Origin of the sequence: Amycolatopsis ruanii, from assembly GCF_003385175.1 — a bacterium.
Classification (GTDB): Bacteria; Actinomycetota; Actinomycetes; order Mycobacteriales; family Pseudonocardiaceae; genus Amycolatopsis_E; species Amycolatopsis_E thermalba.
Window position 1 is genome coordinate 1 of record NZ_PQHY01000050.1, and the last position, 53349, is coordinate 53349.

Sequence of the window (53349 nt, forward strand, 5' to 3'; positions counted from 1 at the left end):
TCTCCTCATTCAGCGCGGTTTCCAACACGTTCTTGGTGAACAGCTTCAACAGCCCGTTCGGGCCGGTCAGCTCCAGCCCCCGCTGCCGGGCCTCGGCCACCATCGCCACCGCAGCGGCCTGCTCCGGCGACAACCGCTTCTCACTCTTACGTGGAGTCACAGCCCCAGATGTCATCACTCACAGTGCCCATCCCGCCGGACCTCAGCCCGGCGTGTCGGGCCAGAAACACCGATCTTGAAACAGTCCCGCAAAGCCAGATGAGCGGTGTGGCGAGGTCGATCGTGCTCCGGTAGGAGGTGGCGGTTGAGCTTGGCCCTGTGGCCCGGACACCTAACCTGAGGTGACCGTCGGTTACCGGGGAGGATGTTGCGGTGCCTGCACCACACCCGCCTGAGTTCCGTCAGCGCGCCGTCGAGTTGGCCCGTCTGGGCGACAAACCGGTCGCTGCGCTGGCGAAGGACCTGGGCATCAGCGAGTCGTGTCTGCGGAACTGGATGGCCCAGGCGGACGCCGATGAGAACGGTAGTTCGGCGCGGCTGACCAGTGCGGAGAAGAAGGAACTGGCCGAGCTGCGGAAGAAGAACCGGCAGCTCGAGTTGGAGAACGAGATCCTTAAACGGGCAGCGGCCTATTTCGCCCGGGAAAACATCCTCCCAAAGTAATCTACCCGCTGGTCCGCGAGTTAGCCGACGACGGTATTGATGTCGCGGTGGCCTGCCGGGTGTTGAAGGTTTCCCGTTCCGGCTATTACGAGTGGCACACGCGGCCGCCCGCCGCTCGTGACGAGGAGAACGAATTGTTACTCAAGCACATCCGGTCCATTCACGCCGAGTCGCGCGGCACCTATGGTTGGCCGCGGGTGCACGCCGAGCTCACGCTCGGGCTGGGCCTGCCGGTCAACCACAAACGGGTCGCACGACTCATGCGACAGGCCGGCATCCAGGGCCTCTACCGGCGCCGCCGACGAGGCTGCACCGTGCGCGACCCCGCCGCAGAACCGGCCTCTGACCTGGTCAACCGCAACTTCACGGTGGACCAGCCAAACCGCCTGTGGATCACCGACATCACCGAGCACCCCACCGAGGACGGAAAGGTGTACTGCGCGGCAGTGATGGACGCCTATTCCCGGCTCATCATCGGCTGGTCGATCGCCGACCACATGCGCTCCGAACTGGTCACCGACGCACTCGGCATGGCCATTCTCCGCCGAAACCCCGAAACCGGAACCACAATCCTACATTCCGACCACGGCGCGCAATACACATCCTGGGCGTTTGGTCAGCGACTCCGATCAGCTGGCCTGCTCGCCTCGATGGGCACCGTCGGCGACTGCTACGACAATTCCATGATGGAATCCTTCTGGGGCACCCTGCAACTCGAACTCCTCGACTCCAAACAGTGGAAAACCAGCGAGGAACTTGCCAATGCCATCTTCGAATGGATAGAATGCTGGTATAATCCGAAACGGAGACATTCCAAAATCGGAATGCACAGCCCCGTCACGTTTGAAGCCCTGCACACGGAGTCAGACCAAGATCACTGACCCCACACCCGAAGTGTCCGGCGAACGGGGGCAAGCTCAGGTCTTGTCGAATCGGGTGGCGGTGGCGCGGAACTGTTTGAGGCGGTCGAAGCATCGTTCGACGATGTTGCGGCGTTTGTGGCTGGCGCGGTCGAAGGCCGGTGGGCGTCCACCGGCCCGGCCGCGGCGCCGCCGGTCACCACGATCGACAAGGGCCGTCCGTGACCGTCGCAGGCGAGGTGGATCTTGGTGGTGGGTCCGCCGCGGGACCGGCCGTTGGCGTGATCATCTGCCACTGCTCATCAGGCAGCTCGTGCCCACGCACCACAACCCAAGATCGAACCAGCTCGAACCACCGACTTTGAGGACACGCTTTAGGCCTCGATGAGGCCGATCCGCACCGTGCCGTCGGGGTCCACGGCCCAGCCGGAGTTGTGCGCGATCTCCCAGATGAGGCCGATCGGGTCGCGGAAGTGGCCGTGGTAGCCGCCGAACGCGGCGCGCTGCCCGGGTTTGAGGATCTCCGCGCCGGCCCGCTCCGCGGCCGCCAGGAGGCGGTCCACCTCGTCCGGGCCGGGCAGGTTGTGCGACAGGGTGAGCCCGGCGGGGCCGGTGACGTCGGTGGTGTTCAGGTCCTCGGCGAACTTCACGGCGTCGAACAGGCCGAGCGCGACCCCGTGGGCGACCTGGAAGAACAGGATCTCGCCGGGCACGTCCAGCAAGGGCTGCCAGCCGAGCCCGTCCACGTAGAACCCCCTGGCGGCATCGAGGTCCTGGGTGGACACCGTGATGATCTGCACGCTTTGTTCCATACTCGGCAGCATGGCAGCCGCGACGGGGGACGCCTTGAACGAAACGGACACCTACCGCGAATGGGTGGGTTCCGGTGTCGTGCGCTGCTGGTGGGCGCAGCGGGTGCCGGGCGAGTTCGTGCAGCGGGTGGTGCCGGACGCGGCGGCGGAAGTGATCGTGGCCTCGACCGGCGCGGCCTACCTGGTGGGGCCGACGTTGTCGCCGGCGCTGCACCGGTTGCCGCCCGGCGCGGAGCTGCGCGGGCTGCGGCTGCGCACCGAGGCGATCGCGGCGGTGCTGGGCCTGCCCGGGCACGAGGTGCGGGACGCGGTGGTGCCGCTGACCGCGGTGCTGCCGGACGCCGCGGCGCGGGCGGTCGCGGAGTCGGTGTGGCACGGGTCGTTCCCGTCGGTGCTGCGTCCCCGGCCGGGTGATGCGCGCGTCCGCCACGCGGTGAGCCGGATCTGGCGCGGCGCGTCGCTGGACTCGGTGGCGGAGGAGGTGGCGCTGACCGGCCGCCAGTTGCGCCGGCTGGTCGTTCAGCAGGCCGGCCTGGGGCCGAAGGCGCTGCAGCGCGTGGCGCGGTTCCAGCGTTTCCTGCGCAGTGCGGACGCCGCCCGCCCGACGTCGCTGGCGGACTCCGCGGCGGCCGCCGGGTTTGCCGATCAGGCTCACCTGACGCGTGAGACGCGTGAGCTGGCCGGGGTGACGCCGGCGGTGCTGGTCCGCGAGCGGCACGGGCTGGCGGCCCCGGACCCGGCGGCCGCGGTGGCCGTGTTCTAGGTGTGCTGTGCGGTGGAGTTGGTTCAGGGGTGGCTGGAGTTTGGTCGTCGAGCAGGGTGTGGTGGGAGTGTTCGCGGACGCCGGGGTACGCCGGCCAGGCCCACCTGGCGCGTGAGCTGGCCGGGGTGACGCCGGCGGTGCTGGTCCGCGAGCGGCACGGGCTGGCGGCCCCGGACCCGGCGGCCGCGGTGGCCGTGTTCTAGCGCACCGGGAGGAGCCGCGGGTCCGTCGTGCCGGTCAGCCAGGCTCGCAGGACCTCGTTGAACAGCGCGGTGTCCTCCACGTTCCAGATGTGGTGCATGCCCGGCGCGAGCCGCACCTGGGCCTGCGGCGCGATGCGGGCCAGCGTCGCCAGGGAGCGGCGCACCACCACGTCCTCCTTCTCACCCGCGATCGCCAGCAGCGGGCCCGCGTAGTCGCCCACGCCCGCGGGCACGCCGCGCGCGTACACGTCGGCGAACATCGCGGACGCGGTCTCGCGGCGCACCGACAACCCGTGCGCCACATAGCGTTCGCGGGCCCCGGCCGGCAGCCCAAACCCCGCGGCCAGGGCCCGCCAGAACCACGGCGCCCGCCAGAACAGCAGCTGCAGCCGGGCGACGTGGCGCACCGCCGCGCCGGGCCGCGCGAGCGGCGCCCCGGTCAGGAACGCCGAGCGCACGCGGCCGGGATGCCGGGCCAGCACCCGCACCGCCGTCACCGCGCCCAGCGAGAGCCCGACGAGATCGAACGGGCCGTCCACGCGGCGCGCGCTCACCCGGGCCACCACGTCGTCGGCCACCGCGTCCAGACCCGGCCAGTCCTCGCCGCCCCGCTCCCCGAACCCGGGCAGGTCCGGGGTGAGCACCGTCCGATCCGTCAGGGCGGCGACCTGCGGCTCCCACATCCAGTTCGCCGCGTTGCCGCCGTGCAACATCACCAGCGGCGGGGTGCGCGGTGTCCGTGCGGGCGGGGTGCACCTCGGGGAAGCCGGTCACGCGATCTCCTCCTCGACCGCGTCGAGCCAGGCGAGTTCGGTGCGCAGGTGCGCGATCCCGTTGTCCAGCGTCGCCAGGCGGAGCCGGGCGCCGCGGTGGTTGCGGATCGCATGTCTTCGAAACGCGCCAGCCGCGCCCGGACCTCCTCCCGTGCCGGGCGAGCAGCGGCCGGAGGCCGTCGTCGTCGAGACCGTCGCCGAAGAACACACGCGCCAGGAACGGGTCCCGTTCGACGTGGCGCTCCGGCTCACTGGCGAGCCACTCGGCGAGAGCCGCCCGGCCGGCCGCGGTGATGCGGTGCTCCTGCCGGTCCGGCGCCCGGTCCCCGGCCACCTCCGCCGCGCGGTCGGCGACCAGCCGGGCCAGCGTCCGGTCGGCCGATCAGAAGTGCCCCACGGTGGAGTCGAAGTGGCGCTGGACAATCCACCTCTTCGACCTGTCATCTAGCTGTGCTCGGAGACGAGCACCGCGCGCGTGCCGGGTTCCAGGGCCTGGAAGATGTGCTCCACGTCGCCGGGATAGGCGATGTAGTCACCGGGGGCGAGTTCCACCGGCTCGTCGACCAGGCCGACCAGGGCGCGGCCCGCGCTGAGGACCACGTGCTCCACCACGCCCGGCATGTGCGGGTCCGAGCGGCGCGGCGGGCCCGGCTCGGCCGCGATCCGGAAGAGGTCGCGGCGCGCGTTCGGCGGGCAGGACGCCACCAGCGTCGCGACGTAGTCCGAGCGCTCGGAGTAGAACGTCGGGCCCTCGTCGGCGCGGATGACCTGCACCTGCGGCCGCACCGGTTCGACGAGCCGCGCGAACGGCACGTCGAGCACCACGCTCAGCGCCCACAGCGTCTCCACGCTCGGGTTGCCGCCGCCGGCCTCCAGCTGGGACAACGTCGACTTGGCGATACCCGCCCGCTTGGCGACCTCCGTGAGGGACAGCCCAGTGCGGGCGCGTTCGCGCCGCAGGGAAGCCGCGATGACGTCGAGTGGTGCGCCGCGCTCGGCCATGCTTGTTCGCTCCAGAAGTCCGGTTGTTCGGCTTGACGAACAGTCGTGCGTCTGTTCAGTATAGAAGGCGATGCGTACGATCTACCGAACACTCGACCGTCGCCTGGTGCGCGACGTCGCCCTGGTGGCGCTCGCCGACGGGGTCGTCGGCGTGTCCTACGGCGCCATCAGCACCGGATCCGGCTTCGGCGCCTGGCTGCCGGTGGTGATGTCGCTGCTGGTGTTCGCCGGTGCGTCCCAGTTCCTGTTCGTCGGGCTGGTGGCCGCCGGGGGCAGCCCGTTCGCGGCGGCAGTCGCCGGGCTGCTGGTGAACAGCAGGCACCTGCCGTTCGGTATGGCGGTCAGCGACGTGCTCGGCCGCCGCGGGCGCGTCCTGGGCAGCCACCTGATGACCGACGAGAACGTGGCGTTCGCGATGGCGGAGGAGGACGCCGGGCGCCGCCGCGCCGCGTACTGGGCGTGCGGGATCAGCATCTTCGTGTGCTGGAACGTCGGGGTGGTCGCGGGTGCGTTCGCGGGCACGGCCATCGGCGACACCGACGCGTTCGGGCTGGACGCCGCGTTCCCGGCCGTGTTGCTCGCGCTGGTGCTGCCGTCGCTGCGGGACCGGCCGACCCGTCACGCGGCGCTGGCCGGCGCGGTGATCGCGCTCGCCGTGACGCCGGTCCTGCCCGCGGGCCTGCCGGTGCTGCTCGCGCTGGCCGGCGTGCTGGTGCTGGTGGGGCGGCGATGACGACCCTGCTGATCGCGATCGCGGTCCTGGCCGTGGGCACGTTCGCGTTCCGGTTCGCCGGGCCGCTGCTGCAGACCCGGATGCCGCCCAGGGTGCAGAACCTGATGACGATCTCGGCGACGGTCCTGCTGGTCGCCGTGGTGGCGACGAGCGCGCTGACGGAGGGGCACGGTTTCGCCGGGTTCGCCCGCCCGATCGGGGTCGCGGTCGGCGGCGTCCTCGCCTGGCGGAAGGCGCCGTTCCTGGTGGTGCTCGTGACCGCCGCGGCGGTCACGGCGCTGCTGCGGCTGGCCGGCGTGCCCTGACCCCGCCGGTGGCCATTGCCCGGTTGCGTTTGAGCCGGTTGATGCAGCACTCCACCGCGTGCTGCTGCTTGGAGACCTCTGGAGCTGGGGCATCCGTAGCGCGGGCCTACCCGTGCAGCCTGCTGGCCTCCGCGCGGATCGCCTCCGACAGGGCCGCCGTGGGGCCGCGTGGTGTGGCCGACCGGGTCGTCAGCAGGAACTGCACCTCGCCGGGCACGGGCAGGCCGTGGCCGGGCGGCAGTTCCACCAGCCCGGCCGGGATCAGGCTCCGCGCGAACACCACGACCCCCAGCCCGGCCAGGGCCGCGGCGCGCAGGCCGTTCAGGCTGCCGCTCGTGCACACGATCCGCCACGGCTTCCCGTTGTCCTGCAACGACTCCAGTGCCCGGGCGCGGGTGATGCTCGGCGGCGGGTAGGCGATCAGCGGCACCGGCGCGCCCGGCTCCAGCGTGAACCCCTCGCGCCCCACCCACACCAGCGGGTCCGTCCACAACGGACTACCCGGTTCGTCACCCGCGCGGCGCTTGCCCAGCACCAGGTCCAGCTCGCCCGCGCGCAGCTTCTCGTGCAGCACGCCGGACAGGTCCACCGTCAGTTCCAGGTCGACCAGCGGGTGCAGCCGCCGGAACTCGCGCAGGATCTCCGGCAGCGGCCCGACCACGAAGTCCTCCGAGGCGCCGAACCGGACCCGCCCGCGCAGCTCCGGCCCGGCGAAGTAGGCCAGCGCCCGCTCGATGTCCTCCAGGATCGTCCCGGCGAAGCCGATCATCGCCTCGCCGTCGGGCGTCAGCGCAACCGAGTGCGTGTCGCGCAGCAGGAGTTGCTGCGACGTGGCCTCCTCGAGTTTGCGCACGTGCTGGCTCACCGTCGACTGCCGCAGCCCGAGCCGCTGCCCGGCGCGCGTGAAACTACGCGTCTCGGCCACCGTCAGGAACGTCCGCAGCCACACCGGATCGAGCACCGCGACCTCCATCGCGAATCGCGATAGCAGTTATGCCCTTCATCATACTTCACAATCGGCGCACTTCAGCGGACGATCGAAGACGTGAAAAGCCCAGCCGCGCTCCTCGCCAAGCTCCGCATCGACCCGTTCATCCTCGGCATCCTCGCCGCGGTCGGGATCGCCTGCCTGGTACCGGCGCGCGGCCAGGGCGCGGAGGTCGCCTCCTGGGTCACCTCGATCGGCGTCGGCGCCCTGTTCTTCCTCTACGGCGCGCGCCTGTCCACCGCCGAGGCCGTGGCCGGGTTCAAGCACTGGCGGCTGCACCTGGTGATCCTCGTCTCCACCTTCGTGCTGTTCCCGCTGCTCGGCCTCGCCACGAAACTCCTCGAACCCGGCGTGCTGACCCCCGCGCTGGTGGCCGGCGTCATCTTCCTGTGCACGCTGCCGTCGACGGTGAACTCCTCGATCGCGTTCACCTCGATCGCCAAGGGCAACGTGGCCGCCGCCATCTGCGCCGCGTCGTTCTCCAGCCTGCTGGGCATCGTCGTCACGCCGCTGCTGGTCGCCCTGCTGCTGCACAGCACCGGCAACGGCTTCTCGCTCGACGCCGTGACCTCGATCGTGCTGCAGCTGCTCGTGCCGTTCGTCGCCGGGCAGATCGCGCGGCGCTGGATCGGCGGTTTCCTCACGCGGCACAAGAAGATCCTCGGCCGCGCCGACCGCACCGTGATCCTGCTGGTGGTCTACGCGGCCTTCAGCGAAGGTGTTGTCGCCGGGATCTGGCACCAGCTGACCCCGCTCGCGCTCGGCGCGCTGGTGGTGGTCAACCTGGCGCTGTTCTACGCGGTGTTCTGGATCCTCAAGCTGGTCACGCCGAAGCTCGGCTTCGACCGCGCGGACCGCGTCGCGATCATCTTCGCCGGGTCGAAGAAGAGCCTCGCCAGCGGGCTGCCGATGGCCGCGGTCCTGTTCCCGGCGCAGACGGTCGGCCTGATCGTGCTGCCGCTGATGCTGTTCCACCAGGCCCAGCTCATGATCTGCGCGGTGCTCGCGCGGCGGTGGGGCGCCCAGGCCGAAGCCGGCCAACCCGCCGCGGCCGGGGTGCGTTAGCCGTTCCCAAGTGGCGGACCTCGTTTCCCACCTTTCGGACACCGGTTACCATTGCGCGCATGACGTCGGTGATCGAGCGCCTGCGAGGGGAGTCCCCGGCGTTCTCCATTGAGTTCTTCCCGCCCCGCGACGCGGCGGACGAGGCCGTGCTGTGGCGGTCGATCCGCGAGCTGGAGCCGCTGGACCCCGCGTACATGTCGATCACCTACGGCGCGGGCGGGTCGAGCCGGGACGGCACCATCCGCAGCATCGCGCGGGTGGCGACCGAGACCACGCTGGTGCCGATGGCGCACCTGACCGCGGTCGACCACTCCGTCGCCGAGCTGCGCAACGTCATCGGCTGGTACGCCGCCGTCGGCGTGCGGAACATCCTCGCGCTGCGCGGCGACCCGCCGGTCGACCCGTACGGCGAGTGGGTGCCGCACCCGCAGGGCCTGAGCTACGCCGAGGAACTGGTCGCGCTGGTCCGCTCGCTGGGCGACTTCTGCGTCGGCGTCTCCGCGTTCCCCTACGGCCACCCGCGCTCGCTGGACCTGGACACCGACACCAAGTACCTGGTGCGCAAGTTCCGCGCCGGCGCCGACTTCGGCATCGCCCAGCTGTTCTTCGAGGCCGAGGACTTCCTGCGGCTGCGCGACCGGGTCGCCGCCGCGGGCTGTGACGCGCTGCTCATCCCCGGTGTGATGCCGCTGACCACGCCGCGCACGTTGCACACCACGATCCGCCTGTCCGGCGCGCCCGCGCCGCGCCGCCTGCTCGACCGGCTCGAACCGCTGGCCGGCGACCCCAAGGCGTTCCGCGCCGAAGGGCTGGACGTGGTCACCGAGCTGTGTGAGCGGCTCATCGCCGAAGGCGTGCCGGACCTGCACTTCTACACCTTCAACCGCTCCAAGGCGACGCGTGAGGTGGTTCGCAGGCTCGGCCTGGTGCCCGCGCGTGCGTAAACCCGGTTGCCGCGTTCGGTAGGTTGCATCCATGGGCGTGCACCAGATCTGTGACCAGTTCGTCGAGGACTTCGCCGCCGCGCACCCGGTCGCGGCCACCGAGATGGGCATCCCGGGCTACGACGACCAGCTGACCGACTACTCGCCGGAGGGCCACGCCGCCCGCGCCGCCCTGGCGCGGCGGGCGCTGGACGCCGTCACCGCCGCCGCGCCGGCCGACGCCGGGGAGCGCGCGGCCAAGGCGGTGTTCACCGAGCGGATCGGGCTGGACCTGGAGATCCACGACGCCGGCCTGGACGTCGCGTCGCTCAACGTCATCGCGAGCCCGGTGCAGGACCTGCGCATGGTGTTCGACCTCATGCCCACCGACACGCCCGAGCAGTGGGCCACCATCGCCCAGCGCCTGGCCAAGGTCCCGGACGCGGTCGACGGTATCCGCGCGTCGCTGCTGGCCGCCGTCGAGGCCGGCAACGCGCCCGCGCTGCGCCAGGTCACCAAGGTCGCCGAGCAGGCCGAGACGTGGGCCGGGCTGTCCGGGGAGACCGGCTTCTTCCAGAACCTGGTCGCCGGAGCGCCCGAGGGTGCCGTGCGCGAGGACCTCGACCGCGGTGCCCGCGCCGCCCAGGAGGCCTACGCCGAGCTCGCCGGGTTCCTGCGCGCCGAGCTGGCGCCGAAGGCCCGCACGAAGGACGCCGTCGGCGAGGACGCCTACCGGCTCTGGTCGCGGTACTTCATCGGCGCCAAGCTCGACCCGCGCGAGTCCTACGAGTGGGGCTGGGCCGAGTTCCTGCGCCTGGAGGCGGAGATGAAGGCCGTCGCCGAGCGCATCGCGCCGGGCGGCACCCTCGCCGACGCCGCCGCCGCGCTGGACGCGAACCCGCGCTACCGCGTTCAGGGCCGCGACGCCTTCCAACGGTGGATGCAGCAGCTGTCCGACAACGCGCTGGCCGAGCTGCGCGGCAAGCACTTCGACATCCCGGACCCGCTGATGGCCCTGGACTGCCGGATCGCGCCGCCCGGCGGTGGCGCCGGCGCGTACTACACGGGCCCGAACGAGGACTTCACCCGCCCCGGCACCATGTGGTGGTCGCTGCCCCCGGGCCGCGACGAGTTCACCACCTGGCGCGAGGTCAGCACCGTCTACCACGAGGGCGTGCCGGGCCACCACCTGCAGATCGCCACCGCGGTGCACGAGCGGTCGCTCAACCGGTTCCAGCGGCTGCTGGCGTTCACCTCCGGCCACGGCGAGGGCTGGGCGCTCTACGCCGAGCGGCTGATGCAGGACCTGGGCTACCTCGCCGACGACGGCGACCTGCTGGGCATGTTGTCCGAGCAGCTGTTCCGCGCCGCACGCGTGATCGTCGACTTCGGCATGCACCTGGAGCTGGAGATCCCGTCCGGCACCGGGTTCCACGAGGGCGAGCGGTGGACGCCCGCCCTCGGCCTGGAGTTCATGCTGACCCGCACGATCACCGACGAGCCGCTGGTGCGCGACGAGATCGACCGCTACCTCGGGTGGCCCGGCCAGGCCCCGGCGTACAAGCTGGGGGAGCGCCTGTGGATCGAGGCGCGCGAGGACGCGCGCAAGCGCCAGGGCGACGCCTTCGACCTCAAGGACTTCCACACGAAGGCCCTCCGCCTGGGCGGCATGGGCCTGGACACCTTGCGCGAACAACTCGCCGAACTCGACTAGGGGAGTTTTACTTTGGCTTGCGTGGCGGTGCGGGTAGCAGAACCTGAGGCGGCCCCTCGCTGTGGGATCGCCTCCTCATGAATGCCCATTCACCACGTCGGCGCTGTCCTCGCGAGGAGCCACCTCAGAACCCGCGGCGGTGCCGGTTGACAGCCCACCGCAAGCGGCTCCGCCGCTTATGAACAACGACTGAAGGATGTGCTGATGCACCGGGTCTTCCTGGTCACGCCGCCGCCCCCGGCCTAGCGGGGCGGTCGCTGCACGCCGCACACTTGCGGCTTCACCAAGCACCACGGGTTCCGTGGTGCCGCATCGCCCCGCGTCCGCGGCACTGTCCACATCAGACGCTGGAGCGAATCCTTCATGTCCGTTTCCGTCGACGCGCCCGTGCGCGCTCGTTCGTCGTTCACCTTGCTGGTCGCCGGGGTGCTGTGGGGCACCGGTGGCCTGTCCGGGTCCCTGCTCGCCACCCGCGGTGGCCTGTCCCCGATTTCCGTTGCCACGTACCGGTTGCTGATCGGCGGCGCCGCGCTCGTGCTGTTCCTGTGGGTCACCCGGAACCTGCGCGGAATGGTCTGGACCAAGCCGGTGGTCCGCCGGATCGCCCTGGCCGGCGGGCTCCTCGGCTCGTTCCAGGCCTCCTACTTCGCGGCGGTCACGCTGACCTCGGTCGGCACCGCGACCATGGTGACCATCGGCAGCGTGCCGGTGTTCGTCACCGCCGCCACGGCCGTGCGGGCCCGGCAGCTGCCCGGTCCGCTGACCCTGGTGTCGGTCGCCCTCGGGCTGGCCGGGCTGGCGCTGCTGTCCGCCACGCCCGGGCAGGGCGGCTGGCGGCTGCTCGGCGGCGTGGCGTTCGCGCTGGCCGCCGGCGCCGTGTTCAGCGTGCTGGCCCTGGCACTGCGCCGTCCCGTCGCGGGCCTGGACTACCAGCGCACCACCGCGTTCGGCCTGCTCACCGGCGGCTTGCTGCTGCTGCCCGCCGGGCTGGTCCTCGGGATGGCGCTGCCGCTGCGGCTCGACGTGCTGGCGGTCGCGGTGTACTTCGGCGTCGTGCCCACCGGGCTCGGCTACGTGCTGTACTTCCGCGTCCTCGGTGCCGCGCGGCCGGTGATCGCCGCGCTGGCGACGCTGCTGGAACCGCTCACCGCGGCGATCCTGTCCGCCGTCGTCCTGCACGAGGACCTCGGCATCCAGGGCTGGTGCGGCGCCGGGCTGCTGGCCGCCGGACTGCTGGTCGGTTACCTGCGGTCCTGAGGCTCCAGGGGCAGGGCGCGGCCGAGGATGGCGAACGGGCGTGGATCACCGGCGAAGTGGTAGTCGCGCAGCGCGTCGACGAACCCCATGCGCCGGTACAGTTTCCACGCCCGGCTCGGCCCCTCCGGCGTCGACAGCAGCACGTGCCGGTTGGGCACGCCGTCGAGCAGGCGGCGCAGCAGGTCCTCACCGATCCCGCGGGCCTGGCTCGCGGGGCGGACGTGGATCTCGGTCAGCTCGAAGTAGTCGGCCAGCCACCGCTGCGCGAGCTGCTCGCCGCCGGCCGAGGTCAGCCCGCGCCGCACCTGCTCGTGCCACCACTGGCCGGGCGCGCCCCGGTAGCCGTAGGCGATGCCGAGCATCGTGCCCTCGGCGTCGAGCGCGGCGATGCAGCGCCAGCCCTCGCGCAGCGCGTGCGTCAGCCACATCGGGGCGCGCTGCTCGGCCGTGCCCGGCGGGTAGCGCATCGCCTCGACGTAGATCGCCAGCGCCTCCCGCAACCGGGCGCGGAAGTCGTCGGCGGACAGCCGCGCGTAGTGCAGGGACGTGGTCATGACGCCACGTCCGCGGGCTGTCCGCCGGTCACGGCCACGAGGTCGGCGAACGTGGTCGGGAAGACCGACTTCGCGTGCCCGGCCGCCGCCCACACGGTGTCGTAGGCCCGCAACGCGGTGTCGACGAGGGTGAGCACCGGCGCCGGGTGCCCGAGCGGGGCGACGCCGCCGATGGCCTGGCCGGTGTGCTCCCGCACGAACGCCGGATCCGCCTTCTCGACCGACTCGGCGCCGATCAGCGCGGCCAGGGTTGCGGTGTTGGCGCGGTGGGCGCCCGAGGTCAGCGACAGCAGCGGGGCGGTCCGGTCGGCGAACACCGCGCGGAAGACGAGGCTGTTCGCGATCGCGCCCACCTCGACTCCGAGGGCCTCGGCGGCCTGCGCGGCCGTGCGCACCTCGGCCGGCAGGATGCGGATGCCGGCAGCGGCGTCGTGCCTGCCCGCCTCGGCGAGCGCGGCAGCGACCTTGGCGACCGCCGGATGGTCCAGGCTGCTCATACCGATATGAGATCACGCGCCGCGACGGGCGGCGACGCGTATCCCCGGTCAGTCGTCCGCGGCGGGCCCGGAGTTCCCGGGCGTGGGTCTTTTCACGCCCACCCGGCGAACCTGCTTTTCCTTGCCCGCCAACGATATCGTGTGCCGATGTTCTCCTCCCCGGCGTGGCTCGGCTGGTCGCTGGCCGGCCTGTTCACGGTGCTCGCGATCGGCGCGCTGGCCCAGGTGCTCGCGCCCGGCGCCCGGTCGTGGGCGGCCTGCCGCGACGGGGTGACCGGTGACCGGGAATCCGCGCTCGCGCACGCGGTGATGGCCGTGGCGATGGCGCTGATGTCCGTGCCGTGGGGCAATTCGGTTCCGGCGCTCGCGTGGCAGGTCGTGTTCGTGGCGATGGCGGCGTGGTTCGCGGCGACGTTGTTCCGCGCCGCGCCCGGCGTGCCCCGGTGGCGTTCGGCGGCGACGCACCACCTGCTGGGTGCGGTCGCGATGCTCGCGATGGTCAGCGCCATGGACGGCGCGCCCGCGACGAGCGGTGACCACGGCGGGCACTCCGCCGCGTCCGCCGGGTTCCTGCTGCCCGCCGTGATGGCCGGCCTGGTGGTCTACTTCGCCGCCGACACCGCCGTGTCCGGCTGGCGCGTGATCCGCGGCGGGGCCGGAGCCACCCGGGCGGTGATGGGTGCCGGCATGGCGGCGATGCTCGTGCCGATGCTGTAGGAAATCGGTTTGAGTCTCCAGTGGCGGGAGACTTTAGCGTCCCGCGTATGACGATCACGGTTCTGGACACCTACCCCGCCATGCGGCGGATCCTGCGCGCCCCGCGAGTGGAGCGGCCCGCGCTGCTCGACGCGATGCTGCGGCCCGCGGCGGGCATGTACCGCTACTTCCCGGGCGAGGTCGACCTCGTCGCCATGCACCGCATGGGCTCGGGCTTCCCGATCGACCGCGACGAGGACCGGTGCCTGGAGGCGCTGGAGGCGTTGCGCGAGGCCGACGCGTGGGGCCGGATCGAGCGGGCGCTGCACGACGCGGTCGCCGTGCAGCTGGACGCGACCCCGGACATCACGGTGCCCGACCTCACCGTGCTCATCGTTCTCGGCGATCCCGGGGACGAGCACTTCCTGGGCCCGAGCCTGGGCATGACGGCCAACGGCAGCGTGTCCGGCTACATCTTCCTGAACTTCTGGCCGTACCCGGAGAACCTGGCGCGGCTGGAGGCGACGGCGGTCCACGAGCTGAACCACAACCTCCGTTACTCCCGCGGCGGTGTCGTGTGGAACCCGGCGACGGTCACGGTGGGGGAGCAGGTGGTGTCCGAGGGGCTGGCGGACGCGTTCGCGCGCCAGCTGTACGGCGACGAGCTCGGCTACGCCCGCGTCGGCGTGCCGCACCTGCACGACGACGCGGTGTTCGACAAGGTCGTGTCCGGCCTGGAGGTGACCGGGATGCAGAACTTCACCGCGTGGGTGCACGGCGACGCCCACGCGATCCGGTACGGCGCCACCCCGGTCGGGCTGCCCACCGGCGCCGGTTACGCCGTCGGCAACCGGCTGGTCGACGCGTACCTGGCCGCGACGGGACGCACCGCGGCGCAGGCACTGCTGGCGGACAGCCGGGAGGTCATCGACACCGCCCTCAGCTCGCGGAGCGCCGCCCCCGGACGATGACCGCGACGGTGCCGGCTATGGCGGCGGCCACGACCACCGCGATGACGACCCAGGCCCACACCGGGAACCCGCCGCCGGACGGCTCGGCGGCCTGCGGGGCCTGGGTCGCCGGGGGAACCGGCGCCGACGACGGTGCCGCCGAGGGCGACGGTGTGGAGGCCGGCGCGGTGAGCGAGAAGTTGATCCGGCCGGTGATCGGGTCGCCGTCGGCCGCGACGATCGACCAGGTGAGCACGTAGGCCCCGGCCGGACCGGACGGCTGGACCGGCGCGGTGAGGGTCCGGTCGGTCACCGTCGCCGGGCCGACCGTCCACTGCGCACCTTCGGGGCCGGTGATCCGGATCGGCTCGGCGGGCAGGGTGAACGAGCCGCCGAACTTGAGGCTCACCTGGCTCGGCGCGGCGGACAGCGCCGCGCCTTCGGCCGGGTCGCTGCTCTGCAACGTGGTGTGGGCCAGCGCGGCCGGCGCGGCGACCAGGAGAGCGGTGATCAGCGCACCGGCCAGGACGGACAGACGCCGCAGCAGCATGGACGCACCTTCCGTGGGGAATCGGGTGTGGGGAGGCCCCCGGGTCAAGGTCGTCCGGAGCCGCGGAGAAGTTCCGCCGCCGGGGCGAGTGACACCGGGCAGGTGGGCTGGGGGCGGACCGGCCCGGCGTGACGTCCTGCAGGTCGCCGCGTCACCCGGTGCGGTTCCGGCGGAGATTCGGCATTCCCCGATCGTGTGATCGAACGCGGTCGAGTGCGGCACACCACGTCATTCGAGGACTTGAACGAACAGGTGTTCGAAGCTACTCTGGAAGTCGATCGAACAAGAGTTCGACATCCGGTGAGCGCTCGCCGGTCAGGACACCCGGTGCCGGAACGGGGGAAGCGTTTCGGCACCGGGTGGCCGCCACCGCACGTTGTCCGCAAGGGAGGGGCAATGTCCATTGCCGTCGCATCCCACGCCGAGGAGAGGCAGCCGGCGCTGCCGCTACCGGTCCGTCCGCCGGCGGCCCCCGCCGCCACGGCCCTGCTCGCCGACGCCCGGCGGGGCATCGCCGAAGCCCGGCACGCCGCCCAGCCGGCACCCAAGTTCATCGCGGCCTACCTGGCCGCGCTCCGCGCGGGCGCCGCGGTGCTCGCCGCGCGCGGCCGTCCGCACCGCGGCCGGGCCCGCCCGGCCAGCGTGTGGGTGCTGCTCGAGACGGCGGCACCCGAGCTGACCGACTGGACGGCGTACTTCGCCGCGCACTCGGCCGCCCGCGCCGCCGCCCAGGCCGGCAACACCCGTCGCGTCACCGCCGAACGGGCGGAGGAGTTGCTGCGCCAGGCCGCGTCGTTCGTCGAGCTGGCTCGCAACCTCGTGCACGGGCGGGAGCCGGTGACCAGGCCGGGCCGGGCGCGGCAGTGCGACGCGCCGCCTGCCCTGGGGAAGGCACCCCGGCGGCGATGAGCGGGCAAGCACTCGTCGGCCACGACCGCCTGCTGGACGTACTGGGCGCCGAGGCCGAGCTGCTCACCGCGACGGCGCGGGAAGCGGCGCCGGACACGCCGGTGCCCACCACGCCCGGTCTCACGATCGGCGAGGTGGTCCGGCACGTCGGCGGCGTCTACCGGGTCGCCACCGGCTGGATGACCGAGGGCAGGCGCCCCCGGGTCTGGCAGGAGAACCCGGCGGACGGCCAGAGCGGCGAGGAGTACCTGCGGGAGGGGCTCGCGGCGCTGCACCGCGAGCTGACCTCGCACGATCCGGCCGAGTACGCGGCCAGCTGGTGGCCGGCGGACCGCACGTACGGGTTCTGGTGCCGCCGCATGGCGCACGAGACCACCGTGCACCGGATCGACGTCCAGAACGCCGCGGACGTGATCGTGGCCGAGGTCGGCGACGACGTGGCCATCGACGGCGTGGACGAGGTCCTGGCGCTGTGGTTCGGGCAGCGGCTGCCGATGCTCGGGCTGTCCGGCACGTCCACCGGGACGGTCGCCATCCGCACCGGCGGCCACAACTGGATCGCCCGCGCCGGGCCCGGCGAGACGGTCGCGTGGCGCTGTTCCGACGCCGACGCCGAACGGGCCGACGGGATCGTCACCGGCTCGCCGATGGCGGTCTACCAGTGGCTGTGGGGCCGGCTCGGGCACGGATCGGTGACCTGGGAGCGCAGCGACGATCCGATCGGCCAGTTCTGGGCGTTGCTGCGGCTGGCGACGAAATAAATCCGGGCGTGGGGAAGCGTTGCCGGATATCGTCGCCGTCATGGCGACGCGACTGGACAGTCTCGTGATCGACGCGAACCGGCGCAGGCAGCTGGCGGAGTTCTGGTCGGAACTGCTGGGCTGGCCGATCACCTTCGAAGACGACGAGGAGGTCGCCGTCGAGGCGCCCGCGGACGGCATCGACCTCGTCTTCGTCACGGTCCCCGAGGCGAAGGACCCGGCGGTGAAGAACCGGGTGCACCTGGACCTGCCCAGCGCCTCACCGGAGGACCAGGCGGCGAAGGTGGACCGGGCGCTGGCCCTGGGCGCGCGGCGGATCGACATCGGGCAGGGCGAGGTGCCCTGGGTGGTGCTGGCCGACCCGGAGGGCAACGAGTTCTGCGTGCTCGAACCGCGGCCCGGCTACACCACGACGGAGGCCGTCGCGGCGGTCGTCGTGGACGCCCGGGATCCGCTGGCGCTGGCGGGGTTCTGGGCGGACGCCACCGGGTGGCGGATCGCCAGCCAGGAGCCGGAGATCGTCGGGCTGCGCGCGCCGACCGGGCGCGGGCCGTGGCTGGAGTTCCTGCGCAGCGACGAGCCCAAGGACCACAAGAACCGGCTGCACCTGGACGTGGCCCCGTTCGCGGACGGCGACACGGCCGTCGAAGCGGACCGGTTGTGCGGGCTCGGCGCGCGGCGGATCGACCTCGGGCAGGGCGAGGTCACCTGGGAGGTCCTGACCGATCCCGAGGGCAACGAGTTCTGCGTGTTGTCGCCGCGCTGAGTGTTTCGGCGCCGTTGCCTTCCGGCGCGGCACCCTGACAAGGGCGAAACACCCGCGCCCACGGCCGGCAACAACCGCGCGCGATCGTTACCCGATGGAGATTCGCACGCGAAGAGCGCAGACGGTGCCGCGGCCGGTGATGGCCGAGGCGGACGGCTCGGTGATCTGGCGCGTCCGCATCCGGATGGACGACCACCCGGGCATGCTGGCGCGCATCGCCATCCGGATGGCCGACCTGGAGTGCAACATCCTCGGCCTGACCGTGCTGCCGGTGCCCGGCGGCGTGCTCGACGAGGTGGTGATCCGGCCCGCGACGGGGCTGACCAAGGAGCAGCTGGTCACGGCGATCGGGGCCGAGGGCTGCGAGTGCGCGTCCATCACGGACGCCGACGTGCGTGAGCTGGTGGACGCCTCCGCCGCGACGCTCACCGCGGCCGGCCGGGCGGTCGACGATCCGTCCCGCCGGGCCGAGGTGCTGCGCGAGGTGCTGGCCGCGGACCTGGTCACGGTCGTCCCGCTGGCCGAGGCGAACCCGGCCCGCGTCGAGGGCGGTCATCGCGTGGTGTTCGCGGTGGACGGGGAGACGGCGCTGGTGGCGCGGCGGCGGTGGGCGCCGTTCGTGCAGCTGGAACTGGCCCGCGCGGAGGCGTTGCTGGGGCTGCTGGACCGCGCCCGGCGCAACGTGACCAGCCCGCTGGCGCTGACCTGCGCGGATGGCGCGGCGATCGTGCTGCGCGAAGGCAAGCCCGGCGACGCGGAGGCGGTGTCCGCGATGCACGCCCGGTGCTCGATGACGACGCTCTTCGCGCGCTACCACACCGGGATGCGCACGATGCCGCGCCGGTGGCTGCACCGCCTGCTGGTGCCGCCGCGGGGCCTGAGCCTGCTGGCGGTGTGCGGACGCGAGGTGGTCGGCGTGGGACAGCTCATCCCGGGCGCGACGGGCGAGATCGCCGAGGTCTCGCTGCTGGTCGAGGACGCCTGGCAAGGCAACGGCGTGGGCACCGCGCTGATGAAGCGCCTGGCGGAGATCGCCACGGCGCGGGGATGCCGGCGCCTGGTGGCGGTGTCACTGCCGGGCCGGGACGGGATCTACCGCACCGCCCAGCGGGCGGGGCTGGCGCCGGAGCCCCCGGAGGAGGAGGGGCTGTTGCGGATCGGCCTGGCGGCGGCGGGGGCCCGCGTGCTGGGTGAGGTGTAGCTTCGGCCGCCCTCGCGCACGCGGCATTCAAGCGTCGCCCATGGTGGGAAACGCTGTGCGGCGCTCCACGGCACACGGCGCTGAGGTGTGCCGCCGGTGGCGGCCGTCCAACCGTGCCGTTCGGGAGCCGGGGTGGCCACTGCCCCCTCCGGGGCAGGACTGCTGGTGCTGGTCAGCGCGACTTCGCCGGGATCGGCGCCGGGGTATGGCTGCTGGGCGCAGCCCGCCGGTCATGGCCGTGGTGCCGGGTCGCTCGGCTTCGCCGGGGTGGTGCCTGCTGATGCCGCGTCGGTTCGGGCCTTGCCGGGGTGGTGGCCAGGCCGCGGTGCTGCGTCGGCTCGGCTCCGCCGGGGTCGGGGTGGCGTCAGCGGCTCCAGAACCAGTCCTTGTCCCGCGCCTGCTTCAGCGCCTCCCGCTTCCGGTCCTTCTCCAGCCGGTCCAGGTAGAGCGTTCCGTCGAGGTGGTCGGTTTCGTGCTGGAGGCACTGCGCCAGCACGCCCTCGCCCTCCACGGTGACCGGCTCGTTGCGCAGGTCGACCCCCTTCACGACCGCGCGCTTCGCCCGGCGGGTCGGGAACCACAGCTCCGGCACGGACAGGCAGCCCTCGTTGATCTCGTGCGTCTCCTCGGACAGCTCGACGATCTCCGGGTTGATCACGTACCCGAACAGGTTGTCCACCTCGTAGCTGAACACCCGCAGGCTCACCCCGATCTGCGGCGCCGCCAGCCCGGCGCGCCCGGCCGGCCGCACCGTGTCGAGCAGGTCGGTCACCAGCTGCTCGACCCCCTTGTCGAACTTGGTCACGGGCTCGCAGACCGTCTTGAGCACCGGGTCGCCGAAGTACCGCAGCTCCCGCAACGCCATCAGGTCGTCCTCTCACTCGATCGGGTCACGAAAAGTAAATCGTGTTCGCCCGGAGTGAGCCAACGGAGGGTCGAGTGATCTCAGGCTCGTAGTCGCAGTCCCTTCGGCGTCGCGCGGAACCCGGCGTCCCGGAGCACGTCGGCCAGCGCCGAGGTGAGCGCCTGCTCGCCGTCGGCGCGCTGGACGGCCAGCTGCCCCAGCCAGCCCTCCCGCACCGCGCGGGACAGGGCGTGCGCGGCGGCCTTCAGCGTCGGCTCGTCCTCGGTGAACGACAGCAGCGACCGCCCGCCCCGTTCGACGTACAGCGCCGGCACCCCGTTGACCAGCACCACCAGCGCCCCGGCCTTGCGCGCCGGACGGTGCTTGGTGTCACCCAGCGCGGCCGGCCAGGACAGCGCCGCGCCGTACGGCTGGGCCGGGTCCGTCGCCGCGAGCACCACCGCGTCGGTCATGGCGTCCGGCCGCCGGGACCCGCCCGGATCGGACAACGCCCGCAGCCGGTCCACCGCACCGCGTGCCGCGAACTGCGCGGCACCCAGGCCCTCCACGACGTAGCCGCGGATCACCTGCCCCGAGTCCTCCATCGCCCGCAGCACCTTGTAGATCCCGGAGAACCCGCCGGTGACCCGCTCGGTCTCCAGCGCGCCCCGCGTCAGCACACCGTGCCGCTCCAGGAACGCCTCCGTCCGCGCGTGCGTGCGCCGCGTCGGGTCGGACTCACGCAGCGGCGCCAGCGGCAACCGCCCCGCCACCGTCGGCGGCCCGGTGCGCGACGGCATCGCCGGACGGCCCGCCCGCATCCGCCCGTACCGGCTGCGCGGCGCCGCCGGACGCGGTTTGTGCGCCGCGCCCTTGCCCGACACCAGCGCCCGCAGCGGGGCCAGCGTGTCGCCGGTGACCGAGCCGGCCCACACCAGGTCCCACAGCGCGCCCACCACGTCCGCGTCGTTCGGCGCGCTGTCCAGCAGCGGCGTCACCCGGTCGACCAGCTGCCGGAAGAACAACGCGCCGCCCTCCAGCGCGGAGCGGATCGCCTCGTGCAACGGGCTGGTCGGCGCCTCCTCGTCGGCCTCGGGCAGCAGCAGGTCGGCCACGTCCGCGGGCGCCAGCGACACCCACCCGTCGCCACCGGCCAGCGCGCCGGCGCCGCACCACACGACCTCGCCCGCGGTCATCAGCTCGTCCATCAGCGCCGGGTAGTACCCGGGCAGGCGGCTCGGCAGGATCAGCGACTCCAGCGCGCTCGCCGGCAGCGGCGCGCCCGCGAGCTGCTCGACCACCGACAACACGTCGTCGACGCTCGGCGCGGCCCGCATCCGCGCCCCGATGCCGTGCCAGGACGGCAGGAACCGGCCCAGCGCCGCGGGCTCCACGGGCTCGACCTCGGCCCGCAGCCGCGCCAGCGACGCCCACCGCAACCGCCGCAGCACCGCCGCGTCGCAGTACTCGGTGCCCGCCCCGGAGGTCTCCGGGTGCCCCACCGGCCGCAGCTCGCCGCGCACCAGGCGGCCCTCGGCGGTGAGCCGGTCGAGCACGCCCGTCACCACGGCGGGCCCGAGCCCGAACCGGTCCGCGGCCTGGTGCGCGGAGAACGGTCCGCGCACGCGGGCGTACCGGGCCAGCAGATCCCCGAGCGGATCGGCGACCGGTTCGGTGAACGCCTCCGGCACGCCGATCGGCAGCGCCACCCCGAGCGCGTCCCGTACCCGGCCGGCGTCCTCGATGGACAGGTTCCGGTCCTCACCCGCGATCCGCACGCGGATCACCCGCCGCTGCGCGACCAGTTCGTCGAGCCACTCCGGCCGCACGCCCCGGGCGGCGGCCTCCGCGTCGGACAGATCACCCAGGAACCGCAGCAGGTCCGCGGTCTCCTCGGCGTTGCGCGCGTGCCGGTCCGGCTCCAGCCGCTGCAACGACCGCTCGACCTCGTCGACCACCTCGGCGTCGAGCAGCTCCCGGATCGCCTCGGTGCCCAGCAGTTCCGCGAGCAGCGTGGAGTCCAGCGACAGCGCCGCCGCCCGGCGCTCGGCCAGCGGCGCGTCCGTCTCGTACAGGAACATGCCGACGTAGCCGAACATCAGGCTGCGCGCGAACGGCGACGGTGACGGCGTCTCCACCTCCGCGACCTTCACCCGCCGCGCCCGCACGTCGGCCATCAGCTCGCGCAGCCCGCCCACGTCGTAGACGTCCTGCAGGCACTCGCGCATCGCCTCCAGCACCACCGGGAACCGCTCGTACTTCGCGGCCACCGACAACAGCTGCGAGGCCCGCTGGCGCTGCTGCCACAGCGGCGTGCGCCGCCGCGGATCGCGCCGCGGCAGCAGCAGCGACCGCGCCGCGCACTCCCGGAACCGCGCGGCGAACAGCGCCGAGCCGCCGACCTCGGCGACGATGATCTGCTCGACCTCCTCGGGCTCGATCAGCACGTCGTCGGTGCCGATCGTGACCTCGGCGCCCTCGCTGTCCAGCGCCTCCGGCAGGCGCAGCACGATCCCGTCGTCGGAGTGCATCACCTGCGCGTCCACCCCGCGCTGTTCCCGCAGCCGCGCCGCGATCGCCAGCGCCCACGGCGCGTTGACCTGCGCGCCGAACGGCGAGTGCAGCACCACCCGCCAGTCGCCCAGCTCGTCACGGAACCGTTCGAGCAGGATCGTGCGGTCGTTGGGCACGTGCCGCGTCGCCGAGCGCTGCTCGGTCAGGTACGTCAGCAGGTTGTCGCACGCCAGCTCGTCCAGACCCGCCTGGCGGGCCCGCTCGCGTGCCTTCTCGTCGTCCGAACTGGACAGCTCACGGACGAACGCGCCCAGCGCGCGGCCGAGTTCGAGCGGCCGGCCCGGCGCGTCGCCCTTCCAGAACGGCATCCGCGCCGGCTCGCCCGGCGCTGGCACCACGATGACCCGGTCGTGCGTGATGTCGGTGATCCGCCACGACGACGTGCCCAGAAGGATCGTGTCGCCCACCCGCGACTCGTAGACCATCTCCTCGTCGAGCTCGCCCACCCGCGAGCCCGGGCTGCCGTCGCCGCCCGGCGTCATCACCGTGAACAGCCCGCGGTCGGGGATCGTGCCGCCGGAGGTGACCGCGAGCCGCTGCGACCCCGGCCGCCCGCGCAGCTCGCCCGTCACCCGGTCCCACGTGATGCGCGGGCGCAGCTCGCCGAACTCCTCGCTCGGATACCGGCCGGCCAGCATGTCCAGCACCGCCAGCAACGCGTCGTCCGGCAGCGCGGTGAACGGCGCGGCCCGGCGGACCGTGGCGGCCAGGTCCTCCACCGACCACGGCTCCAGCGCCACCATCGACACGATGTGCTGCGCCAGCACGTCGAGCGGGTTGCGCGGGTAGCGCACCGCCTCGATCGCCCCCGCCGTCATGCGCTCCGACACCACCGCGCACGACACCAGGTCACCCCGGAACTTCGGGAACATCACCCCCGTGGACACCGCGCCCACGTGGTGCCCGGCCCGGCCGACGCGCTGCAGCCCGGACGCGACCGTCGGCGGCGCCTCGATCTGCACGACCAGGTCGACCGCGCCCATGTCGATGCCCAGCTCCAGCGACGACGTGGCGACCACGCACGGCAGCAGCCCGGACTTCAGCTCCTCCTCGACGCGCGTCCGCTGCTCGCGCGACATCGAACCGTGGTGCGCCTTCGCCACCGTCGCCTCGGCGCCCGTGGTGAGCCCGGACTCGCCGATGGCCTCGGCCGGGAACCGCTGCTCGGCCGACAGCTCCGTCTGCTCCGCGGCCAGCTCGTTGAGCCGCGCCGTCATCCGCTCGGCCAGCCGCCGCGAGTTGGCGAACACGATGGTGGACCGGTGCTGCCGGATCAGCTCCAGCACCCGCTGCTCGACCGACGGCCAGATCGACGGCCTGCGCACCGCCGCCGGCTCGTCCGGCGGGCCGTCGTCGGCGGGCAGCATCGCGTCCAGCCGCTCCAGCGGGCCCGGCGCCGGCGCGTCCAGGTTCGCCATGTCCTCGACCGGGACCTCGACCCGCACCTCGATCGTCTTCGCCGTCTTCGGCTGCACCACCCGCACCGGACGGCCGCCGGTGAGGAACGAGCCGACCTCGTCGATCGGGCGCACCGTCGCGGACAGGCCGATCCGCTGCGCCGGCCTCGGCAGCAACGCGTCCAGCCGCTCCAGCGACAGCGCCAGGTGCGCGCCGCGCTTGCCGCCGGCCACCGCGTGCACCTCGTCCAGGATCACCGTCTGCACGCCGCGCAGCGACTCGCGCGCCGACGAGGTGAGGATGAGGAACAGCGACTCCGGCGTGGTCACCAGGATGTCCGGCGGGGTCTTCAGGAACGCCCGCCGCTCGGCCGGTGAGGTGTCGCCGGTGCGCATGCCCACCGTGATGTCCGGCGGCGTGCGCCCGAGCCGGTGACTGGCCTGCCTGATGCCGGCCAGCGGCGCCCGCAGGTTGCGCTGCACGTCCACCGCCAGCGCCTTCAGCGGCGACACGTAGAGCACCCGGCAGCGGTGCTGGGCCTCGGCGGCCGGTGGTTCGACCGCCAGCCGGTCCAGCGCCCACAGGAACGCGGCCAGCGTCTTGCCCGAGCCGGTCGGCGCCACGACCAGCGCGTGCTCGCCCGCCTGCGCCGCCCGCCACGCGCCCTCCTGCGCCTGCGTGGGCGCGGCGAAGGCACCCGCGAACCAGTCGCGGGTGGCGGGCGAGAACAGCTCGAGCACGTCGGTCACGCATCCATCATGACCGGGGGGTACGACAATTTCTCGCGGGTGCCGCACGCGTGGTCCCGGGCCGCGTGGCAGCATCACGTCCTGGCCTGGGTGGATCGTGAGGGGAAGAGCTGTGCGCATCCTGTCGGTGGATCTCGGTACGTCCAACACCGTGGCGGTGCTGTCCGCGCACGGGCGGCCGCCGCGCGTGGTCGAGGTGGACGGCTCCGCCACCATGCCCTCGGCCGTGTTCGCCGAGGAGGGCGGCACCCTCGTCGTCGGCCGGGACGCCGAGCGCCGGGCCCGCCTGGACCCCACCCGCTTCGAGCCCAACCCCAAGCGCCGCGTCGACGAGCAGACGCTGCTGCTCGGCCAGGACGTCGTGCCGGTCAACGAGGCGCTGGCCGCGGTGCTGCGCCGCGTGCTCGACGAGACCACCCGCCAGCTCGGCGGCGACCTGCCCGACGAGGTCCGCCTCACCCACCCGGCGCAGTGGGGCCCGACCCGGCGCAACGTGCTGCTGTCCGCGGCCCGGCTGGCCGGCCTGACCGGCCCGCTGCTGCTCGTGCCCGAGCCGGTCGCCGCGGCCGCGCACTTCGCGTCCTTCCCCGGCCGCGCGGCCGCGCCCGGCCAGGCGCTCGCGGTCTACGACCTGGGCGCGGGCACCTTCGACGTCGCCGTCGTCGGCGCCACCCAGAACGGGTTCACCGTGCTGGCCGAGGACGGCCTGCCCGACCTCGGCGGCCTCGACGTCGACCAGGCGCTGATGGTGCACGTCGGCCGCGAGGTCTCGCACTCGGACCCGCAGCGGTGGCAGCGGCTGCTGCGCCCGGAGTCCACCGCCGACCGGCGCACCCGGCGCGCGCTGCAGGAGGACGTCAAGGCCGCGAAGGAGGCGCTGTCCCGGCTGCCGCAGACCGAGGTGCCGATGCCCGAGCCGTTCAGCGACGTCCTGGTGACGCGCGGCGAGCTGGAGGCGCTGGTCCGCCCGGCGCTGCTGCGCAGCGTCGAGCTGCTGGGCCGCACGGTCGCCGCGGCCGGGCTGTCCCCGGACCGGCTGGCCGGCATCTACCTGGTCGGCGGGTCGAGCCGGCTGCCGCTGGTCGGGTCGATGATCGCGGAGAAGCTCGGCATCGTGCCCACCAGCCTGGACCAGCCGGAGACCGCGGTCGCGCTGGGCGCGCACCACGTGGCCCGCGACGGCATCAGCATGCGCACCCAGAACGTCGAGGGGCAGGTCGCGGCCACCGGGACGCCGCCGGGGTTCCCGCCGCCGCCGGTCGCCACCGTGCCGGGCACCCCGCCGGGCGGTTACCCGGGCGCTTCGCCGTACCCGCGGGCCGGGTTCCAGCCGGCGCCGTCGAACTTCCCGAGCCTGCCCCCGGCCGCGCCGCCGAAGAAGGACCGGAAGAAGCTCATCGCCGGCATCGCCGCGGCCGTGGTGGTGCTGCTGGCCGCCGGCGCCACCTACCTGTTCTGGCCCTCGTCCAGCTCGTCGGCGACCACGTTCAGCGCCGCCGAGTGCCGGCAGCCCGGCCCCGCCGATCCGGAGGGCTTCACCGGCTGCCTGCGCCAGCTGGCCGGGACCGTCGCCGACGGCCAGTGCGCCCCGGGCGCGGGCGCCGGGGACATCGCGCCGCCGGAGAACGCCGACATCGGCGTGCTGACCACCTGCTCGGCGCCCGCGCTGGCCGGGGCGCAGGTCACCTACCTGCACGGCGTGTCGGCGGCCAAGGTGAAGGAGTACACCGACCGGCTGCTCGGCGCGGTCGGCGGCAACCAGGTGCGGGCCGCGTGGAAGGGCAACGGCCTGGACGGCAGCTACTCGGCGGCCTCCGCGCGGACCGCGGCGGTGCTGGTGTTCACGGTCGCCGACCGCCCGCTGGCCGGCGTGATCTACCAGAAGGCGGGCACCGGGCAGACACCGCTGTCGGCCGGTGACCTGGCCACCTACTTCGAGCAGCACGTGCAGCCGGGGGAGTAGCTACCTCCGGTTCCGCATGTTCCACAGCGCACGCAGGGCCACGACGAGCGCGGCGATCAGCACGGCGGCCGAGGCCACCGCCATCACGGTCGGACCCCAGGACGGCATCTCCTGCGCGGAGGTCATGCCGTCACGGTACCCGGCCCGCCGGTCGCTACCCTGGGTTCGATGCGCATCACCGTGTTCCGCCAGCTGATGGCCGACGAGTTCGGGTCCGGCCGGGCGGAGATCCTGGCGAAGGACCACGTCTTCAGCGGCCTGGGCGGCCGCACCGTCGAGCAGGCGCTGGCCGAGGGGACCCCGGCGAAGGAGATCTGGCGGGCGGTGTGCGCCGAGTTCGACGTGCCGCCGGAGCGCCGCTGACCTCTTCCCGGAAAATCCACGCGGCCGGGTGTGTCGCTCTTGCCTCGAACACGTGTTCGGCTATTGTGTTGTCCACATCGGGGTCAACGATCCACAGCCTCGTCTCGGCGCCCGGAATTGTCGGACCCCGCCCGTAGTCTCGGGCCCACAGCGAACACAAACCCGAATACCAGCCCCACAGGCTCTGACGACGAGGTGGATTTCCATGCCAGCAGCACCCGACAAGGACAAGGCGCTCGAGCTCGCCCTGGCCCAGATCGACAAGCAGTACGGCAAGGGTTCCGTCATGCGGCTGGGCGAGGAGACCCGCCCGCCCATCGGCGTGATCCCGACCGGCGCCATCGCCCTCGACATCGCACTGGGCATCGGCGGGCTCCCGCGCGGCCGCGTCATCGAGATCTACGGCCCGGAGTCCTCCGGTAAGACGACCGTCGCCCTGCACGCGGTGGCCAACGCCCAGAAGGCGGGCGGGATCGCGGCGTTCATCGACGCCGAGCACGCGCTCGACCCGGAGTACGCCAAGGCGCTCGGCGTGGACACCGACGCGCTGCTGGTGTCCCAGCCGGACACCGGTGAGCAGGCGCTGGAGATCGCGGACATGCTGATCCGCTCCGGCGCGCTGGACATCCTGGTCATCGACTCGGTGGCCGCGCTGGTGCCGCGCGCCGAGATCGAGGGCGAGATGGGTGACTCGCACGTCGGTCTGCAGGCCCGGCTGATGAGCCAGGCGCTGCGGAAGATCACCGGTGCGCTGTCCAACTCCGGCACCACCGCGATCTTCATCAACCAGCTGCGCGAGAAGGTCGGCGTCATGTTCGGCTCGCCGGAGACCACCACCGGTGGCAAGGCGCTGAAGTTCTACGCCTCCGTCCGGCTCGACGTGCGCCGCATCGAGACGCTCAAGGACAGCGGCGAGGCGGTCGGTAACCGCACGCGCGTCAAGGTCGTGAAGAACAAGGTCGCGCCGCCGTTCAAGCAGGCCGAGTTCGACATCCTGTACGGCGTCGGCGTGTCCCGCGAGGGCTCGCTGATCGACATGGGTGTCGACCAGGGCATCCTGCGCAAGTCCGGCGCCTGGTACACCTACGAGGGCGACCAGCTCGGCCAGGGCAAGGAGAACGCGCGGAAGTTCCTGCGCGACAACCCGGACATCGCCAACGAGATCGAGAAGCGCATCAAGGAGAAGCTGGGCATCGGGCCGCAGGTCGACGCCGAGGCGGCCGAGCCCGCTCCGGTCGACTTCTGATCGATGCCCAGGTTCGACCCGAAGGAGCTGTCCCGGGACGAGGCGTGGAAGAAGGCCAAGGAGGTCTGCTTCGACCTCCTGGCCGTCCGCGCCCGCACCAAGGACGAGCTGCGGCAGGCGTTGCGGCGCAAGGGTTTCGACGACGAGATCCGCGAGCAGCTGCTCGGCAAGCTGGACGACGCCGGCCTGATCGACGACGCCGCGTTCGCCGAGCAGTGGGTGCGGTCGCGCCACGCCTACCAGGGCCTGGCGCGCACCGCGCTGGTCGCCGAGCTGAAGCGCAAGGGCGTCGACGCTGAGGTGGCCGCCCAGGCGGCGGGCGAGATCGACCGCGAGTCGGAGGAGCAGCGGGCACGCGAGCTGGTGCGCAAACGCCTGCGCTCGATGACGACGCTGGACGAACAAACCGCGACGCGCCGCCTGCTCGGCACGCTCGCCCGCAAGGGCTACCCGCAGGGCCTGGCGTACACCGTGGTGCGCGACGAACTCCACAAAGCCGGCGCCGAAACAACCCCCCTGGACGACGCGACCCTGGACTGAGACCCACCTCCCGGCCCGCCAGTGCGGTGCCACCCTGGAGTGGCAAAGCCTACCGCAGCCTGCCTGCGGTGGGCTTTTGTCGTTCGGTGCGCCGCGGCTTCGGTTGCGCGAGGTGTTTCCGTGCGCACGGCAGCCTGCGGTGGGTCTTCTCGTTGGCTGCGCCGGGAGCCGCGGATCCCTTCTCGTGCGTCCTCGCCAATGCTCTTCGCCCCCCGCGAGAAGCGCATCTCGCGGCCGTTCGAAACGACGACCTCACGCAGTCACCGCTGGTCCTCTGGTGCACCGGCGACATCGATCAACGCCTCACCGAGGGGCGTGATCGCGTACAGGACGCTGCGCCCGGACCGCTCCCGCGCGACGAGACCGTTCTCCCGCAGGACGCGGAGGTGCTGGGACACCGCGCTGGGAGTCACGGCGAGCGTGCCCGCCAGACCGGTCGTCGTCGCCGGGGAGCGGAGCGCTTCCAGCAGCTCGGCGCGCGCCCGGCCGAGCAGCCGGACCGCGCTTCCGGACGGTGGCCGCGCCGCCCACAGCGTTCCCGCCCCGCGCACCGGGTAGCGGACCGTCGTCTGGGTCGTGGTGTGCCCCTTGATCATGACGTGCGCCGGGCCGAGCGCGACGGGCATCAGCACCAGACCGCCCGGGCCCAGCTCGACGACCCGGTCCGCGCCGTCCATCACGAGGCGTCCCTCGCGCCAGTGCAGGTCCGGGTGCAGGCCACCGAACAGCGCGGCCGCGCAGCCGGTCGCCAGCTGCCGGGCCCGGTAGGCGATGTCGGCCTCCAGGACGGCCCGGATCCGGGGCCAGTGCGGCGCGATCAGCCGCACATACGCCGCGCGCAGCTCTTCCGTGAGCACGCCCAGACCCGCTCGCGGACGGGCGGCCAATGCCCCGGCGCCGTCCGGAAGATCGTCGCCGAAGACGCGGCGCAGGCTCGCGCGCACCTGGCCCGCCGTGGTCCGGCGCACCGCCGCCAGATCGTCTTCGAGCGAAGGGACCACGCCCGGCGGAGCCGGAACGAGGAACGACGGCCAGCTCGCCCGGTCACCGGCGATCAGCGGCCACACCATCGGCAGATCGAGCGGTGCACGGGCGAGTTCGTCCTCCGCCCAGCGCACCCACCGCAGGTTCACCGCCCGCCGCACGCGCCCCGCCAGTTGCTGCAGCCCCGCGATCGTCTCGGACAGCGGTGAGATCGAAAACCGGGTCGCCGCCAGCTCGGACACGCCGAGTTCGACCGTCAGTGGCATGACCCGAGTATGTAGCGCAGCGCTCAACGGTGTCGCCCGTTCGCCGAAGCCAAGATCCTCGCCGCATGACAGGGACCTACTGGCGGCTGTGGTGGGCCGCCGCCGTCGACGCCCTCGGCGACGGTGTGTTCACCGCGGCGATCCCGCTGCTGGCCGTCACCCGCACACCCGATCCCCGGCTGATCGCGGTCCTGTCCGCGGCGACCTACCTGCCGTGGTTGCTGCTGTCCCTCCCGGCCGGTGTGCTCGTCGACCGGCACGACCGGACCACCCTGATGCGGCGCACCCAGACGGTGCAGGCGTTGCTCGCCGGAGCCGCCGCCGTCCTCGCCGCGTCGCACGCCTTGACCCTGCCCGCGCTGGCGATCATCGCCTTCGGGCTGGGTGCGTGCGAGGTCCTGTTCGGCAACGCGGCACAGGCGGTCCTGCCGGACCTCGTCGCGAAACCGTTGCTGCGGAAGGCGAACGGCTACCAGCAGGCGATCACCACGACTGGTCAGCAGTTCGCCGGACCACCGCTGGGCAGCCTCTTGTTCGCCGTCTCCGCCGCCCTGCCGCTCACCCTCGACGCCGTGACCTTCGCGTGTCCGCCGCGCTCCTGGCCACACTGCCCCGCCACGCACCCGCCGAACGACCCAGCGTCTCGATCACCGGCGGAATGCGCTGGCTGGCCCGGCACGAGCTGCTCCGCACCCTCGCCGTCCTGCTGGGCGTCAACACCTTCTGCGCGCAGCTCGGCAACGCGACACTCGTCCTGCTCGCCACGCAGACGCTCCACCTGGGCCCCCGCGCCTACGGCCTGCTCCTCACCGGTGCCGCCGTGGGCAGCCTGCTCGCCGGGCTGCTCGACATCCCCGCCCGGCGCGCGCTGCGCACCGCCTTGGCGGCGAACGCGGTGATCTACGTGGCGATCGGCCTGAGCCCGAACGCGCTGGTGCTGGCCCTCCTGCTGGCCGCCAACGGTTTCGTCACCACGCTCTGGAGCGTCGTCACCGTCAGCCTCCGCCAGCAGCTCGTCCCGGCCGAGCTCCTCGGCCGGGTCAACAGCGTCTACCGGATGCTGGGCTGGGGGCTGATGCCGTTCGGGGCGCTCGCCGGGGGGCTCGTCGCGCACCTGTTCGGCCTCCGCGCCCCGTATCCGGTCGCGGGACTGCTGCGCGCCATCGCCTTCCTGGCTCTCCGGTCAGGCCTGTAGCGCCTCGCTCATCAGGTCGAGTGCCTCGTGCAGTCGTTCGATCGGTTCGTGGGCGAAGCCGAGCCGGAAGATGGCCGGGTCGTCGCCGAACCAGTCTCCCGGGGCGATGGCCACCCCGGCCGCCGCCAGCCGCTCGTAGAACTCTCCGGCGCCGGAATTCACGCGCACGCAACAGAAAGCTCCCGCGTCCGGGCGGATCCAGGACACCCGGCTGCCCTGCTCCGCGACCCAGTCCGACACCGCGGCGAGCCCGGCCCGCATCCGGTCCCGCTTCCCGGCCAGCACCTCGTCCGCGCGCCGCAACAACTCCAGCGCCAGGAACTCGTCCAGCGTGCCGCACGCCACGGCACTCGTGAACTTCGCCCGGCGCAGCTCCTCGTACCAGGCGGCGTCCCGCACGGTCAGCCATCCGATCCGCAACCCGGGCGCCCCGTGGGCCTTCGAGAACGACCCGGACGTGATCACCCGCGGGGACACCGTCGCGAACGACTCGATCTCCGCGTACGCCGCCTCCCGGTACGTCTCGTCGACCAGCACCATCGCTTCCGGGCACACCTCGGCCGTCGCCGACAGCACCGCGTCGATCTCGTCCCGCGTGAGCGCCACGCCGGCCGGGTTCTGCGGCGTCGCCAGCATCACCAGCCGCGTCCGCGGCGTCAGCGCCGCCCGCAGCGCCGCCACATCCAGCCGGTACCCGTCCTCGAACCGCAGCCGCACCGTCCGCACCCGCTCCGCGAGCCCCTGCGCCAGCCCGGCCATCGGCGGGTACCCCGGCTGCACCACCACGACCTCGCCCTCGGTCAGCAGCCCGACGAGGAACAACGCGGTCCCCGCACCCGTCGTGATCAGCACCTCGTCCGCGGCCACCCCGAGCCGCGCGGCGAGCAGCGTCCGCAGTTCCTCGTCGCCGGCGGACGTGCCGTAGCCGAGCGGGAACTTCGCCAGCCGGCCCACGTCGACCACGTCGGCGACCGTCAGGTCACCGCAGGTGCTCTCGCCCAGGTGGTACCGGGGAGTCTCGTCCAGCAGGCTCGTCATCGCGCTTGGCGGGAAACGTCGCATGCCCATCACCATCGCCCGCCGCGGCCGCGCCCGACAGAGCCAATTCGCCCCCATTGGCTCCCGGATAGTCCTCCCACGCCCGCCGCAACCGCCGCACCGCCTCGGACAGCGCCTCTCGCGGCAGCGTGAACGGCACCCTGATGTGCTCGCTGCTGGACTCGTGCGCGGCCAGCGAGGTGCCCTCCAGCAACGCGACGCCGTACCGCAACGCGAACTGCGCGAACCGCCGCGAGTCCACCCCCGGCAGCCGGATCCACAGCGTCTGCCCGCCCGGCGGGGTCCGGAACTCCCACGACGGCAACGCCGAACGCAGGTCCCGCACCACCTGGTCCCGCCGCTCCCGCAGCTCGCACTGCCGTTCCTTCCGCAACCGGTCGAGCCGCGCGAACAGCGCGACTCCGACCGCCTGCGCGACGACGTCCGTCCCGAGGTCGGCGACCGCCTTCAGCCGCGCCAGGTCGGCCGCCGTCCGTGGATCGGCCCGGACCCAGCCGATCCGCACCCCGCCCCAGATCAGCTTGCTCAGCGAGCCCACGCTGATCACCCCGCCGCCGTGACGGGCCAGCGGCGCGGGACGCGGGCCGTCCAGCGTGAGGTCGGCGAGGACCTGGTCGTCGACCAGCGGCACCCCGTGCGATTCGCACAGCGCCACCACCCGCCGCGCCGCGTGCGACGGCAGCACCGAGCCCGTCGGGTTCTGGAACGCCGGCACCAGGTACACGAGCTTCGCCCCGGCGACGACCTCGGCCAGTCCCGGCACCGACACGCCCTCGGCGGTCAGCGGCACCCCGAGGACGCGTGCCCCGCTCCCGCGGAACGCGTCCAGCGCCCCCGGGTACGTCAGCTCCTCGACCACCACCGCGTCGCCGGGGCGCAGGAACAGCTGCGTCAGCAGCGAAATCGCCTGCTGCGCGCCGGAGGTCACCACGATCTGCCCGGGGTCGGTCGGCAGCCCCTGCGCCGCGTAGAAGCCGGCGATCGCCTGCCGCAACGCGGGAAGGCCGGACGGGTGGTAGCCGATCCCGAAGTCGCCGAGCGCGGCCTCGGCGACGACCTCCGGCAGGCACGCGGGCTGGGGCGGCGCGGCGCAGGTGAGGTCGATCAGGTCCGGCACGGGATCGAGCAGGTGCAGGAACATCGGGTTGAACTCGGCGATCACCCCGCGCCCGGGCCGCGGCGGCCGCCGCACGAACGTGCCGCTGCCGCGCCGCCGCTCGACCACCCCGTGGTCGCGCAGCACGTCGTAGGCGGCGACCGCGGTGTTGCGGCTGACCGCGAGTTCCGCCGCCAGCGCCCGCTCGGTCGGCAGCCGCCCGTCCGCGGGGATCTCACCGCGCTCGATCAGGGCCTCCAGCCGCGCGGCCAGCTTCAGGTAGAGCGCTTCGCTCCCGCTCGACCACCGTCCGAGCAGCTCCGCGAGCCTGCCGGCGTGCATCCGTCCTCCTCAGTCGACGGCGACCACCGCGCCGTGCGGCCCGATCTTCGTGGTCGGCAGCACCCGGCCCCGCGGTTCGCGCACCCACCACGCCCCAGTCTCCCCGCGCTCGCGCGGTGTCGTGAAGCGGTACCGGTAGAGCCGCGCCCGCAGGCAGGCCGGCCGCTTGCCGTCGAACGGGTCGCGCCGCAACAGCTTGAGCGTGTCCGGGTCGGCCGTGAGCAGCTTCTCCGCCAGGCCGGGCAGCCACGATTCGGCGTAGCGGGTGGACAGCGCGGCGAACCACATCAGCCAGTCCAGCCGCAGGTGGTAGGGCGCGAACTGCGGTGGCCGCCGTCGCGGGTCGCCCGGCTTGCCCTTGAACTCGTACTCGCGCCACACCGTGTCCGCGCCGGGCGCGGGATCGTCCGTCGCCTCGATGACGATCTCGTGCCGGACCTTGGTGACGCTGCCGAACGCGCCGTAGGTGTTGACCAGGTGCAGCCGGTCGAAGCTGGTGTTCATCACCTGCCGGCGGGACACCAGGTTCCGCGCGGGACGGTAGCTGAGCACGACGACCAGCACGGTCAGGCCGAGCACGAGCGCGTGGTGCCACACCGGCGGCCGGGCGAGTTCCGGGACCGGAACCGGGATGTTGTCCACAACGGACACCGCGATGGTGATCGTGAGGACGTTCAGCCACGAGAAGTTCCCGCTGGCGACCAGCCACAGCTGGGTGAGGATCATCAGCAGCGCGGCCGCGCTCGCGGCCGGTTGCGGCGCGAACAGGGCGAACGGCACCACGAGCTGGGTGAAGTGGCTGGCCGCGGCCTCGACCTTGTGCAGCGGTTTGGGCAGGTGGTGGAAGTACCAGCTGAGCGGGCCGGGCATCGGCTGGGTCTCGTGGTGGTGGTACAGGCAGGTCAGGTCGCGCCAGCACGCGTCGCCGCGCATCTTGATCAGCCCGGCGCCGAATTCGAGCCGGAAGAGCACCCAGCGCAGCAGCCACAGCACGAGCACGGGTGGCGCGGAGTCGGCCGGGCCGAGGAAGATCGCCAGGAACCCGACCTCGAGCAGCAGCGATTCCCAGCCGAACGAGTACCAGATCTGGCCGACGTTGACGATCGACTGGTACAGCAGCCACGGCACCAGCCACGCCAGCATGGTCACCCACACGGGGGTGTGGTCGAACAGCCCGAGCAGGAGCGCGGCCGAGATGACGACCCCGGCCCAGGCGACGGTCGCGAACAGACGGTCCGAGTAGCGCCAGTGGAAGAGGCTGGGCGCGCGGCGGAACGGCACCCGCCGGGTGAACCGGGGCACGGGCAGCAGGCCGCGCTCGCCGATCAGGGGTTTGAACTGCAGAGCCGCGGCGAGGAAGGCGACGAGGTAGATCGCGGCGAGCCCCCGCTGAAACAGCAGCCGCGCCGCCCAGTATCCCGGATCGGCGGCCCACTCCCATCCCACGGCGATCTCCTTCGGGGGATTTCGGAGGTTTCGGAGACGAGTGCCGTGAGGCTAGTACCCGGAGGGCCGGACCCCCAACCGGAGCCGGGCGGCGTGGCCGGGGAGGTCGCGCCGGTGGCGGCGGCGCGATGCCGCTGGCGGCGGCGGTGTGGTGCCGCCTTGGCTGCGGTGGGCTGCCGGTGGGGCCGGTGGGTTGCCGCCGGTGGCGGCGGTGGGCTGCCGCCGGAGGCGCCGGTGCGGTGCCGATTTGGTGGCGGCGCGATGCCGCTGGTGGCGGCCGTGCGGTTTCCGTCGGCGGCGACGGTTGGGCTGTGCGGCCCGAGGGCCGGCGGCGATTGCACCGTGCCGGCGAGAGGCGGCGCGTGGCGGCTCGCGGTGCGCCGGACGGGGCAGCCAGCGGTTGCCGACGCCGGGTGGCGGTCTCGCCGCGCGGTGCCGGGGCCCCGCTGCCCGGCTTGCGGCGCGCGGTGGCCGGGCCGCGGCGCCGGGGCCCCGCTGCCCGGCTTTGCGAGCGCGGGTGGCGGGACCCCGGGGACAGGCGCGGGTCAGCGCAGTGCGGCCGCCTCCCGGGCCAGCTGCTCGACCCGCCCGAAGTCGCCCGCCGTGATGGCGTCCGCGGGTGTCAGCCAGGAACCGCCCACGCAGCCCACTGTGGACAGTGCCAGGTAGGACCCCGCGTTCGACGTGGAAATACCGCCCGTGGGGCAGAACCGCAGCTGCGGCAGCGGCCCGGCCAGCGCCTTCAGGTACGCGACGCCGCCGCTGGCCTCCGCCGGGAAGAACTTCAGCGCCGTGATCCCGTGCTCGGCCACGCGCATCGCCTCCGAGACCGTGCTCACGCCGGGCAGGAACGGCAACCCCGTCCCCGACACGGCCTCCAGCAGGCGCTCCGTGCAGCCCGGCGTCACCAGGAACGCCGAACCCGCGTCCGCCGCCTGGCGAGCCTGCTCCGGCGTCACCACCGTGCCCGCCCCGACCACGATGTCCGGCACCTCCGCCGCCACGCGCTCGATCGCCGCCAGCCCGGCCGGCGTGCGCAGCGTCAGCTCGATCGCCCGGATCCCGCCCGCGACCAGCGCCTTCGCCAGCGGCACCGCGTCCGCGGCGTCGTCCACCACGACCACCGGCAGCACCGGCGACAGCTCGAGCACGTCATGCCCTGTCTTCACGTCTCTCCTCACACTCGCGCCGGAGCCCCGAAATGGCCCGGCGTCATCGGCCCGAACACGCCGGCCCCCTGGTCCGCCGGCCCGACCGCGCGGCGCAGCGCGGTGAACAGCTCCCGGCCGGTCCCGACCCAGGATGCCTCATCCGGCGGCGCGTCCCGCAACGGCCGCGCGGCCAGCGACTCCTCGTCGACCAGCACGTCCAGCCGCCCGGCGACCGCGTCGACCACCACCTCGTCTCCATCGGCGACCCGCGCCAGCGGGCCGCCGGCGGCAGCCTCCGGCGTCACCTGGATCGCGGCCGGGATCTTGCCCGACGCGCCGGACATCCGGCCGTCGGTGACCAGCGCGACCCGGTGCCCGCGGTCCATCAGTACCCCGAGCGCGGGCGTCAGGCCGTGCAGCTCCGGCATCCCGTTGGCCTGCGGCCCCTGGTTGCGGATCACCACCACGACGTCCCGGTCCAGCTCACCCGCCCGGAACGCCGCGGTGAACGCCTCCTGCGACGTGAAGACCCGCGCCGGCGCCCGCACCACCCGGTGCTCGGGCGCGACCGCCGACACCTTCATCACCGCGCGCCCGAGGCTCCCGGACAGCATCCGCAACCCGCCGTCGGCCGCGAACGGGTTGCTCACCGGCCGCAGCACGTCCTCGTCCAGGCTGCGCGCCGGCACCTCCCGCCAGGTCAGCGAGCCACCGTCCAGCACCGGCTCCGACCGGTACCGCGACAGCCCGTCCCCGGCCACCGTGCGGACGTCCTCGTGCAGCAGCCCGGCGTCGAGCAGCGAGCCGATGAGCACCTGCACCCCGCCCGCGGCGTGGAAGTGGTTGATGTCCGCGCTGCCGTTCGGGTAGACGCTGGCCAGCAGCGGCACCACCGCCGACAGGTCGGAAAAGTCGTCCCAGGTCAGCTCGATGCCGGCGGCCGCGGCGATGGCGACCAGGTGCATCGTGTGGTTGGTCGACCCGCCGGTGGCCAGCAGCGACACCACGCCGTTGACCACCGAACGCTCGCTGATCACCTCGGCCAGCGGCGTGTACTCGTCCGCCCGCGACAACGCGACCACCCGCCGCGCCGCCTCTTCGGTGAGCGCGCGGCGCAGCGGCGTGCCCGGGTGCACGAAGCTCGCGCCGGGCAGGTGCAGGCCCATGACCTCGACGACCAGCTGGTTGGAGTTCGCGGTGCCGTAGAAGGTGCAGGTGCCCGCCGAGTGGTAGGACGCCGACTCAGCCTCCAGCAGGTCCTCGCGGGTGGCCCGGCCCTCGGCGTAGAGCTGCCGCACGCGGGCCTTCTCCTTGTTCGGCAGGCCCGACGTCATCGGCCCGGCGGGCACCAGCAGGGCGGGCAGATGCCCGAAGGACAGCGCGCCGATCAGCAGGCCGGGCACGATCTTGTCGCACACGCCGAGCAGCAGCGCGCCGTCGAACATCTCGTGCGACAGCGCGATCGCGGTGGCCATCGCGATGACCTCGCGGCTGAACAGGGACAGCTCCATCCCGGCGCGGCCCTGCGTGATGCCGTCGCACATGGCGGGCACGCCGCCGGCGAACTGGGCGACCCCGCCCGCTTCACGGGCGGCGTCCTTGATCCACGCGGGGAACTCGTCCAGCGGCTGGTGCGCGGAGAGCAGGTCGTTGTAGGCGGACACGATCGCGATACCGGGCTTGCGCAGCCCGCGCAGCGCGATGCGGTCTTCACCGCCGCACGCGGCGAAGCCGTGGGCGAGGTTGCTGCACGCGAGTCCGGCGCGCGCGGGCCCCTCGGCGCGGGCGGCGGCCATGCGCGCCAGGTAGGCGCTGCGGGTGGCGGCACTGCGCGCGGCGATGCGCTCGGTGACTTCCTCGACGACGGGGTGGACGGGTGTTCGGGGTGTGTGCACGGGAGAACCACCTGGAACTCGTCGGCTGGTCCGGCTGACGACTTCGCTGGCGTCGCACGGTCGTGACAGTGGACACAGTAGCTGGCGGATCGGCCGGGTCAAAATCGATTAAGAAGATCGTTTCAGGTGACCCCGATCACAACATCAACCTAGGGTGTGCTACTTGTCACATTGCACGCGGAGCGGCAGAGTCGGTAGCAGCCCCGGCTCGCCGCCGAACTGACCCGGAGGTAGTCATGACCACCACCGAACTCGCCGAACTCCGCCGCACGATCGGCCAGCTCAAGCAGTGCGTCGGTGCCCTGCGATCGCGCTACGGTGACGCCTCCGCGGTCCGCCGCCTGGCCAACGACGTCGACCGCCTGGACATCGACGCGAGCGACCTGGAGCAGCCCAGCGTCCCGGTCCAGCCCAAGCCGCTGGACCCCTCGGCCGTCGTGAAGATCCCCGACGGCCCGTACGACCCGGCCCTCTGGCAGGGGGCCGACGACGAAGGGGTCGGCGGATACCACCGTGACCAGCGGTGAGCGCTCCCGCTACCGACGCCGCTAGCGGGCGCGCCCGGATCACCGCACGGACCCTGCGCACCGACCGGTGGTGGGTCCCGCCGCTGTTCACCACGCTCGGACTGGCCGCCTTCGTCATCTACGCCGGCATCCGCTCGTTCGTCCGCACCGCCTACTACGTGCCGGAGTACGGCTACCTGACGCCGTTCTACTCGCCGTGCCTGAGCGACTCGTGCGTGCCGGGGTCGGCCCACTTCGGCACGCCGTTCGGCGAGCTGCCGGGCTGGATCCCGCTGGCGTTCCTGTCGCTGCCGTTCCTGCTCGGCTTCCGCCTGACCTGCTACTACTACCGCAAGGCCTACTACCGGTCGGTGTGGTTCTCGCCGCCGGCGTGCGCGGTCGCCGAACCGCACGGCCGCTACACGGGGGAGACCCGGCTGCCGCTGATCCTGCAGAACGCCCACCGTTACTTCTTCTACGTGGCGGTGCTGATCTCGGTGATCAACACCTACGACGCGATCGTCGCGTTCCACGGCGAGACCGGCGGGTTCGGCTTCGGGCTGGGCAACCTGGTCCTGCTCGGCAACGTGATCATGCTCTGGGCCTACACCCTGTCCTGCCACTCGTGCCGGCACGTGGTCGGCGGGCGGTTGAAGCACTTCTCCCGCCACCCGGTGCGGTACTGGCTCTGGACCCAGGTCACCAAGCTCAACAACCGGCACATGCTGCTGGCCTGGATCACCCTGGGGACGCTCGTGGTCACCGACCTCTACGTGATGCTCGTGGCCAGCGGCGCCATCCCCGATCTGCGTTTCGTGGACTGACAAGGACTTCAAGGACTAGGTGGGCAGGCAATGGCGGAAGTCGAGCGGCACAGTTATGACGTGGTGGTGATCGGCGCCGGTGGCGCCGGTCTGCGAGCGGTGATCGAGGCGCGGCAGCGCGGGCTGTCGGTGGCGGTGGTGTGCAAGTCGCTGTTCGGCAAGGCGCACACGGTCATGGCCGAGGGCGGGTGCGCCGCCGCGATGGGCAACGCGAACGAGCGGGACAGCTGGCAGGTGCACTTCCGGGACACCATGCGCGGCGGCAAGTTCCTCAACAACTGGCGCATGGCGGAGCTGCACGCCAAGGAGGCGCCGGACCGGGTGTGGGAGCTGGAGACCTACGGCGCCCTGTTCGACCGCACCCCGGACGGGCGGATCAGCCAGCGCAACTTCGGCGGGCACACCTACCCGCGGCTGGCGCACGTCGGCGACCGCACCGGGCTGGAGCTGATCCGCACGATGCAGCAGAAGATCGTCTCGCTGCAGCAGGAGGACCTCCGCGAGTTCGGCGACTACGAGGCCAAGCTGAAGGTCTTCGCCGAGTGCACGATCACCGAGCTGCTCAAGGACGGTGACCGGATCGCCGGGGCGTTCGGGTACTGGCGGGAGAGCGGCCGGTTCATCCTGTTCGAGACGCCGGCCGTGGTGCTCGCGACGGGCGGCATCGGCAAGTCGTTCAAGGTCACGTCGAACTCGTGGGAGTACACCGGCGACGGGCACGCGCTCGCGCTGCGCGCCGGGGCGGACCTGATCAACATGGAGTTCGTCCAGTTCCACCCGACGGGCATGGTCTGGCCGCCCAGCGTGAAGGGCATCCTGGTCACCGAGGGCGTGCGCGGTGACGGCGGGGTGCTGAAGAACTCCGAGGACAAGCGGTTCATGTTCGACTACGTGCCGGACGTGTTCAAGGGCCAGTACGCCGACTCCGAGGAGGAGGCCGACCGCTGGTACACCGACCAGGAGAACAACCGCCGCACGCCGGACCTGCTGCCGCGCGACGAGGTGGCGCGGGCGATCAACTCCGAGGTCAAGGCGGGGCGCGGGTCGCCGCACGGTGGCGTGTTCCTGGACATCGCCAGCCGCCTGACGCCGGAGGAGATCCGCAGGCGGCTGCCGTCGATGTACCACCAGTTCAAGGAACTGGCCGATGTGGACATCACCGCCGAGCCGATGGAGGTCGGCCCGACCTGCCACTACGTGATGGGCGGCATCGAGGTCGACCCGGACACCGCGGCCTCCGGCGTGCGCGGGTTGTTCGCGGCGGGGGAGTGCTCCGGCGGGATGCACGGGTCCAACCGGCTGGGTGGCAACTCGCTGTCGGACCTGCTGGTGTTCGGCCGTCGCGCGGGTCTCGGCGCCGCGTCCTATGTGGAGGGTCTGGAGACCCGTCCCGCGGTCGCGCAGTCCGATGTCGACAAGGCGGCCCGCACCGCGCTGGTGCCGTTCGACCCGCCCGCCGAGGGTGTCGAGGAGAACCCGTACACCCTGCACAACGAGCTGCAGCAGGCGATGAACGACCTGGTCGGGATCATCCGCAAGGCCGAGGAGATCGAGCAGGCGCTGGCCAGGCTGGACGAGATCAAGAAGCGCATCCGCAACGTCACCGTCGAGGGGCACCGGCAGTTCAACCCGGGCTGGCACCTGGCCGTGGACCTGCGCAACATGCTGCTGGTCAGCGAGTGCGTCGCGCGGGCCGCGCTGATGCGCACCGAGAGCCGGGGCGGGCACACGCGGGACGACTACCCGCAGATGGATTCCCGGTGGCGCAACAAGCTGCTGGTGTGCAGCGCCTCCGGGGACGATCCACTGGCGCTGGAGGTCACGGTCACGCCGAAGGACCAGGAGCCGATGCGGCCCGAGCTGCTGGAGCTGTTCGAGCTGAGCGAGCTGGAGAAGTACTACACCGACGAAGAGCTGGCCGGCCACCCGGGGAGGCAGTCGTGAGCTACAAGGCTTCGTTCCGGGTGTGGCGCGGCGACGCGAACAGCGGCGGGCTGCAGGACTTCACGGTCGAGGTCAACGAGGGTGAGGTCGTGCTCGACATCATCCACCGGCTGCAGGCCACGCAGTGCTCGGACCTGGCGGTGCGGTGGAACTGCAAGGCGGGCAAGTGCGGCTCGTGCTCGGCGGAGATCAACGGCCGCCCGCGGCTGCTGTGCATGACGCGCATGTCGGTCTTCGCCGAGGACGAGGTCGTCACCGTCACGCCGATGCGGACGTTCCCGGTGATCCGCGACCTCGTCACCGATGTCTCGTACAACTACACGAAGGCGCGCGAGATCCCCGCGTTCACCCCGCCGGCGAACCTGAAACCGGGCGAGTACCGGATGAAGCAGGTCGACGTGGAGCGCTCGCAGGAGTTCCGCAAGTGCATCGAGTGCTTCCTGTGCCAGAACACCTGCCACGTGATCCGCGACCACGAGGAGAACAAGGAGAACTTCGCCGGGCCGCGGTTCCTGATGCGGATCGCCGAGCTGGAGATGCACCCGCTCGACGTGGCCGACCGCAGGCACGCCGCCCAGGACGAGCACGGCCTCGGGTACTGCAACATCACGAAGTGCTGCACGGAGGTCTGCCCGGAGAACATCCACATCACCGACAACGCGCTGATCCCGATGAAGGAACGCGTGGTGGACCACCGGTACGACCCGGTGGTCTGGCTGGGCAGCAAGATCTTCCGGCGGAAGGCGGATTAGGAGCCGCACTTCCCCGGCGAGGATGCGGTGGTGGCTACAGCGCCGCCATCGCATCGACCGTCTCCGGGGCCAGGACCTCGTCCGCGACGAGGCCCGCCACGCCGGTCAGCGTGGTGTCGACGCCGAGCGTGCAGGGCCCGATGTCGAGGCTGTCCAGTGAACTGGTGTGCGCGCCGGCCAGCACCACCTCGCGCAGTCCCTCCAGGAACGGCGGCAGCACCCCGATCGCCCCGCCGACCCGCACGTACCGCGGGTTCACGATCGTCACCACGGTCGCCAGCACCGTGCCCACCAGCCGGCCCGCCTCGCGCGTCACGCGGACCGCCTCGGGGTGACCGGCGCGCACCCGGCGCAGCACATCCTCCGCGCTGCGCACCCCCGTCGGCCGCAGCGTGCGGATCACCGCCTGGCCGCTGGCGATCGCCGACACGCAGCCCCGCCGCCCGCAGTCGCAGCGCAGGTCGGAACCCTCGATGCGGATGTGCCCCACCTCGCCGGCGCACCCGGTCTCGCCGCGGTGCACCCGCCCGGAGATCACCATCCCCGCGCCGATCCCGGTGCCGACCTTCACCCCGACCAGCGCCGCGCGCGGCCGGTTCATCTCGCAGTACGCGCCGAACGCCAGCGCGTTCGCGTCGTTCTCCAGGAACACCGGCACCGACAGCGCGTCGGTGAAGGGGTCGCGCAGCCGGACCCCCCGCCACTCCGACATCGACGGTGGCGCGATCGTCGTCCCGGTGTCGTGGTCGATCTGCCCCGGCACGCTCAGCCCGAACGCGCACAGGCTGTCCGCGCGCCCGGCCTCGGCCAGCAGCCTGCGCCCGGCGTCCAGCAGGAACGACAGCGTCTCCGCCGGCCGGTGCCCGGCCTGCAGCGGGCGACGCACCTGCCCGAACACGGTGCCGCGCAGGTCCACCGCGGCGATCGTCGCGTGCCGCTGGCCGATGTCGCCCACCAGCGCGGTCCGGCCCACGTCGTCGGCGGCGAGCATCTCGGCGGGCCGCCCGCCGCTGGACGCGCGGTGCCCGACCTGGCGCAGCAGCTTCAGCCGCTGCAGCACGTCGAGCCGTTCGACCAGGGTCGCGCGGGACAGGCCGGTCCGGTCCTGCAGCTGCTGCCGCGTCAGCGGTCCCTCGTCGCGCAGGATCGCGAGGATGTGGCCGGCCGAGGTGGGCGAGCCGGTGCGTGCCGGGGGCATGTTGACAGGATCTCCCGCGAGGACTTATGTTCAATGACCAGACAGAAGTGTAGACGGCGACATCGGGGTGGAACTGAATGCGCGCGGCCAGCCTGACCGGCAGCGGCCCCACCCGTCGTACCGTCCTCCGGGGGGTCTTCCTGGCCGGCGCCGCCTCCATGGCCGCCGGGTGCGTCGGATTCGCGACCACGGGCGGCGGCGGCATGGTCTTCCTGTCCACGCAGTTCCGGCCGGTAGCCGAGGCCGAACGCTTCCGGACGTTCCTGGCCGGGACCTTCCCCGGATCGGTGAGCTACGTCACCATCGAGGAGGGCCCGTTCGCCAGCCAGGTGCAGAGCCAGGTCGGCGCCGGGCGCACCCAGGTCGGCCTGCTCGGCGGCTCGCACAGCGACCTCGCCCCGCTCGCCGGCGAGTACCTGGAGGACGTCTCCGGCGTGCCGGCCGGCCACGGGATCCCGGACGAGTTCCTGGCGCTGGCCAAGGCCGGCACCCAGCAGTCCTGGTACGTCCCGTGGGCGCAGGCCAGCTTCGTGCTCGCCGCGCACGAGGACGCCCTGGCCCACCTGCCACCGGGCGCGGACCCGGACACCCTCACCTACGACCAGTTCCTGGACTGGGCGATCGCCGCCCGCCGCGCCAACGGCAACCAGCCGATGCTGGGCCTGCCGTGCGGGCCGAAGGGCCTGATCCACCGCTTCCTGCAGGGCTACCTGCTGCCCTCGTTCACCGGCGGCCAGATCACCACGTTCCGCTCGCCGGAGGCCGTCACCGCGTGGCAGTACCTCAAGGAGCTGTGGGCCAACACCAGCCCGTCCAGCACCACCTACGACTTCATGCAGGAGCCGCTGCAGGCGGGCGCGGCGAAGATCGGCTGGGACCACGTCGCGCGCCTGGTGTCCGCACCCGGCGGCCAGCCGCAGCGGTGGCGCATGCTGCCCGCGCCGCGCGGCCCCCGCGGCCTGGGCTACATGGCCGTCGTGCTCGGGCTCGCGATCCCCAAGGGCAGCACCGACCGCCGCCAGGCCGAGCAGGTGATCCAGGCGCTGTCGGCGCCGCAGGCGCAGACCGGGCTGCTGCGGTCGAACGGGTTCTTCCCGGTGGTGGACGCGCCGATCCCCGCCGACCTGCCGCCCGCCCTGCAGATGGAGGCCGGCGCGGTGCAGCGCCAGCGGGACGCGCCCGGCTCGATCCTGTCCCTGCTGCCGGTCGGCCTGGGCACCCGCGAGGGCGAGGTCACCAAGGCGTTCAAGGACTCCTTCCAGGCGATCGTCCTCGACGGAGCGGACATCCGGTCGACTTTGGACAGTCAGGCCCGGGTGTTGCAGAAGGTGTTCGACGATCTGAAGGTGCCGTGCTGGGCGCCCGATCCGCCCGCCGAGCGTTGCGAGGTGGCCTGATGGCCGTGGCCGTCCTGGAAGCACCGAAGAGGCGTCGCCTGGCCGGTTCGCCGTGGCTGCTGCTCGCGCCGTCGGTCGTGTTCATGCTGGCCCTGTTCGGCTGGCCGGTGATCCAGGCGCTGATCTCGGCGTTCACCGACGGCTCCGGGTTCACGCTCGCGGCGTGGGACCGGCTCTTCGGCGACCCGTACTTCCTGAAAGCGCTGCGCAACACCCTGCTGCTGATCGTCATCGTGGTGCCGGTCCAGCTCGTGCTGGCCGTGGCGATGGCGCTGCTCGTGCAGGCCCGGCCGAGGTTCCTGTCCGGCCACTTCTACCTGTGGACCATCCCGCTCGCGGTGTCCGAGCTGGCCGCCGGCCTGGTGTGGCTGTCGGTGTTCGACAGCCGCGGCTACCTCAACTCGCTGCTGGTGTCGTGGGGGATCTCCGGCACCGGCGTGCAGTGGCTGACCTACACCAACACGTCCACCATGCTGCTGGCCGTGGTGATCGCCGAGATCTGGCGCGCCACGTCGCTGGTGTTCGTCATCGTGGTGGCCGGCATCCAGATGGTGCCGAAGGACTTCGACGAGGCCGCGCAGGTGTTCGGCGCGACCGCGTGGCAGCGGTTGTGGCACGTGACGCTGCCGCAGCTCAAGCCGAGCCTGCAGGTCGCGCTGATCCTGCGCACGATCCTGGCGCTGCAGGCGTTCGCGGTCGCGCAGGCGCTGACCGGGCGGGACTTCCCGCTGCTGGTCGGGGAGACCTACCAGTGGTACGTCAACCTGCAGAACCCGGCCGTCGCCAGCGCGGCCGCGCTGGTCGTGCTGGCGCTCTCCCTCGCCACGGCGCTGTTCTACCTGCGCACCATGCGGCAGCGGGAGGCGGCCAGGTGACCACGACCCTGCCACCGATCGACCGGGCGCCGCTGCGCCGTCGTCGTCGCCGCGCGATCGCCGTCCAGGTCGCGTGCGTGCTGATCAGCCTGTTCATGGTCGTGCCGATGATCCTGATCGGGCTGGCCGCGGTGTCCTCGCCGCAGGCGCTGCTGGAGTTCCCGAAGCCGCTGATCCCGAGCGCCTTCTCCGCCGACACGCTGCTGGCGTTCATCCAGGCCACCGGCACCGTCCCGGCGCTGGGCAACTCGCTGCTCGTCGGCGTCTACACGGTCGTGCTGTCGCTGCTGGTCGGCGCGCCCGCCGGGTACGCGCTGGCGCGCCAGGTGTTCCGCGGCAAGGACGCCTACCAGGTGTTCATGCTGCTGGCCCGCGCGCTGCCGATCGTGGTGCTGTCCGTGCCGCTGGCGACGATGTTCCTGAACTTCGGCGTCTACGACACGGTGTTCTCGGTGACGCTGCTGCACACCACGCTCGCCATGCCGACCACCGTGCTGATCAGCGCGAGCATCTTCGTCTCGGTGCCCACCGACGTCGAAGAGGCCGCCCGCGTGTTCGGCTGCAGCCGGTTCGAGGCGGCGCGCCGGGTCGTGTTCCCGCTCGCGCTGCCCGGACTGGCGGCGTCGTCGATCTTCACGTTCGTGTTGTCCTGGAACGAGATCCTCGGCGCCGCCGTGATCACGCTCGGGCACCGGACACTGCCCGCCCAGGTGCTGGCCTCGCTCGGGGAGGCGCCGCAGGCCTACCGGTTCGCCGGCGGCTTCGCGCTGATCCTGCCCGCGCTGGTGTTCATCTTCGTGATGCGCCGGTACCTGGTGAACATGTGGGGGACCACGCTGCGATGAGGGAGCGCCATGGCTGAGGTCGTCTTGCACGAGCTCGTGAAGACCTACCCGGGCGGCACCGCGCGCGCCACCGACGAGGTGTCGCTCGAGGTGGCCGACGGTGAGTTCATGGTCCTGCTCGGCCCGTCCGGCTGCGGCAAGACCACGCTGCTGCGGATGGTGGCCGGGCTGGAGACGCCGGACTCGGGCCAGATCGTCATCGGCGGCCGTGACGTCACCTACCTGGAACCGCGGCGGCGCAACCTGTCCATGGTGTTCCAGTCGTACGCGGTGTTCCCGAACAAGAAGGTCGCCGACAACATCGGCTTCGGCCTGCGCGTGCACGGAGTGCCCGCGGACGAGGTGCGCAAGAAGGTCGAGTGGGCCGCGGAGCTGCTGCAGCTCACGCCCTACCTGGACCGGTACCCGGCGAAGCTGTCCGGCGGTCAGCGGCAGCGCGTGGCGGTGGCGCGGGCGATCGTGATGGACGCCGACGTGCTGCTGATGGACGAGCCGCTGTCCAATCTGGACGCGCTGCTGCGGCTGTCCTTCCGCGCCGAGCTGAAGAAGCTGGTCAACGAGATCGGCGTGACCACGCTGTACGTGACGCACGACCAGGTCGAGGCGCTGTCGCTGGGCGACCGGGTCGCCGTCATGCGCGAGGGGCGCATCGCCCAGTGCGGCGACCCGGTCGCCGTCTACACCGAACCGGCGGACGAGTTCGTCGGCGGGTTCCTGGGCAGCCCGCCGATGAACTTCCTCACCGGGACCGTCAGCGAGGACGGCACGCGGATCGACTTCGGCGGCCAGACCCTGCCGGTCCCGGCCGCGCTGAAGACGTTCCAGGGCAAACGGTTGCGGCTCGGCATCCGGCCCGAGTCGATCTCCGTCGAACCCGCATCGGACGGCCTGCGTGGCGACGTGCAGGTCTTCGAGCCGCTGGGGTCCTCGACGCTGCTCACCACGGAGCTGTGCGGGCAGGTACTGAAAGTCCAGGCACCGGCGAGTTTCCGCGCCGAACCCGGCCAGACCCTGAAGCTGGGCCTGCCGCCGGAGCAGTGCCGGTGGTATGACCCGGAAACCCAGCTCCTGTTGGAGGCGAAGTAGATGACCGTCGACGTCAGCCGACCCCCGGAAGGAGCCGCCGGCGGCAGTAGACCGGTCCGCTACGCCAGGCCCACCCTGGCGGCGCGGGCCGCCCGGGTGCTGAGGGACAACGACACCGGCGCCGGGGTCACCGCGGCGCCGCGGCTCTACCCGCACATGTGGAGCTGGGACGCCGCGTTCATCTCGATCGGCCTGGCGCGGCTGGACCTGCCGCGCGCGGTCGCCGAGCTGGAGACCCTGTTCAAGGCGCAGTGGCGCAACGGCATGGTGCCGCACATCGTCTTCACCGACGACGACGCCTACTTCCCCGGTCCGGACCGGTGGGGCACCGACACCGCGGTCGACGGGCCGCGGAACGTGCGCACGTCCGGGATCTGCCAGCCGCCGGTGCACGCGATCGCCGTGCAGCGGATGCTGGAGATCGCCCGCGCCTCCTCGCCGCAGGACCGCGCCGACGCCGAGCGGTTCGCTCGCTCGATCTGGCCCGCGCTGTACTCCTGGCACCGCTGGCTGGTCGAGTACCGCACCCCGGGGGCGAGCGGGCTGGTCGCGATCGTGCACGGCTGGGAGTCCGGAATGGACAACTCGCCGCGCTGGGACGTGCCCTACGCGGCGGTCAACCCGGGGGAGGAGCTGCCGCCGTACGTGCGCAAGGACGTGCGCATCATCGGCGACCCGAGCGAGCGGCCCACCGACAAGGAGTACGACCGCTACCTGTGGCTCATCGAGGAGATGCGCCGCGCGGGCTACGACCAGAAGGAGATCGTGCGCAGCTCCAGCTTCCTGGTCGGGGACGTGTTCATCACCGCGCTGTTCGCGGTGTCCTGCGACGTGCTGATCGAGCTGGGCACCGAGTTCGGCCAGCCCGCGTCGCAGCTCGCGGACCTGGCGGACTGGGCGGCGCGGGCGCGCGAGGCGGTCGCGGCCAGCTGCCACTCGGTGTCCGGCATGGCGCGGGATCGCGACCTGCGTGCCAACCGGTGGCTGGACACCCAGACGATCGCCGGGTTCTCGCCGCTGCTGTGCGGGGGCGCGCCGGACGAGGTGCAGCTGCGGCTGCTGTCGCTGCTGGACAGCGACCGCTGGTGCGGGCACCCCGGCCTGCTGGCGCCGGTGCCGCCGTCGGTGTCGCCCATGCGGCCCGGCTTCAACCCGCGCCAGTACTGGCGCGGTCCACAGTGGCCGGTCGTGAACTGGCTGTTCGGATGGGCGTTCGAACGCCGCGGCTGGCACGAGCGGGCCCGCAAGCTGCGCGAAGCCGGCCTGCGCCTGACCGACGACGGCGCGTTCGGTGAGTACTACGAACCGTTCACCGGCGAGCCGCTCGGCAGCACCGACCAGAGCTGGACGGCGGCCGTGGTGCTCGACTGGCTCTGCGCCGACGCGGACTGACCCGGACGAACAAGAGGGGCGTGGCGATCGCTCGCCACGCCCCTCTTCGCTGTCGCGCGGATCAGGCCACGCCCACGACCTCCTCCGTCGTCGGCGGGCGCCGGGTTTCCACGTGCTTCTTGCTGCGCCGCTGGCGGCGTTCGATGTAGGTGGCCAGCGCGGTGAGCAGCAGGCACAACGCGATGTACATCGCCGCCACCACGAGGGTCGACGGGACGATCGGCCGGCCGAACGAGCCCTGCGAGCCGATGTAGCGGGCGTAGTACAGCAGCTCCGGGTAGGTGACCAGGAACCCGAGCGCGGTGTCCTTGAGCAGCACCACCAGCTGGCTGATGATCGTCGGCAGCATCGACCGGACCGCCTGCGGGATCAGGACGAGCGTCATCACCTGGGTCTTGCGCATGCCCAGCGCGTAGGCCGCCTCGCTCTGCCCCTTGGGCAGCGCCAGGATGCCGGCGCGGAACACCTCCGCCAGCACCGAGCCGTTGTACAGGGTCAGGCCCAGCACCACCGCGGCGAACGGCGGCAGGGCCACGCCCAGCACCGGAGCGCCGTAGTAGAAGAGGAACATCAGGATCAGCAGCGGGATGGCGCGGAAGAACTCGACGACCGCGGTCGAGACACCGCGCACCCACGCGTGATCCGACAGCCGCCCGGCGGCGAAGATCGCGCCGAAGACCAGCGCCAGCACGGCGCCGAGCGCGAAGGCCTGCAGGGTCGCCAGCAGCGCGTCCACCAGGTCGCGCTGGACCTGGGCGTACTGCAGCCACTCCCAGCGGCGGGCGGAGAACTGGCCGCTGTCGATGAAGCGCCAGATGATGTAGGCGATCACCGCGGCGACGATCAGGGTGCCCAGCACGGCCAGCGCCCGGTAGCGGGCGCGGGCCTTCGGGCCGGGGATGTCGAACAGGACGTTGCTCATCGCGCCACGCTCCAGCGCTTCTCGAGGGCCCGCTGGATGAAGGACAGGACCGCGACCAGGATGATGAACCCGAGCGCGACCCACAGCAGGCCGATCAGCTGGTTGTCACCGCGCTCGGACAGGTACTGCCGGATCGCGCCGGCCTCGGCGACGGAGAACCCGGCGGCGATGGTGGTGTTCTTCAGCAGCGCGATGAGCATGCTCATCAGCGGCGGCACCACCGAGCGGATGGCCTGCGGCAGCACGATCTGGCCGAGGATCTGGGTGAAGGTCAGCCCCAGCGCGCGGGCGGCTTCGGCCTGCCCGACCGGGACGGTGTTGATGCCCGACCGCACGACCTCGCAGATGAACGCCGAGGTGTAGAGGGTCAGCGACACCACCGCGGCGGTGAAGTACGACAGGTCGATGATGTCGAGCAGTGGGTAGGCGAACACCAGGAACACGAACACCAGCGTCAGCGGTGTGTTGCGCACCAGCGTCACGTACGTGGCGCCGACCGCGCGGAACACCGGGACCGGGCTGACCCGCAGGCCGGCCAGGAACGTGCCGAAGATCAGGCTCGCCACTCCCGAGATCAGGAACAGCTTGATCGTGGTCCAGAAGAACGGACCGTAGAGGTCCATGTTGTCGAGCAGGACGTCCATCGGGCCTTCCCCGCCGCGGTTGGTGTGGAACTAGTGGAAAGGGAGTGGCCGGTGAGCGCACCCGCGCTCACCGGCCACAAGGGAGTGTCAGTAGCGCTGGATCGCCGGCGGCGTGGCGGCCGAACCCGACTTGCCGAGCGTGGCGTCGTAGATCTTCTGCCAGGTGCCGTCGTCGATGGCGGCCTGCAGCAGGTCGTCCACCTTGCCGCGCAGCGCGGCGTCGTCACGGGGCAGGCCGATGCCGTAGGGCTCCTGCGAGAACGTCTTGCCGACGACCTTCAGGTTGTCCGGGTCCTGCGCGGCGAAGCCCTTGAGGATCGCGTCGTCGGTGGTGACGGCGTCGACCTCCTTGGTGATGAGCTTCTCGACGCACTGCGAGTACTTCTGGAACTCGACGATGTTCGCCGCCTCGGTCAGCTGCTGGTCGCGCACGCGCTGGATCGGGGTCGACCCGGTCACCGAGCAGACCTTCTTGCCCTTCAGGGTCTCCGGTCCGGTGATCGAGGTGTCGTCCTTGCGGACCAGCAGGTCCTGACCGGCCATGAAGTACGGGCCGGCGAAGGAGACCTGCTGCTTGCGCTTGTCGGTGATGGTGTAGGTGCCGACGTAGTAGTCGACGTTGCCGTTGGTGATCGCGGCCTCACGCGCGGCCGAGTCGACCGTGGTGAAGGTGATCTTGCTTTCGTCGAAGCCGAGGCCGGCGGCGACCAGCTTGGCGATCTCGATGTCGAAGCCCTCGAACTTGCCGGTGGTCGCGTTCTTCTGGCCCAGGCCCGGCTGGTCGTCCTTCACGCCGATGGTCAGCTTGCCCGCGCCCTTGATCTTGGCGAAGGTCGGCGAGCCGGCCACGTCCACGTTCTGGGCCACCGTGTAGGTCGGCAGCGCGGCGGCGTCGGTTCCGGTGTCCCCGGTGCCGCCGGAGGGGGCGCCCTCCTTACCGCAAGCGGTCAGCGTCAGTGCGCCGACCAGCAGGCCCGCTGCCAGGGTGCGGATCTTCATCTGGATTCCTGTTCTCCCGGGATCGGGCGGCGCCGATCGGGCGCCGCGGAACTCACTTAGTGCGTCAGGATCTTGCCGAGGAAGTCCTTGGCGCGGTCCGACTTCGGCTTCGTGAAGAACTCGTCCGGCGACGCGTCCTCGACGATCTCCCCGTCGGACATGAACACCACGCGGTTCGCGGCGCGACGGGCGAAGCCCATCTCGTGCGTGACCACGAGCATCGTCATGCCCTCCCTGGCCAGCCCGGTCATGGTGTCCAGAACCTCCTGGACCATCTCCGGGTCCAGGGCCGAGGTGGGCTCGTCGAACAGCATCACCTTCGGCTTCATCGCCAGCGCCCGCGCGATCGCCGCGCGCTGCTGCTGACCGCCCGACAGCTGAGCCGGGTACTTCTCCGCCTGGTTCGCGATGCCCACCCGGTCCAGCAGCTGCATCGCGGTCTTGCGCGCCTCCTCCTGCCCGATCTTGCGGACCTTGACCGGCGCGAGCATCACGTTCTCGACGATGGTCTTGTGCGCGAAGAGGTTGAACGACTGGAAGACCATGCCGACCTCGGCGCGCAGCGCGGCCAGCGCCTTGCCCTCCGCGGGCAGCGGCTGACCGTCCACCTCGATCTCGCCGGAGTTGATCGGCTCCAGCCGGTTGATCGCGCGGCACAGGGTCGACTTGCCGGAGCCGGACGGCCCGAGCACCACGACGACCTGCCCCTTGGGCACCTCGAGGTTGATGTCCTTGAGCACGTGCAGGTCACCGAAGAACTTGTTCACGCCCGCAGCCCTGATCATCGCTGGTGCTGACGTAGCTGTGCTCATCTGCCCTCCATAGCCCGGCTCACTCGGCGATCTAACACCGTGACGCGGCCCCGCGCCCGTAAATCGAATCAAACGCAACCTAGGTGTCATCCGTTTTGGCCGGTTCCGGACGCACGGTGACCCCGGGTGCCGGTTACTGTAGTCAGGCGAGCGGCCCAGCTCGGAGGGGGTCGCTTCGCTCGAACGGGGCATCGCGCTGCGCTCGGTGTCGTCACGTTCGATACTCGATTCGTGACCGCACGCAACCTCCGCACGACGGCCGCCGCGCTCGTGCTGGGCGCGGGGCTGTGCACGCTCGCCGCCGCCCCGGCCGACGCCGACGGGGTGAGCCTCAAAGCCGGCCCCTACCGCACCCAGGCGGACTGCCAGTCGCAGCTGCCGTCCTGGCCGGGCCACATCTGCACGTTCATCCCGGACCTGCTGCCCGGGCCGATCCCGGAAGGCTGGTACGTCGCGCTGCGAACCTGACGCGCGCGAAGGCGGGCAACCCCGAAGAGTTACGCTGGTAGCCGTCATGGCTTGTCTTACCAGCGAACACGGTGCCCGATGAACGGTGGCAAAACCTACCAGATCCGCACGTTCGGCTGCCAGATGAACGTGCACGACTCCGAGCGGCTCGCGGGCCAGCTGGAGGAGGCGGGCTACGTTCCGGCGGGCGCCGGCGACGCGCCCGACCTCGTCGTGTTCAACACGTGCGCGGTGCGCGAGAACGCGGACAACAAGCTCTACGGCACCCTCGGGCACCTGCGCCCGGCCAAGGACGCCAACCCGGACATGCAGATCGCCGTCGGCGGCTGCCTGGCCCAGAAGGACCGCGGCGAGATCGTCAAGCGCGCGCCGTGGGTGGACGTCGTGTTCGGCACCCACAACATCGGCGCCCTGCCGGTGCTGCTGGAGCGCGCCCGGCACAACGCCGAGGCCGAGGTGGAGATCCTCGAATCGCTCGAGACGTTCCCCTCGACGCTGCCGGCGCGGCGCGAGTCGGCCTACTCGGGCTGGGTGTCGATCTCGTTGGGCTGCAACAACACGTGCACGTTCTGCATCCTGCCGTAGCTGCGCGGCACGGAACGCGACCGGCGGCCCGCCGAGGTCCTGGC

The 53349-nt window shown here is 72.2% G+C and carries 52 protein-coding genes and 4 pseudogenes; 32 read left to right on the top strand and 24 right to left on the bottom strand.

The features are described 5' to 3' along the window. Nucleotides 1-160 (bottom strand): annotated as a pseudogene (locus tag D0D28_RS36970) (IS256 family transposase); the annotation flags it as partial. 212 nt (nucleotides 161-372) lie between these two features. Between D0D28_RS36970 and D0D28_RS23800 the strand changes: the two are divergent. Continuing rightward, nucleotides 373-1544, top strand: a protein-coding gene (locus D0D28_RS23800) for an IS3 family transposase (RefSeq protein WP_369806867.1) whose coding sequence is annotated in 2 segments (ribosomal slippage) — nucleotides 373-661 and nucleotides 661-1544 — 1173 coding nt in all. Because the reading frame shifts where the segments join, the coding sequence is not laid out codon by codon here. Between the two features lie 36 nt (nucleotides 1545-1580). On the opposite strand, the pseudogene D0D28_RS23805 reads toward D0D28_RS23800, so the two are convergent. Together D0D28_RS23805 and D0D28_RS23810 are read right to left on the bottom strand one after the other, a co-directional pair. Further along, a pseudogene (locus tag D0D28_RS23805) lies at nucleotides 1581-1804 on the bottom strand (hypothetical protein); the annotation flags it as partial. 93 nt (nucleotides 1805-1897) lie between these two features. Next, a complete protein-coding gene (locus tag D0D28_RS23810; RefSeq protein WP_094004409.1) occupies nucleotides 1898-2335 on the bottom strand; it encodes a VOC family protein in 438 nt (145 codons plus the stop codon). A 10-nt stretch (nucleotides 2336-2345) separates the two neighbouring features. On the opposite strand from D0D28_RS23810, the gene D0D28_RS23815 reads away from it, so the two are divergent. Then, a complete protein-coding gene (locus D0D28_RS23815; RefSeq protein WP_116112519.1) occupies nucleotides 2346-3098 on the top strand; it encodes a helix-turn-helix domain-containing protein in 753 nt (250 codons plus the stop codon). 29 nt (nucleotides 3099-3127) lie between these two features. Continuing rightward, nucleotides 3128-3301, top strand: a complete 174-nt coding sequence (locus tag D0D28_RS35795) for a hypothetical protein (RefSeq protein ID WP_162831171.1) — start codon at nucleotides 3128-3130, stop codon at nucleotides 3299-3301. On the opposite strand, the gene D0D28_RS23820 is transcribed toward D0D28_RS35795, so the two are convergent. From D0D28_RS23820 to D0D28_RS23830, 3 genes are all read right to left on the bottom strand, one after another. Beyond that, nucleotides 3298-4014 carry an alpha/beta fold hydrolase gene (locus D0D28_RS23820; protein WP_240323327.1) on the bottom strand — a complete coding sequence of 239 codons (717 nt, stop codon included), beginning with the start codon at nucleotides 4012-4014 and terminating at the stop codon, nucleotides 3298-3300. The genes D0D28_RS35795 and D0D28_RS23820 overlap by 4 nt on opposite strands. 57 nt (nucleotides 4015-4071) lie before the next feature. Next, entirely contained in the window at nucleotides 4072-4326 is a 255-nt protein-coding gene (locus D0D28_RS36270) for a hypothetical protein (RefSeq protein ID WP_205413341.1), read from the bottom strand. A gap of 192 nt (nucleotides 4327-4518) precedes the next feature. Beyond that, nucleotides 4519-5076: a helix-turn-helix domain-containing protein gene (locus D0D28_RS23830; RefSeq protein WP_094007455.1), complete on the bottom strand. Its 558-nt coding sequence runs from the start codon at nucleotides 5074-5076 to the stop codon at nucleotides 4519-4521. 70 nt (nucleotides 5077-5146) lie between these two features. On the opposite strand from D0D28_RS23830, the gene D0D28_RS23835 reads away from it, so the two are divergent. Next, the gene (locus D0D28_RS23835; protein WP_094007456.1) at nucleotides 5147-5809 is read left to right on the top strand and encodes an AzlC family ABC transporter permease; all 663 of its coding nucleotides are present in this window, start codon (nucleotides 5147-5149) and stop codon (nucleotides 5807-5809) included. Further along, nucleotides 5806-6114 carry an AzlD domain-containing protein gene (locus D0D28_RS23840; protein WP_116112522.1) on the top strand — a complete coding sequence of 103 codons (309 nt, stop codon included), beginning with the start codon at nucleotides 5806-5808 and terminating at the stop codon, nucleotides 6112-6114. The genes D0D28_RS23835 and D0D28_RS23840 overlap by 4 nt, the downstream gene beginning before the upstream one ends. Before the next feature lie 106 nt (nucleotides 6115-6220). On the opposite strand, the gene D0D28_RS23845 is transcribed toward D0D28_RS23840, so the two are convergent. Then, entirely contained in the window at nucleotides 6221-7087 is an 867-nt protein-coding gene (locus D0D28_RS23845; protein ID WP_116112525.1) for a LysR family transcriptional regulator, read from the bottom strand. A 72-nt stretch (nucleotides 7088-7159) separates the two neighbouring features. On the opposite strand from D0D28_RS23845, the gene D0D28_RS23850 reads away from it, so the two are divergent. The 4 genes from D0D28_RS23850 (at nucleotide 7160) to D0D28_RS23865 (ending at nucleotide 12061) form a co-directional block, all read left to right on the top strand. Further along, nucleotides 7160-8167 carry a bile acid:sodium symporter family protein gene (locus tag D0D28_RS23850; protein ID WP_116112527.1) on the top strand — a complete coding sequence of 336 codons (1008 nt, stop codon included), beginning with the start codon at nucleotides 7160-7162 and terminating at the stop codon, nucleotides 8165-8167. Between the two features lie 59 nt (nucleotides 8168-8226). Further along, the gene (locus D0D28_RS23855; RefSeq protein ID WP_116112530.1) at nucleotides 8227-9111 is read left to right on the top strand and encodes a methylenetetrahydrofolate reductase; all 885 of its coding nucleotides are present in this window, start codon (nucleotides 8227-8229) and stop codon (nucleotides 9109-9111) included. A 31-nt stretch (nucleotides 9112-9142) separates the two neighbouring features. Further along, on the top strand, nucleotides 9143-10804 hold the full coding sequence (locus D0D28_RS23860; protein ID WP_116112533.1) for a DUF885 domain-containing protein: 1662 nt from the start codon (nucleotides 9143-9145) through the stop codon (nucleotides 10802-10804). Nucleotides 10805-11167: 363 nt separating this feature from the next. Next, complete coding sequence (locus D0D28_RS23865) at nucleotides 11168-12061, top strand: DMT family transporter (RefSeq protein WP_116112536.1); 894 nt, start codon at nucleotides 11168-11170, stop codon at nucleotides 12059-12061. Here the strand turns inward: D0D28_RS23865 and D0D28_RS23870 are convergent. Beyond that, nucleotides 12046-12615 (bottom strand): GNAT family N-acetyltransferase, encoded by a 570-nt coding sequence (locus D0D28_RS23870; protein ID WP_116112539.1) that lies wholly within the window; start codon nucleotides 12613-12615, stop codon nucleotides 12046-12048. The genes D0D28_RS23865 and D0D28_RS23870 overlap by 16 nt on opposite strands. Further along, nucleotides 12612-13112, bottom strand: coding sequence for a YbaK/EbsC family protein (locus D0D28_RS23875; protein ID WP_094007464.1), 501 nt, complete (start codon nucleotides 13110-13112; stop codon nucleotides 12612-12614). The genes D0D28_RS23870 and D0D28_RS23875 overlap by 4 nt, the downstream gene beginning before the upstream one ends. A gap of 147 nt (nucleotides 13113-13259) precedes the next feature. On the opposite strand from D0D28_RS23875, the gene D0D28_RS23880 reads away from it, so the two are divergent. Both D0D28_RS23880 and D0D28_RS23885 read left to right on the top strand, forming a co-directional pair. After that, on the top strand, nucleotides 13260-13829 hold the full coding sequence (locus D0D28_RS23880; RefSeq protein ID WP_116112588.1) for a DUF5134 domain-containing protein: 570 nt from the start codon (nucleotides 13260-13262) through the stop codon (nucleotides 13827-13829). Nucleotides 13830-13876: 47 nt separating this feature from the next. Further along, nucleotides 13877-14779 carry a DUF2268 domain-containing protein gene (locus D0D28_RS23885; protein WP_094007465.1) on the top strand — a complete coding sequence of 301 codons (903 nt, stop codon included), beginning with the start codon at nucleotides 13877-13879 and terminating at the stop codon, nucleotides 14777-14779. Here D0D28_RS23885 and D0D28_RS23890 read toward each other — a convergent pair. Further along, nucleotides 14748-15308: a copper resistance CopC family protein gene (locus tag D0D28_RS23890; protein ID WP_116112541.1), complete on the bottom strand. Its 561-nt coding sequence runs from the start codon at nucleotides 15306-15308 to the stop codon at nucleotides 14748-14750. The two genes, D0D28_RS23885 and D0D28_RS23890, sit on opposite strands and share 32 nt — an antisense overlap. Nucleotides 15309-15704: 396 nt before the next feature. On the opposite strand from D0D28_RS23890, the gene D0D28_RS23895 reads away from it, so the two are divergent. The 4 genes from D0D28_RS23895 (at nucleotide 15705) to D0D28_RS23910 (ending at nucleotide 18945) form a co-directional block, all read left to right on the top strand. Then, the gene (locus tag D0D28_RS23895) at nucleotides 15705-16217 is read left to right on the top strand and encodes an SAV_6107 family HEPN domain-containing protein (protein WP_116112544.1); all 513 of its coding nucleotides are present in this window, start codon (nucleotides 15705-15707) and stop codon (nucleotides 16215-16217) included. Next, entirely contained in the window at nucleotides 16214-16978 is a 765-nt protein-coding gene (locus D0D28_RS23900) for a maleylpyruvate isomerase N-terminal domain-containing protein (RefSeq protein ID WP_094007468.1), read from the top strand. The genes D0D28_RS23895 and D0D28_RS23900 overlap by 4 nt, the downstream gene beginning before the upstream one ends. Nucleotides 16979-17018: 40 nt before the next feature. Next, nucleotides 17019-17744 (top strand): VOC family protein, encoded by a 726-nt coding sequence (locus D0D28_RS23905; protein ID WP_116112546.1) that lies wholly within the window; start codon nucleotides 17019-17021, stop codon nucleotides 17742-17744. Nucleotides 17745-17883: 139 nt separating this feature from the next. Continuing rightward, nucleotides 17884-18945, top strand: a complete 1062-nt coding sequence (locus D0D28_RS23910; RefSeq protein ID WP_240323328.1) for a GNAT family N-acetyltransferase — start codon at nucleotides 17884-17886, stop codon at nucleotides 18943-18945. Between the two features lie 364 nt (nucleotides 18946-19309). Here the strand turns inward: D0D28_RS23910 and def are convergent, their stop codons facing one another. After that, nucleotides 19310-19810, bottom strand: a complete 501-nt coding sequence (def, locus tag D0D28_RS23915; protein ID WP_094007471.1) for a peptide deformylase — start codon at nucleotides 19808-19810, stop codon at nucleotides 19310-19312. 80 nt (nucleotides 19811-19890) lie between these two features. After that, nucleotides 19891-24510, bottom strand: a complete 4620-nt coding sequence (locus D0D28_RS23920) for an ATP-dependent helicase (RefSeq protein ID WP_116112552.1) — start codon at nucleotides 24508-24510, stop codon at nucleotides 19891-19893. A gap of 112 nt (nucleotides 24511-24622) precedes the next feature. Between D0D28_RS23920 and D0D28_RS23925 the strand changes: the two genes are divergently transcribed. Next, nucleotides 24623-26473 carry an Hsp70 family protein gene (locus D0D28_RS23925; protein WP_094007473.1) on the top strand — a complete coding sequence of 617 codons (1851 nt, stop codon included), beginning with the start codon at nucleotides 24623-24625 and terminating at the stop codon, nucleotides 26471-26473. Here D0D28_RS23925 and D0D28_RS37390 read toward each other — a convergent pair whose 3' ends face one another. Then, nucleotides 26474-26599, bottom strand: a complete 126-nt coding sequence (locus D0D28_RS37390) for a hypothetical protein (RefSeq protein WP_255407935.1) — start codon at nucleotides 26597-26599, stop codon at nucleotides 26474-26476. A 42-nt stretch (nucleotides 26600-26641) separates the two neighbouring features. Here D0D28_RS37390 and D0D28_RS23930 point away from each other — a divergent pair, with 42 nt between their 5' ends. The 3 genes from D0D28_RS23930 (at nucleotide 26642) to D0D28_RS23940 (ending at nucleotide 28622) form a co-directional block, all read left to right on the top strand. Continuing rightward, the gene (locus D0D28_RS23930; protein WP_094007474.1) at nucleotides 26642-26836 is read left to right on the top strand and encodes a DUF3046 domain-containing protein; all 195 of its coding nucleotides are present in this window, start codon (nucleotides 26642-26644) and stop codon (nucleotides 26834-26836) included. A 205-nt stretch (nucleotides 26837-27041) separates the two neighbouring features. Next, nucleotides 27042-28082, top strand: a complete 1041-nt coding sequence (gene recA, locus D0D28_RS23935) for a recombinase RecA (RefSeq protein WP_017983956.1) — start codon at nucleotides 27042-27044, stop codon at nucleotides 28080-28082. 3 nt (nucleotides 28083-28085) lie between these two features. Beyond that, nucleotides 28086-28622 (top strand): regulatory protein RecX, encoded by a 537-nt coding sequence (locus D0D28_RS23940; protein WP_094007475.1) that lies wholly within the window; start codon nucleotides 28086-28088, stop codon nucleotides 28620-28622. Nucleotides 28623-28882: 260 nt separating this feature from the next. Here the strand turns inward: D0D28_RS23940 and D0D28_RS23945 are convergent, their stop codons facing one another. Then, on the bottom strand, nucleotides 28883-29872 hold the full coding sequence (locus D0D28_RS23945; RefSeq protein WP_205413342.1) for an ArsR/SmtB family transcription factor: 990 nt from the start codon (nucleotides 29870-29872) through the stop codon (nucleotides 28883-28885). A gap of 65 nt (nucleotides 29873-29937) precedes the next feature. Here D0D28_RS23945 and D0D28_RS37395 point away from each other — a divergent pair. Continuing rightward, a pseudogene (locus D0D28_RS37395) lies at nucleotides 29938-30390 on the top strand (MFS transporter); the annotation flags it as partial. A gap of 65 nt (nucleotides 30391-30455) precedes the next feature. Continuing rightward, nucleotides 30456-31067, top strand: a complete 612-nt coding sequence (locus D0D28_RS37400) for an MFS transporter (protein WP_275895913.1) — start codon at nucleotides 30456-30458, stop codon at nucleotides 31065-31067. On the opposite strand, the gene D0D28_RS23955 is transcribed toward D0D28_RS37400, so the two are convergent. The 5 genes from D0D28_RS23955 to edd all read right to left on the bottom strand — a co-directional run bounded on the left by D0D28_RS23955 (nucleotide 31056) and on the right by edd (nucleotide 38056). Next, nucleotides 31056-32129 (bottom strand): pyridoxal phosphate-dependent aminotransferase, encoded by a 1074-nt coding sequence (locus D0D28_RS23955; protein ID WP_240323326.1) that lies wholly within the window; start codon nucleotides 32127-32129, stop codon nucleotides 31056-31058. The genes D0D28_RS37400 and D0D28_RS23955 overlap by 12 nt on opposite strands. Next, nucleotides 32047-33564 (bottom strand): PLP-dependent aminotransferase family protein, encoded by a 1518-nt coding sequence (locus D0D28_RS23960; protein ID WP_116112557.1) that lies wholly within the window; start codon nucleotides 33562-33564, stop codon nucleotides 32047-32049. The genes D0D28_RS23955 and D0D28_RS23960 overlap by 83 nt, the downstream gene beginning before the upstream one ends. 9 nt (nucleotides 33565-33573) lie before the next feature. After that, nucleotides 33574-35010: a lipase maturation factor family protein gene (locus D0D28_RS23965; RefSeq protein WP_116112560.1), complete on the bottom strand. Its 1437-nt coding sequence runs from the start codon at nucleotides 35008-35010 to the stop codon at nucleotides 33574-33576. Between the two features lie 545 nt (nucleotides 35011-35555). Further along, nucleotides 35556-36179: a bifunctional 4-hydroxy-2-oxoglutarate aldolase/2-dehydro-3-deoxy-phosphogluconate aldolase gene (gene eda / locus D0D28_RS23970; protein ID WP_205413343.1), complete on the bottom strand. Its 624-nt coding sequence runs from the start codon at nucleotides 36177-36179 to the stop codon at nucleotides 35556-35558. 8 nt (nucleotides 36180-36187) lie between these two features. After that, nucleotides 36188-38056: a phosphogluconate dehydratase gene (edd, locus tag D0D28_RS23975; protein WP_094007480.1), complete on the bottom strand. Its 1869-nt coding sequence runs from the start codon at nucleotides 38054-38056 to the stop codon at nucleotides 36188-36190. A gap of 236 nt (nucleotides 38057-38292) precedes the next feature. On the opposite strand from edd, the gene D0D28_RS23980 reads away from it, so the two are divergent. Genes D0D28_RS23980 through D0D28_RS23995 form a run of 4 tightly spaced genes read left to right on the top strand, consistent with a single transcriptional unit; the run spans nucleotide 38293 to nucleotide 42082 of the window. Continuing rightward, on the top strand, nucleotides 38293-38583 hold the full coding sequence (locus D0D28_RS23980) for a hypothetical protein (RefSeq protein ID WP_017983947.1): 291 nt from the start codon (nucleotides 38293-38295) through the stop codon (nucleotides 38581-38583). Further along, nucleotides 38580-39386, top strand: a complete 807-nt coding sequence (locus D0D28_RS23985) for a hypothetical protein (RefSeq protein ID WP_094007481.1) — start codon at nucleotides 38580-38582, stop codon at nucleotides 39384-39386. The genes D0D28_RS23980 and D0D28_RS23985 overlap by 4 nt, the downstream gene beginning before the upstream one ends. 30 nt (nucleotides 39387-39416) lie before the next feature. After that, the gene (locus D0D28_RS23990) at nucleotides 39417-41330 is read left to right on the top strand and encodes a fumarate reductase/succinate dehydrogenase flavoprotein subunit (RefSeq protein WP_116112565.1); all 1914 of its coding nucleotides are present in this window, start codon (nucleotides 39417-39419) and stop codon (nucleotides 41328-41330) included. Beyond that, nucleotides 41327-42082 (top strand): succinate dehydrogenase/fumarate reductase iron-sulfur subunit, encoded by a 756-nt coding sequence (locus D0D28_RS23995; RefSeq protein ID WP_094007483.1) that lies wholly within the window; start codon nucleotides 41327-41329, stop codon nucleotides 42080-42082. Before D0D28_RS23990 ends, D0D28_RS23995 begins: the two co-directional genes overlap by 4 nt. Nucleotides 42083-42116: 34 nt before the next feature. Here D0D28_RS23995 and D0D28_RS24000 read toward each other — a convergent pair whose 3' ends face one another. Then, complete coding sequence (locus tag D0D28_RS24000; RefSeq protein ID WP_116112568.1) at nucleotides 42117-43280, bottom strand: ROK family transcriptional regulator; 1164 nt, start codon at nucleotides 43278-43280, stop codon at nucleotides 42117-42119. A 77-nt stretch (nucleotides 43281-43357) separates the two neighbouring features. Here D0D28_RS24000 and D0D28_RS24005 point away from each other — a divergent pair, with 77 nt between their 5' ends. The 5 genes from D0D28_RS24005 to ggh are packed head-to-tail and all read left to right on the top strand — an operon-like array spanning nucleotide 43358 to nucleotide 48875. Next, nucleotides 43358-44677 (top strand): ABC transporter substrate-binding protein, encoded by a 1320-nt coding sequence (locus D0D28_RS24005; protein ID WP_116112571.1) that lies wholly within the window; start codon nucleotides 43358-43360, stop codon nucleotides 44675-44677. Next, nucleotides 44677-45552 carry a carbohydrate ABC transporter permease gene (locus D0D28_RS24010; protein ID WP_116112574.1) on the top strand — a complete coding sequence of 292 codons (876 nt, stop codon included), beginning with the start codon at nucleotides 44677-44679 and terminating at the stop codon, nucleotides 45550-45552. The genes D0D28_RS24005 and D0D28_RS24010 overlap by 1 nt, the downstream gene beginning before the upstream one ends. Beyond that, on the top strand, nucleotides 45549-46397 hold the full coding sequence (locus D0D28_RS24015) for a carbohydrate ABC transporter permease (protein WP_094007487.1): 849 nt from the start codon (nucleotides 45549-45551) through the stop codon (nucleotides 46395-46397). Before D0D28_RS24010 ends, D0D28_RS24015 begins: the two co-directional genes overlap by 4 nt. A gap of 9 nt (nucleotides 46398-46406) precedes the next feature. After that, nucleotides 46407-47483 (top strand): ABC transporter ATP-binding protein, encoded by a 1077-nt coding sequence (locus D0D28_RS24020; protein WP_116112577.1) that lies wholly within the window; start codon nucleotides 46407-46409, stop codon nucleotides 47481-47483. Next, nucleotides 47484-48875, top strand: coding sequence for a glucosylglycerate hydrolase (gene ggh / locus D0D28_RS24025; RefSeq protein WP_116112579.1), 1392 nt, complete (start codon nucleotides 47484-47486; stop codon nucleotides 48873-48875). It abuts the gene before it with no gap. 61 nt (nucleotides 48876-48936) lie between these two features. On the opposite strand, the gene D0D28_RS24030 is transcribed toward ggh, so the two are convergent. From D0D28_RS24030 to D0D28_RS24045, 4 genes are all read right to left on the bottom strand, one after another. Next, the gene (locus tag D0D28_RS24030; protein ID WP_116112582.1) at nucleotides 48937-49797 is read right to left on the bottom strand and encodes an amino acid ABC transporter permease; all 861 of its coding nucleotides are present in this window, start codon (nucleotides 49795-49797) and stop codon (nucleotides 48937-48939) included. Then, nucleotides 49794-50441, bottom strand: coding sequence for an amino acid ABC transporter permease (locus D0D28_RS24035; RefSeq protein WP_094007491.1), 648 nt, complete (start codon nucleotides 50439-50441; stop codon nucleotides 49794-49796). The genes D0D28_RS24030 and D0D28_RS24035 overlap by 4 nt, the downstream gene beginning before the upstream one ends. 87 nt (nucleotides 50442-50528) lie before the next feature. After that, a complete protein-coding gene (locus D0D28_RS24040; protein WP_094007492.1) occupies nucleotides 50529-51440 on the bottom strand; it encodes a glutamate ABC transporter substrate-binding protein in 912 nt (303 codons plus the stop codon). Nucleotides 51441-51496: 56 nt separating this feature from the next. After that, on the bottom strand, nucleotides 51497-52225 hold the full coding sequence (locus tag D0D28_RS24045) for an amino acid ABC transporter ATP-binding protein (protein WP_198958323.1): 729 nt from the start codon (nucleotides 52223-52225) through the stop codon (nucleotides 51497-51499). Nucleotides 52226-52483: 258 nt separating this feature from the next. On the opposite strand from D0D28_RS24045, the gene D0D28_RS24050 reads away from it, so the two are divergent. Continuing rightward, nucleotides 52484-52720 (top strand): hypothetical protein, encoded by a 237-nt coding sequence (locus D0D28_RS24050; RefSeq protein WP_116112585.1) that lies wholly within the window; start codon nucleotides 52484-52486, stop codon nucleotides 52718-52720. A gap of 78 nt (nucleotides 52721-52798) precedes the next feature. Further along, nucleotides 52799-53302: pseudogene (locus D0D28_RS24055) on the top strand (tRNA (N6-isopentenyl adenosine(37)-C2)-methylthiotransferase MiaB); the annotation flags it as partial. Nucleotides 53303-53349 lie beyond the last annotated feature (47 nt).

Coding starts and splice junctions, on each gene's coding strand:
- D0D28_RS23810 (WP_094004409.1), bottom strand. CDS start 2,335: ATGGAACAAAGCGTGCAGATCATCACGGTGTCCACCCAGGACCTCGAT.
- D0D28_RS23815 (WP_116112519.1), top strand. CDS start 2,346: ATGGCAGCCGCGACGGGGGACGCCTTGAACGAAACGGACACCTACCGC.
- D0D28_RS23820 (WP_240323327.1), bottom strand. CDS start 4,014: ATGTTGCACGGCGGCAACGCGGCGAACTGGATGTGGGAGCCGCAGGTC.
- D0D28_RS23830 (WP_094007455.1), bottom strand. CDS start 5,076: ATGGCCGAGCGCGGCGCACCACTCGACGTCATCGCGGCTTCCCTGCGG.
- D0D28_RS23835 (WP_094007456.1), top strand. CDS start 5,147: ATGCGTACGATCTACCGAACACTCGACCGTCGCCTGGTGCGCGACGTC.
- D0D28_RS23840 (WP_116112522.1), top strand. CDS start 5,806: ATGACGACCCTGCTGATCGCGATCGCGGTCCTGGCCGTGGGCACGTTC.
- D0D28_RS23845 (WP_116112525.1), bottom strand. CDS start 7,087: ATGGAGGTCGCGGTGCTCGATCCGGTGTGGCTGCGGACGTTCCTGACG.
- D0D28_RS23855 (WP_116112530.1), top strand. CDS start 8,227: ATGACGTCGGTGATCGAGCGCCTGCGAGGGGAGTCCCCGGCGTTCTCC.
- D0D28_RS23860 (WP_116112533.1), top strand. CDS start 9,143: ATGGGCGTGCACCAGATCTGTGACCAGTTCGTCGAGGACTTCGCCGCC.
- D0D28_RS23865 (WP_116112536.1), top strand. CDS start 11,168: ATGTCCGTTTCCGTCGACGCGCCCGTGCGCGCTCGTTCGTCGTTCACC.
- D0D28_RS23870 (WP_116112539.1), bottom strand. CDS start 12,615: ATGACCACGTCCCTGCACTACGCGCGGCTGTCCGCCGACGACTTCCGC.
- D0D28_RS23875 (WP_094007464.1), bottom strand. CDS start 13,112: ATGAGCAGCCTGGACCATCCGGCGGTCGCCAAGGTCGCTGCCGCGCTC.
- D0D28_RS23880 (WP_116112588.1), top strand. CDS start 13,260: ATGTTCTCCTCCCCGGCGTGGCTCGGCTGGTCGCTGGCCGGCCTGTTC.
- D0D28_RS23885 (WP_094007465.1), top strand. CDS start 13,877: ATGACGATCACGGTTCTGGACACCTACCCCGCCATGCGGCGGATCCTG.
- D0D28_RS23890 (WP_116112541.1), bottom strand. CDS start 15,308: ATGCTGCTGCGGCGTCTGTCCGTCCTGGCCGGTGCGCTGATCACCGCT.
- D0D28_RS23895 (WP_116112544.1), top strand. CDS start 15,705: ATGTCCATTGCCGTCGCATCCCACGCCGAGGAGAGGCAGCCGGCGCTG.
- D0D28_RS23900 (WP_094007468.1), top strand. CDS start 16,214: ATGAGCGGGCAAGCACTCGTCGGCCACGACCGCCTGCTGGACGTACTG.
- D0D28_RS23905 (WP_116112546.1), top strand. CDS start 17,019: ATGGCGACGCGACTGGACAGTCTCGTGATCGACGCGAACCGGCGCAGG.
- D0D28_RS23910 (WP_240323328.1), top strand. CDS start 17,884: ATGGCCGAGGCGGACGGCTCGGTGATCTGGCGCGTCCGCATCCGGATG.
- def (WP_094007471.1), bottom strand. CDS start 19,810: ATGGCGTTGCGGGAGCTGCGGTACTTCGGCGACCCGGTGCTCAAGACG.
- D0D28_RS37390 (WP_255407935.1), bottom strand. CDS start 26,599: ATGACCTCCGCGCAGGAGATGCCGTCCTGGGGTCCGACCGTGATGGCG.
- D0D28_RS23930 (WP_094007474.1), top strand. CDS start 26,642: ATGCGCATCACCGTGTTCCGCCAGCTGATGGCCGACGAGTTCGGGTCC.
- recA (WP_017983956.1), top strand. CDS start 27,042: ATGCCAGCAGCACCCGACAAGGACAAGGCGCTCGAGCTCGCCCTGGCC.
- D0D28_RS23940 (WP_094007475.1), top strand. CDS start 28,086: ATGCCCAGGTTCGACCCGAAGGAGCTGTCCCGGGACGAGGCGTGGAAG.
- D0D28_RS23945 (WP_205413342.1), bottom strand. CDS start 29,872: ATGCCACTGACGGTCGAACTCGGCGTGTCCGAGCTGGCGGCGACCCGG.
- D0D28_RS23955 (WP_240323326.1), bottom strand. CDS start 32,129: ATGCGACGTTTCCCGCCAAGCGCGATGACGAGCCTGCTGGACGAGACT.
- D0D28_RS23960 (WP_116112557.1), bottom strand. CDS start 33,564: ATGCACGCCGGCAGGCTCGCGGAGCTGCTCGGACGGTGGTCGAGCGGG.
- D0D28_RS23980 (WP_017983947.1), top strand. CDS start 38,293: ATGACCACCACCGAACTCGCCGAACTCCGCCGCACGATCGGCCAGCTC.
- D0D28_RS23990 (WP_116112565.1), top strand. CDS start 39,417: ATGGCGGAAGTCGAGCGGCACAGTTATGACGTGGTGGTGATCGGCGCC.
- D0D28_RS24000 (WP_116112568.1), bottom strand. CDS start 43,280: ATGCCCCCGGCACGCACCGGCTCGCCCACCTCGGCCGGCCACATCCTC.
- D0D28_RS24005 (WP_116112571.1), top strand. CDS start 43,358: ATGCGCGCGGCCAGCCTGACCGGCAGCGGCCCCACCCGTCGTACCGTC.
- D0D28_RS24010 (WP_116112574.1), top strand. CDS start 44,677: ATGGCCGTGGCCGTCCTGGAAGCACCGAAGAGGCGTCGCCTGGCCGGT.
- D0D28_RS24020 (WP_116112577.1), top strand. CDS start 46,407: ATGGCTGAGGTCGTCTTGCACGAGCTCGTGAAGACCTACCCGGGCGGC.
- ggh (WP_116112579.1), top strand. CDS start 47,484: ATGACCGTCGACGTCAGCCGACCCCCGGAAGGAGCCGCCGGCGGCAGT.
- D0D28_RS24030 (WP_116112582.1), bottom strand. CDS start 49,797: ATGAGCAACGTCCTGTTCGACATCCCCGGCCCGAAGGCCCGCGCCCGC.
- D0D28_RS24035 (WP_094007491.1), bottom strand. CDS start 50,441: ATGGACGTCCTGCTCGACAACATGGACCTCTACGGTCCGTTCTTCTGG.
- D0D28_RS24040 (WP_094007492.1), bottom strand. CDS start 51,440: ATGAAGATCCGCACCCTGGCAGCGGGCCTGCTGGTCGGCGCACTGACG.
- D0D28_RS24045 (WP_198958323.1), bottom strand. CDS start 52,225: ATGATCAGGGCTGCGGGCGTGAACAAGTTCTTCGGTGACCTGCACGTG.